The organism is Vibrio sp. GLN_1 (assembly GCF_043106015.1).
Classification (GTDB): Bacteria; Pseudomonadota; Gammaproteobacteria; order Enterobacterales; family Vibrionaceae; genus Vibrio; species Vibrio parahaemolyticus.
The window spans coordinates 402,541-460,211 of sequence record NZ_JBICMD010000017.1; the positions used below are offsets into that span (position 1 = coordinate 402,541).

Annotated in this window: 53 protein-coding genes (2 of these 53 only partly in view); 18 read left to right on the plus strand and 35 right to left on the minus strand. The window is 46.9% G+C overall.

All coding sequences use genetic code 11. The features are described 5' to 3' along the window. From ompR to ACF8OV_RS10250, 4 genes are all read right to left on the minus strand, one after another. A protein-coding gene (gene ompR / locus ACF8OV_RS10235; RefSeq protein ID WP_005459027.1) for a two-component system response regulator OmpR crosses the window boundary here: on the minus strand, positions 1-284 show its start. 436 nt of this gene lie to the left of the window's left edge; the window shows 284 of its 720 coding nt (coding positions 1-284); the start codon lies at positions 282-284; its stop codon lies beyond the left edge, outside the window. Between the two features lie 218 nt (positions 285-502). Further along, positions 503-895, minus strand: a complete 393-nt coding sequence (locus tag ACF8OV_RS10240) for a DUF1090 domain-containing protein (protein WP_021449007.1) — start codon at positions 893-895, stop codon at positions 503-505. Between the two features lie 111 nt (positions 896-1,006). Continuing rightward, positions 1,007-1,498 (minus strand): transcription elongation factor GreB, encoded by a 492-nt coding sequence (gene greB / locus ACF8OV_RS10245; protein WP_005458979.1) that lies wholly within the window; start codon positions 1,496-1,498, stop codon positions 1,007-1,009. A 154-nt stretch (positions 1,499-1,652) separates the two neighbouring features. Continuing rightward, a complete protein-coding gene (locus tag ACF8OV_RS10250; RefSeq protein ID WP_025985199.1) occupies positions 1,653-3,533 on the minus strand; it encodes a RimK/LysX family protein in 1,881 nt (626 codons plus the stop codon). Positions 3,534-3,745: 212 nt separating this feature from the next. On the opposite strand from ACF8OV_RS10250, the gene ACF8OV_RS10255 reads away from it, so the two are divergent. Beyond that, positions 3,746-6,067 (plus strand): Tex family protein, encoded by a 2,322-nt coding sequence (locus ACF8OV_RS10255; RefSeq protein ID WP_025588023.1) that lies wholly within the window; start codon positions 3,746-3,748, stop codon positions 6,065-6,067. A gap of 135 nt (positions 6,068-6,202) precedes the next feature. Here ACF8OV_RS10255 and ACF8OV_RS10260 read toward each other — a convergent pair whose 3' ends face one another. Both ACF8OV_RS10260 and bioH read right to left on the minus strand, forming a co-directional pair. Then, entirely contained in the window at positions 6,203-6,667 is a 465-nt protein-coding gene (locus tag ACF8OV_RS10260; RefSeq protein WP_193260434.1) for an ATP-dependent Lon protease, read from the minus strand. A gap of 123 nt (positions 6,668-6,790) precedes the next feature. Further along, positions 6,791-7,558, minus strand: a complete 768-nt coding sequence (gene bioH, locus ACF8OV_RS10265) for a pimeloyl-ACP methyl ester esterase BioH (RefSeq protein WP_005489494.1) — start codon at positions 7,556-7,558, stop codon at positions 6,791-6,793. A gap of 84 nt (positions 7,559-7,642) precedes the next feature. Between bioH and ACF8OV_RS10270 the strand changes: the two genes are divergently transcribed. From ACF8OV_RS10270 to cysQ, 4 genes are all read left to right on the plus strand, one after another. Continuing rightward, positions 7,643-8,368, plus strand: coding sequence for a ComF family protein (locus ACF8OV_RS10270; protein ID WP_203504516.1), 726 nt, complete (start codon positions 7,643-7,645; stop codon positions 8,366-8,368). A gap of 97 nt (positions 8,369-8,465) precedes the next feature. Then, the gene (gene nfuA, locus ACF8OV_RS10275; RefSeq protein ID WP_005458964.1) at positions 8,466-9,050 is read left to right on the plus strand and encodes a Fe-S biogenesis protein NfuA; all 585 of its coding nucleotides are present in this window, start codon (positions 8,466-8,468) and stop codon (positions 9,048-9,050) included. A 220-nt stretch (positions 9,051-9,270) separates the two neighbouring features. Beyond that, positions 9,271-9,840, plus strand: a complete 570-nt coding sequence (nudE, locus tag ACF8OV_RS10280; protein WP_005459019.1) for an ADP compounds hydrolase NudE — start codon at positions 9,271-9,273, stop codon at positions 9,838-9,840. Positions 9,841-9,881: 41 nt separating this feature from the next. Continuing rightward, positions 9,882-10,709, plus strand: coding sequence for a 3'(2'),5'-bisphosphate nucleotidase CysQ (gene cysQ, locus ACF8OV_RS10285; protein WP_005458987.1), 828 nt, complete (start codon positions 9,882-9,884; stop codon positions 10,707-10,709). Positions 10,710-10,994: 285 nt separating this feature from the next. Here cysQ and ACF8OV_RS10290 read toward each other — a convergent pair whose 3' ends face one another. The 12 genes from ACF8OV_RS10290 to gspC all read right to left on the minus strand — a co-directional run bounded on the left by ACF8OV_RS10290 (position 10,995) and on the right by gspC (position 22,312). Continuing rightward, a complete protein-coding gene (locus ACF8OV_RS10290; RefSeq protein WP_025535418.1) occupies positions 10,995-11,756 on the minus strand; it encodes a type II secretion system protein N in 762 nt (253 codons plus the stop codon). 1 nt (position 11,757) lies between these two features. After that, positions 11,758-12,249 (minus strand): type II secretion system protein M, encoded by a 492-nt coding sequence (locus ACF8OV_RS10295; protein WP_005458943.1) that lies wholly within the window; start codon positions 12,247-12,249, stop codon positions 11,758-11,760. A gap of 7 nt (positions 12,250-12,256) precedes the next feature. After that, a complete protein-coding gene (gspL, locus tag ACF8OV_RS10300; protein ID WP_021486871.1) occupies positions 12,257-13,459 on the minus strand; it encodes a type II secretion system protein GspL in 1,203 nt (400 codons plus the stop codon). Then, positions 13,428-14,438 carry a type II secretion system minor pseudopilin GspK gene (gene gspK, locus ACF8OV_RS10305; RefSeq protein ID WP_005478666.1) on the minus strand — a complete coding sequence of 337 codons (1,011 nt, stop codon included), beginning with the start codon at positions 14,436-14,438 and terminating at the stop codon, positions 13,428-13,430. The genes gspL and gspK overlap by 32 nt, the downstream gene beginning before the upstream one ends. Then, on the minus strand, positions 14,431-15,114 hold the full coding sequence (gene gspJ / locus ACF8OV_RS10310) for a type II secretion system minor pseudopilin GspJ (RefSeq protein ID WP_140359029.1): 684 nt from the start codon (positions 15,112-15,114) through the stop codon (positions 14,431-14,433). The genes gspK and gspJ overlap by 8 nt, the downstream gene beginning before the upstream one ends. Further along, the gene (gspI, locus tag ACF8OV_RS10315; RefSeq protein WP_005478722.1) at positions 15,101-15,490 is read right to left on the minus strand and encodes a type II secretion system minor pseudopilin GspI; all 390 of its coding nucleotides are present in this window, start codon (positions 15,488-15,490) and stop codon (positions 15,101-15,103) included. Before gspI ends, gspJ begins: the two co-directional genes overlap by 14 nt. Next, positions 15,477-16,073: a type II secretion system minor pseudopilin GspH gene (gene gspH, locus ACF8OV_RS10320; RefSeq protein ID WP_023624183.1), complete on the minus strand. Its 597-nt coding sequence runs from the start codon at positions 16,071-16,073 to the stop codon at positions 15,477-15,479. Before gspH ends, gspI begins: the two co-directional genes overlap by 14 nt. Positions 16,074-16,103: 30 nt before the next feature. Further along, entirely contained in the window at positions 16,104-16,547 is a 444-nt protein-coding gene (gene gspG, locus ACF8OV_RS10325) for a type II secretion system major pseudopilin GspG (protein WP_005465191.1), read from the minus strand. A 61-nt stretch (positions 16,548-16,608) separates the two neighbouring features. Next, complete coding sequence (gene gspF, locus ACF8OV_RS10330) at positions 16,609-17,826, minus strand: type II secretion system inner membrane protein GspF (RefSeq protein WP_140068161.1); 1,218 nt, start codon at positions 17,824-17,826, stop codon at positions 16,609-16,611. Continuing rightward, positions 17,826-19,328 carry a type II secretion system ATPase GspE gene (gene gspE, locus ACF8OV_RS10335; RefSeq protein WP_005496716.1) on the minus strand — a complete coding sequence of 501 codons (1,503 nt, stop codon included), beginning with the start codon at positions 19,326-19,328 and terminating at the stop codon, positions 17,826-17,828. Before gspE ends, gspF begins: the two co-directional genes overlap by 1 nt. Next, positions 19,328-21,352, minus strand: coding sequence for a type II secretion system secretin GspD (gene gspD / locus ACF8OV_RS10340; RefSeq protein WP_005496714.1), 2,025 nt, complete (start codon positions 21,350-21,352; stop codon positions 19,328-19,330). Before gspD ends, gspE begins: the two co-directional genes overlap by 1 nt. 36 nt (positions 21,353-21,388) lie before the next feature. After that, on the minus strand, positions 21,389-22,312 hold the full coding sequence (gspC, locus tag ACF8OV_RS10345) for a type II secretion system protein GspC (RefSeq protein ID WP_005465330.1): 924 nt from the start codon (positions 22,310-22,312) through the stop codon (positions 21,389-21,391). A gap of 255 nt (positions 22,313-22,567) precedes the next feature. On the opposite strand from gspC, the gene hslR reads away from it, so the two are divergent. From hslR to ACF8OV_RS10365, 4 genes are all read left to right on the plus strand, one after another. Beyond that, positions 22,568-22,954, plus strand: a complete 387-nt coding sequence (gene hslR / locus ACF8OV_RS10350) for a ribosome-associated heat shock protein Hsp15 (protein WP_005465328.1) — start codon at positions 22,568-22,570, stop codon at positions 22,952-22,954. A gap of 31 nt (positions 22,955-22,985) precedes the next feature. Continuing rightward, positions 22,986-23,861: an Hsp33 family molecular chaperone HslO gene (hslO, locus tag ACF8OV_RS10355; protein ID WP_005465326.1), complete on the plus strand. Its 876-nt coding sequence runs from the start codon at positions 22,986-22,988 to the stop codon at positions 23,859-23,861. Positions 23,862-24,197: 336 nt separating this feature from the next. Then, positions 24,198-25,826: a phosphoenolpyruvate carboxykinase (ATP) gene (gene pckA, locus ACF8OV_RS10360; RefSeq protein ID WP_005478630.1), complete on the plus strand. Its 1,629-nt coding sequence runs from the start codon at positions 24,198-24,200 to the stop codon at positions 25,824-25,826. 195 nt (positions 25,827-26,021) lie between these two features. Then, entirely contained in the window at positions 26,022-28,076 is a 2,055-nt protein-coding gene (locus tag ACF8OV_RS10365; RefSeq protein WP_276397585.1) for an AsmA family protein, read from the plus strand. On the opposite strand, the gene ACF8OV_RS10370 is transcribed toward ACF8OV_RS10365, so the two are convergent. The 3 genes from ACF8OV_RS10370 to ACF8OV_RS10380 all read right to left on the minus strand — a co-directional run bounded on the left by ACF8OV_RS10370 (position 28,062) and on the right by ACF8OV_RS10380 (position 30,438). Beyond that, complete coding sequence (locus tag ACF8OV_RS10370) at positions 28,062-28,979, minus strand: bifunctional GNAT family N-acetyltransferase/hotdog fold thioesterase (protein ID WP_276397584.1); 918 nt, start codon at positions 28,977-28,979, stop codon at positions 28,062-28,064. The two genes, ACF8OV_RS10365 and ACF8OV_RS10370, sit on opposite strands and share 15 nt — an antisense overlap. Before the next feature lie 108 nt (positions 28,980-29,087). After that, complete coding sequence (dtd, locus tag ACF8OV_RS10375) at positions 29,088-29,522, minus strand: D-aminoacyl-tRNA deacylase (RefSeq protein ID WP_005478645.1); 435 nt, start codon at positions 29,520-29,522, stop codon at positions 29,088-29,090. Beyond that, positions 29,494-30,438 carry a virulence factor BrkB family protein gene (locus ACF8OV_RS10380; protein ID WP_005456793.1) on the minus strand — a complete coding sequence of 315 codons (945 nt, stop codon included), beginning with the start codon at positions 30,436-30,438 and terminating at the stop codon, positions 29,494-29,496. Before ACF8OV_RS10380 ends, dtd begins: the two co-directional genes overlap by 29 nt. A gap of 34 nt (positions 30,439-30,472) precedes the next feature. Here ACF8OV_RS10380 and ACF8OV_RS10385 point away from each other — a divergent pair, with 34 nt between their 5' ends. Beyond that, positions 30,473-31,114: a DUF2959 domain-containing protein gene (locus ACF8OV_RS10385; RefSeq protein ID WP_005456820.1), complete on the plus strand. Its 642-nt coding sequence runs from the start codon at positions 30,473-30,475 to the stop codon at positions 31,112-31,114. Positions 31,115-31,145: 31 nt separating this feature from the next. On the opposite strand, the gene ACF8OV_RS10390 is transcribed toward ACF8OV_RS10385, so the two are convergent. Continuing rightward, the gene (locus ACF8OV_RS10390) at positions 31,146-31,688 is read right to left on the minus strand and encodes an AAA family ATPase (RefSeq protein ID WP_140253958.1); all 543 of its coding nucleotides are present in this window, start codon (positions 31,686-31,688) and stop codon (positions 31,146-31,148) included. Between the two features lie 72 nt (positions 31,689-31,760). Next, complete coding sequence (gene typA, locus ACF8OV_RS10395; RefSeq protein ID WP_005456840.1) at positions 31,761-33,590, minus strand: translational GTPase TypA; 1,830 nt, start codon at positions 33,588-33,590, stop codon at positions 31,761-31,763. 529 nt (positions 33,591-34,119) lie between these two features. Here typA and glnA point away from each other — a divergent pair. From glnA to add, 6 genes are all read left to right on the plus strand, one after another. Beyond that, positions 34,120-35,529, plus strand: a complete 1,410-nt coding sequence (gene glnA, locus ACF8OV_RS10400) for a glutamate--ammonia ligase (protein WP_005456818.1) — start codon at positions 34,120-34,122, stop codon at positions 35,527-35,529. Between the two features lie 198 nt (positions 35,530-35,727). After that, positions 35,728-36,309, plus strand: a complete 582-nt coding sequence (locus tag ACF8OV_RS10405; RefSeq protein ID WP_005456803.1) for a DUF4124 domain-containing protein — start codon at positions 35,728-35,730, stop codon at positions 36,307-36,309. Between the two features lie 98 nt (positions 36,310-36,407). Further along, positions 36,408-37,487, plus strand: a complete 1,080-nt coding sequence (glnL, locus tag ACF8OV_RS10410) for a nitrogen regulation protein NR(II) (protein ID WP_031776386.1) — start codon at positions 36,408-36,410, stop codon at positions 37,485-37,487. 58 nt (positions 37,488-37,545) lie between these two features. Next, positions 37,546-38,949: a nitrogen regulation protein NR(I) gene (gene glnG / locus ACF8OV_RS10415; protein ID WP_005456831.1), complete on the plus strand. Its 1,404-nt coding sequence runs from the start codon at positions 37,546-37,548 to the stop codon at positions 38,947-38,949. A 101-nt stretch (positions 38,950-39,050) separates the two neighbouring features. Then, complete coding sequence (locus ACF8OV_RS10420; RefSeq protein ID WP_020904381.1) at positions 39,051-41,597, plus strand: EAL domain-containing protein; 2,547 nt, start codon at positions 39,051-39,053, stop codon at positions 41,595-41,597. A gap of 147 nt (positions 41,598-41,744) precedes the next feature. Next, positions 41,745-42,749, plus strand: coding sequence for an adenosine deaminase (add, locus tag ACF8OV_RS10425; RefSeq protein WP_015296070.1), 1,005 nt, complete (start codon positions 41,745-41,747; stop codon positions 42,747-42,749). Positions 42,750-42,818: 69 nt separating this feature from the next. Here add and hemN read toward each other — a convergent pair whose 3' ends face one another. The 5 genes from hemN to ACF8OV_RS10450 all read right to left on the minus strand — a co-directional run bounded on the left by hemN (position 42,819) and on the right by ACF8OV_RS10450 (position 47,488). Beyond that, positions 42,819-44,210, minus strand: coding sequence for an oxygen-independent coproporphyrinogen III oxidase (gene hemN, locus ACF8OV_RS10430; RefSeq protein ID WP_005496689.1), 1,392 nt, complete (start codon positions 44,208-44,210; stop codon positions 42,819-42,821). 185 nt (positions 44,211-44,395) lie between these two features. Further along, the gene (locus ACF8OV_RS10435) at positions 44,396-44,884 is read right to left on the minus strand and encodes a DUF2489 domain-containing protein (RefSeq protein WP_005456843.1); all 489 of its coding nucleotides are present in this window, start codon (positions 44,882-44,884) and stop codon (positions 44,396-44,398) included. A 7-nt stretch (positions 44,885-44,891) separates the two neighbouring features. After that, the gene (gene yihI, locus ACF8OV_RS10440; RefSeq protein ID WP_005496687.1) at positions 44,892-45,434 is read right to left on the minus strand and encodes a Der GTPase-activating protein YihI; all 543 of its coding nucleotides are present in this window, start codon (positions 45,432-45,434) and stop codon (positions 44,892-44,894) included. Then, complete coding sequence (locus tag ACF8OV_RS10445; protein ID WP_005456816.1) at positions 45,434-46,072, minus strand: class I SAM-dependent methyltransferase; 639 nt, start codon at positions 46,070-46,072, stop codon at positions 45,434-45,436. The genes yihI and ACF8OV_RS10445 overlap by 1 nt, the downstream gene beginning before the upstream one ends. 798 nt (positions 46,073-46,870) lie before the next feature. Then, a complete protein-coding gene (locus ACF8OV_RS10450; protein ID WP_005478649.1) occupies positions 46,871-47,488 on the minus strand; it encodes a cytochrome c in 618 nt (205 codons plus the stop codon). 159 nt (positions 47,489-47,647) lie between these two features. On the opposite strand from ACF8OV_RS10450, the gene yihA reads away from it, so the two are divergent. Next, a complete protein-coding gene (gene yihA, locus ACF8OV_RS10455) occupies positions 47,648-48,307 on the plus strand; it encodes a ribosome biogenesis GTP-binding protein YihA/YsxC (RefSeq protein WP_005456829.1) in 660 nt (219 codons plus the stop codon). Between the two features lie 757 nt (positions 48,308-49,064). On the opposite strand, the gene polA is transcribed toward yihA, so the two are convergent. The 3 genes from polA to hemB all read right to left on the minus strand — a co-directional run bounded on the left by polA (position 49,065) and on the right by hemB (position 54,114). Then, positions 49,065-51,860, minus strand: coding sequence for a DNA polymerase I (gene polA, locus ACF8OV_RS10460; protein WP_203504510.1), 2,796 nt, complete (start codon positions 51,858-51,860; stop codon positions 49,065-49,067). 616 nt (positions 51,861-52,476) lie between these two features. After that, positions 52,477-52,911: a GNAT family N-acetyltransferase gene (locus ACF8OV_RS10465; RefSeq protein WP_005459779.1), complete on the minus strand. Its 435-nt coding sequence runs from the start codon at positions 52,909-52,911 to the stop codon at positions 52,477-52,479. Positions 52,912-53,052: 141 nt separating this feature from the next. Beyond that, positions 53,053-54,114, minus strand: a complete 1,062-nt coding sequence (gene hemB, locus ACF8OV_RS10470) for a porphobilinogen synthase (RefSeq protein WP_005489689.1) — start codon at positions 54,112-54,114, stop codon at positions 53,053-53,055. 181 nt (positions 54,115-54,295) lie between these two features. Here hemB and ACF8OV_RS10475 point away from each other — a divergent pair, with 181 nt between their 5' ends. Continuing rightward, the gene (locus ACF8OV_RS10475; RefSeq protein ID WP_025506939.1) at positions 54,296-55,057 is read left to right on the plus strand and encodes a TatD family hydrolase; all 762 of its coding nucleotides are present in this window, start codon (positions 54,296-54,298) and stop codon (positions 55,055-55,057) included. Between the two features lie 466 nt (positions 55,058-55,523). Here ACF8OV_RS10475 and tatC read toward each other — a convergent pair whose 3' ends face one another. From tatC to ubiB, 4 genes are all read right to left on the minus strand, one after another. Continuing rightward, the gene (gene tatC / locus ACF8OV_RS10480; RefSeq protein WP_005459771.1) at positions 55,524-56,264 is read right to left on the minus strand and encodes a twin-arginine translocase subunit TatC; all 741 of its coding nucleotides are present in this window, start codon (positions 56,262-56,264) and stop codon (positions 55,524-55,526) included. A gap of 68 nt (positions 56,265-56,332) precedes the next feature. Next, positions 56,333-56,731 (minus strand): Sec-independent protein translocase protein TatB, encoded by a 399-nt coding sequence (tatB, locus tag ACF8OV_RS10485; protein WP_017449336.1) that lies wholly within the window; start codon positions 56,729-56,731, stop codon positions 56,333-56,335. A gap of 3 nt (positions 56,732-56,734) precedes the next feature. Beyond that, positions 56,735-56,980 (minus strand): Sec-independent protein translocase subunit TatA, encoded by a 246-nt coding sequence (tatA, locus tag ACF8OV_RS10490; protein ID WP_005456852.1) that lies wholly within the window; start codon positions 56,978-56,980, stop codon positions 56,735-56,737. Between the two features lie 48 nt (positions 56,981-57,028). Beyond that, positions 57,029-57,671: the end of a ubiquinone biosynthesis regulatory protein kinase UbiB gene (ubiB, locus tag ACF8OV_RS10495; protein ID WP_203504506.1), read on the minus strand. 992 nt of this gene lie beyond the right edge of the window; 643 of the gene's 1,635 nt are visible here — the last part of the coding sequence; its start codon lies off the right edge, out of view; it ends in the stop codon at positions 57,029-57,031.

Genomic DNA, 57,671 nt, shown 5'->3' on the forward strand with positions numbered 1-57,671 from the left:
AAACCAACAATACGGTCAACCTCGTCACCTTTTGCTGTCAGCATCAGAATTGGCAACATGTTATTGGCGTGGCGTAAACGGCGACAAATCGACAAGCCATCTTCGCCTGGCAACATCAAATCCAATACCATTAGGTGAAAGTTTTCGCGTGTTAGTAGGCGATCCATTTGTTCGCCGTTTGCTACACTACGGACTTGAAAACCTTGCTCAGAAAGGTAACGCTCCAACAGAGCACGCAAACGAGCATCGTCATCAACCACTAAAATTTTATGATTTTCCTGCATTGAAACATCCTTTCAGAAGCATCTATTGACGAAAATGTATCACTGTTTTTTCAAACGTGCTTGTGCAAATTGTTACTCTTTTTATCTTAGACGCGGTTTTGGGAAATTATTTGCGCGCCGCCCTAAGTATTTAGCGATATTGACTTTGTTTCGAGATGTGAACAACGCCACAAAAACGCGATGAGAGGTAGTGTTAACCGCCGCGAAGGTCGGAGTGCCTACTGGCCGTAATTCCATTCCAACTCACGTTTAGCGTCTAACAACTCTTTTTGCGCTTCATCTAATTTTCGGCGCTTTTTCTCGATTTTGTCGCTCGAACCCGACGTTTGTGCCTCTACCAATTCTAGCTCGCGGGCTTTTACTTTTTGCGCTTTTTGTTCGATTTCTGCTTGCAGTTTTTCGCGTAAATCTTCTTCCGAGCATTCATCCTCAATCGCAGCAAGGGCTCGTTTTAATCCATCAATGCGCTTTTGATTACCTTGTACTGTGGCGTATTCAATTTGCTGCTCAAGAGCAAACGCTTTGGCATCACACCCTTTTAGCTCTTCTTGAGCGACAGTAGGAAGCGAAATAGCCATCGTTAACGCAGCACCACAAATCACGGCTTTCATTTTAAACCTCTCCAGTAAATACAGCTCGCGCCCTCAAATGAGGGCGCATAAAAATAGGTCACATCATTGGCAAACGCACTTCGCTCGCCAAATGTTTCAAGGTCGAGGAAGTTAAGATTCTGCGCTTTGCTTGTTGTATTCAATCGAATTGATGAACCACTCTTTGTCACCTTCCGGCGTTCGAACGGTAAATTCTTCATCCACTTGCTTTTTCAACATGGCTCTGGCCATAGGGGAATCAATGGAGATGTAATCTTTGGCATCGCCATATATTTCTTCTGGCCCCACAATGCGGAACTTCTTCACATCACCGGCTTCGTTTTCAATCTCGACCCAAGCACCAAAAAAGACTTTGCCTTCTTGTTGAGGTGAGTAATCTACGATAGTGACTTCAGGTAAAAACTTTCTGAGAAAACGAACGCGTCGATCGATTTGACGCAGCAGTCGTTTATTGAAGGTGTAGTCAGCATTTTCCGAACGATCGCCAAGGCTGGCCGCCCACGTCACGATCTTGGTGATTTCTGGACGCTTTTCATTCCAGAGGTAATCGTGCTCTTGCTTGAGTTTGTTATAACCTTCACGGGTAATCAGCTTAGTTTTCAATTTGGCTCCTATTCATTTCGGCATAAAAAATGCCGCACATTCAGCAGCATCGACGCTTACGCGATCTTCATCCTAAACCTAGAATTATACCCAAAGCCACAAGATTCTCAGAGCGGACTTTGGGTATTGGCAATTAGGTTAGGCGACAGTTCGACTATTTTTCGTAATCTGGTTTTTTCGTCACGATATAATTGGTTTCACTCGCCACTAACGCACCGTGCTTTAAGAAGTTTTTACCCAAAATCATGCTGTAATGAAAGCGTCCGCGATCTTGCAAATTCACGCGAATTTTCTTCTCTAACTCACCCAGTTTGACGTGCATTTCCACCACCGGACGGACGTTTGCTTTCTCGCCTTTTTTCGCAGTAATTTTCATTACGTCTACCACTTCGCGAGTAAAGGCCTTTTGCATACCGAGGTCATTTTCGTAGGTAAAGCTCACCATGTCTTTGCCATCTTTTTGGAACAGTTTGATGTCCTTAGCATTGATAGAACTGACATCCGCACCGGTGTCCAGTTTGACCGGGAAAGACATGCCTTCCACTTCGGCCACTTCGATGTGGCCGGCTCGGAACAAAGGTTTTGCATCGAGCAAGTGATCAGCGCGCGTATTCAGTAGCACGCCACCTTTAGCCATGTTGTGGCCGAAAACGAAAAACGGCTGCTCTTCATCTTTATCTAGCACGTCGATAGCAAACTCCATCGACTTCTCTTTGTCACCGAACAAGAAGTCACCTTCCACCACAGGACGTACCATATCGCCGACTTTGAGTTTCTTCAGCACGGGTTTGGTGATTTTTTCTTCTTTGCCTTTTTCATTGCTCAAATAGAACGTCGCGACTTCGTCTTTGCCCTTTTCACTCAGTTCAAATCCATTCACGCGTAATAATGGCGTTTTCACGGTAAAGGTTGGATAAGCGGGAACCACGTAGCCATCAATGTTCACTTCCTCTTCCGGTGAAATCACCAATGGCTTGGACTTCAATGCACTCTTAAAGGTTTTTTCCACACCACCGAGCAAATTCTCTTTGTCGGTATCTATTACGAAATGTTGGCTCACTACGTCTCGGCCCAGACGGATTTGCGAACTGAACTTACTGCGGTCTCGTAAGTACACCAACCATTGCTGAGTTTCGTTTTCGTCAATCTTGACAGGCAGATACACCAAAGGTCGCTCGCTCTTGGTGGTTTTCAACATGCGCACCAATGGCAGTGTCATAGGATGGCGCTTGCCGTTCTCACCCTCTAAAGTAAACGACACTTGCTTGGCTTTTTTATCCACTTTAATGTCGAGAGCGTGAACGTTGGTGTAACGGCTGCTTGTCGAAACGCTGGTTTTGTAGGGAATGCCTTCGATTTCTACCGTCTCTTTCTTACCAATCATTTTCGCGTTGGGTTGTTCTTGCAGGTAGTCATACCCAGCAAACACCCACGCGTTATCATCTAGGTAAGTTTTGCCAATCAGGATTGGCGCAGAGAACTGTTTGCGCGAGGTAAGATTCACCACGGTATCTACCGTATGCCCAGCAATCGTCATCGGCATTTTTACGGTTGGACGCAAAATCGGTTTTTTGCTAGTGCGACTGCGGATAGCACTGATGCGCTCAAGATCGTCGGTTACCGTGATCTCTTTGCCAGTATAAGGATGCTGAATCGTGAAACTGACGGTGACTTGATAAGGTTCAAAACTGTTGGCTTCCCATTTGGCTTGCGTGCCACCTAAATCGTCGACAATTGCCCACAGCAGTTTGTCATCTTTAAGATTCTTGTATTGGGGATTGCTGCTGCTTACGTGAATATTTTCTGCATGCATGGAGGTGGTGTCAGCGCCGGTATCAATTTTACCGATGAAAGGGACGTCACTTAGCTCAGGAATTTCGCTGTAATACACACTTTCGACCCGCCCTAAAACTAACTTATCATCAAGTTGATAAATGGGATCTTGCGTGGTTGCAGAGATGGATTGCGCCCAACCAAACGGGGCTATCAGGAGAGCACTAGAGAGTGCCAGAGCCAAAGACATTTTTTTCATCATGATTATCCGTGTGAGCCAAGGTATATAAAATTAGTCGCCAACAGAACTTATAAGTTCTCAATTTAATTACAGTTTTGACATAAATCTGACCGATGTCCACCAGCGCCCGGTAAATTTTTGCGAAGCTAATTTAAAACATTGCAAATTCTATGAATGACCCCAATGTTCTATACACAACCAATATCCAAACCGAATTAAAAGAGAATACACGGATGAGCCAAGCTATCTGTCGCATGATTGCTCAAGAACTGAATGTTCGCCCAGAGCAAGTCAACGCCGCTGTCACCCTGATTGATGATGGTAACACGGTCCCATTTATTGCACGTTACCGTAAAGAGGTGACAGGTGGCCTTGATGATACCCAACTGCGTACTCTGGACAGCCGTCTGTCATACCTTCGCGAGCTCGACGATCGCCGTCAAACCATTCTGAAGTCGATCCAAGAACAAGGCAAACTGACGCCAGAACTAGAACGAGAGATCACGCAAGCCGACAGCAAGACTCGCCTGGAAGACCTTTACCTGCCATACAAACCAAAGCGCCGCACCAAAGGCCAAATCGCGATTGAAGCTGGCTTAGAACCTCTCGCTGATACACTTTGGAACCAGCCACAAACAGAACCAGAAAGCGAAGCGACGAAATATCTTGATGCGGACAAAGGCATCACGGATACCAAAGCGGCACTGGATGGCGCTCGCGCAATCATCATGGAGCGCATTGCTGAGGATGCGAACCTGCTTGAAAAAATTCGTGCTCATCTAAACCGCAACGCGGAACTGGTTTCTCGTGTCGTTGAAGGTAAAGAGCAAGAAGGCGAGAAGTTTAAAGATTACTTCAACCATAACGAGCCACTGAGCAAAGTGCCATCACACCGTGCACTGGCGATGTTACGAGGCCGTAATGAAGGCTTTTTGACGTTGGCGATGAACGCCGACCCAGAACAAGAAGAAGGTGCACGCCAATCGTACTGTGAAACCATCATTGCCGACCATTATGGCGTGACGCTAAGCAGCGCACCGGCGGACGCATGGCGTAAACAAGTGATCAGTTGGGCATGGCGCATCAAAGTATCGATGCACATGGAAACCGAGCTGATGGGCGCAATGAAAGAACGTGCTGAAATCGAAGCAATTGAAGTGTTTGCCACCAACCTAAAAGATTTGTTGATGGCAGCACCGGCAGGCCCTCGTGCGACGCTGGGTCTCGACCCGGGTCTGCGTACCGGCTCTAAAATCGCTATTGTCGATCCTACTGGTAAAGTGCTTGCAACAGAAACCATCTACCCTCACCCACCACAAAAGCAATACGACAAATCAGCGCAAATCGTTGATCAGTTGGTGCGCAAATACAACGTGGATTTGATTGCGATAGGTAACGGCACGGCTTCGCGTGAAACCGACAGCTTTGTGGCGGATGTGATCAAGCGCGGCAACCTGAAAGTTCAGAAAATCATCGTTAGTGAAGCGGGGGCATCGGTTTACTCAGCATCTGAGCTTGCAGCTAAAGAGTTCCCAAATATGGACGTATCTCTGCGTGGTGCGGTGTCGATTGCTCGTCGTCTGCAAGACCCGCTAGCGGAGCTCGTTAAAATCGATCCTAAATCGATCGGTGTGGGCCAATATCAGCACGATGTTAGCCAATCTATGCTGGCAAAACGTCTTGATGCGATTGTCGAAGACTGTGTAAACGCCGTGGGTGTTGATGTGAACACTGCCTCTGCAGCGCTACTCACGCGCGTTGCGGGCTTGTCGAGCACTATCGCACAGAACATTGTCGACTTCCGTGATGAAAACGGTCGTTTCGAAGCACGTACAACTTTGAAGAAAGTGCCTCGTTTAGGTCCTAAGGCGTTCGAACAGTGTGCGGGTTTCCTTCGTATTATGGATGGTAAAAACCCACTGGATGCCTCTGCAGTGCACCCGGAAGCCTACCCTGTAGTCAAAGCGATTGCCGAGAAGAACCGTAAAGACATCAAAGCACTGATTGGCGATTCGACGTTCCTTAAAGGTCTGCACGCGGTGGATTACACCGATGAGCACTTCGGTGTCCCAACGGTGACCGATATCATCAAAGAGCTGGATAAACCAGGCCGAGACCCTCGCCCGGAGTTCAAAACAGCGACCTTCGCTGAAGGCGTTAACTCGGTTGCAGATCTAGAACCGGGCATGATTCTCGAAGGCGTCGTATCGAACGTGGCCAACTTTGGTGCTTTCGTCGATATTGGTGTTCACCAAGATGGTTTAGTGCACATCTCAGCCCTGACGGATCGTTTCGTTTCTGATCCGCGTGAAGTGGTGAAAGCAGGTGACATCGTTAAAGTGAAAGTGATGGAAGTGGACGTACAGCGCAAGCGTATCGGTCTATCGATGCGTTTAAACGACGAGCCGGGTCAAGACAACCGCAGCCAACGCTCATCAGCAGCGCCGCGTCGTAATGACCAATCACAACGTCGTCAACCTCGCCGTGATGATTCCTCATCGAACAATGCGATGGGTGGCGCATTTGCGGCGGCTTTCGCCAAAGCAAAGAAGTAGTCTAGGTTTTAACGGCTGCACTTGAGATATTAAGGTTGCAGCTGGGCGACGACTTCAAGCATCCAGAAGAAAAAAGAAAACGCTCCAGTCAGTCATGCTGATTGGAGCGTTTTTATTGGATAGGATATTGATTCGTCATAATACTGCTATCACTTCTGACGGGGTATGGGGCACGACCGAATGACCATAATGAAATTTGATCACCTTCCTGCGCTTTTCCATCAATCCTTGGTTGATCGCAGCATCCAAAATGCGCTTCGGTAAACGAAAGCGTATCGCATAGCCCTTTCCCTGATCTTCACTGTACGATTTCAGTGCCAGTAAATCGAAAAGCCTTTCAAGCGTGTCTTCCGGCTCCTCGTGATAACGCGCATCAACTTCATGACCCACTTCGTAATCGGGATGCTCAGAGGGATCCCAAGAGGACTGACGTCGTCGCTTTTCATCACTTTTTACTTTGCGCTCGGCATTGGTTTTTGCCAATGCGACCGTCGGCGTCACAGGTTCTCGGACTCTGTTGTCACGAGCAGCTTGTTCCGTCTGCACATTAACGGATGGGGCGATCAGTGGCACACTTACGTTGGTCGGTGACACAATCATTGCGAACCCTCCTCAGAGTCGCCCAACTCGTCAATATGGCTTGGCCTTATTTACGAATAAAACCTTACCGACAATTATATCGACCAAATTTTAATCAACTTTAGCCTTTTTCACTGCACGACTTTAATCCTGAGCGAAATCTCGAACTTGCGCACAAAATTCATCATGTTCTGTCATGAACGGTGCATGAGAAGATTGAGAAAAGACAAACTGTTGCGTGTGAGGCAGTTGCTGGCTGAGATCGGTCGCCACTTTAATCGGCACCAAACCATCCAAACGACCGTAAAGACGTAGCATCGGCATGGTCAGGGAAATCAAAGCATCACGCAGGTCAACATCCGCCAAAATATTTAAGCCAACCAATAGTGACTCTGGGTTCGGCTGAGGACGCGATAGCACCGCTTGTTTGAGTTGTTTAACATCTTTACGTGCAGACGGACTTCCCATGGCTTGCAGAGCCATAAAGCGCTCAATGGTCAGAGAGAAATCTTCTAGTAACTGAGAGGTGAACGCGCTCAGTACATTCGGTTGAATGCCGCGCCACGGTTTTTCTGCGGCAAATTTTGGTGAGCTGGCGACGGTGATCAGCTTACTCACTCGCTGAGGAGCATTGAGCGCAATGTGCGTAGCAACCAAGCCACCCAACGACCAACCTAGCCACACTGCTTTCTCTGGCGCATCTTTTAGTACCATGGCAGCGATTTGTGCGAGGTCTTCACCATGATGCTCAGCGCTAAAGCCGTATCCAGGAAGATCGACGACATGGACACAAAAATCGGCCTGCAGAGATTCGACCGTTTGCTGCCAAACTGCGCCATTCATCCCCCAGCCATGCAGCAACACCAAATCCGGTCCCTGACCGAACGACTGCCAGTGTAAATTCGTGCTCATGCTCTCAATCTCTCCCACTTATTTTATTCCTTATCGCTTCACTCAAGCGTTAGGCTGTGCAAAATCTAACCTTGAATAAGCGGTATGTTATCTCATCACTGGCAAAACATCATGCATCGTGTGCTCAGCAGTCAATGCGGTTTATGTCGCTTCCCGATTCAGGCTGCCGCTCAACCCAATGCGCTGCGTTGGTGTGATAACTGTTATCAATATCTTACGCCAGTAAAACGCTGCCAACGCTGTGGATTGAGCTTAAAAGCTGAGGAAGCGAATATAGAGAGTATTTGCGGCGAGTGCCTCTCCGAGCCTCCACCGTGGCAACGGCTATTTACCTTAGGAGACTACGACTTTCCGCTGTCTCGAGAAGTACAACGCTTCAAAGATCATGGACAAACATGGCATGTTCGCGCTTTAACGCAATTGCTTGCCCAGCGCATTTCAACTCCCGCTCCGCTTATCACCACAGTGCCATTGCACTGGCAACGCTACTTGTATCGAGGCTTTAATCAGAGCGACATATTGGCGCGACATTTGGCTGGCCACCTTAATGTGAGGTTTGATAATCACGTGTTTCGCCGCGTAAAACACGTCCAGTCGCAGCGCGGGTACAAGAAATCCAGCCGAGAACAGAATTTAAAAGGCGCTTTCACCTTAAATCAGCCACCAAAGTATAACCACGTCGCAATAGTAGATGATGTGGTCACGACGGGAAGCACGGTTCGACAATTATGTCATTTACTACTTGAAGTTGGCGTAGAAACCGTCGATATTTACTGCATCTGCAGAACCCCTGCTCCTGGTGCTGTCTAGTTCGCTTCGCCATGCCTTAGCATCAAAAAGACTAGACCCATACGTCAACAGGAGTAGAATAGCAGCAGTAACCTACAAAATTACTCAGGTATTCGTCGTGTCAAATATTACTATTACAGAAACTGCGCAAACGCATTTCGCTAACCTTCTAGGCCAACAGCCAGAAGGCACTAACATTCGTATTTTCGTTGTGAACCCAGGTACACAAAACGCTGAGTGTGGCGTATCTTACTGCCCACCAGAAGCGGTTGAAGCGACCGACACTGAGATCCCTTACGCAGGTTTTTCAGCTTACGTGGATGAGCTAAGCCTACCTTTCCTTGAAGACGCTGAAATCGACTTCGTTACCGACAAAATGGGTTCTCAACTGACATTGAAAGCACCAAACGCAAAAATGCGTAAAGTGTCGGACGATGCGCCACTTGTTGAGCGTGTTGAGTACGTTATCCAAACTCAAGTTAACCCACAGCTTGCTGGCCACGGCGGTCACGTGAACTTGGTTGAGATTACTGAAGCAGGCGTAGCTATCGTTGCATTCGGTGGCGGCTGTAACGGTTGTTCAATGGTTGACGTAACACTAAAAGAAGGCATCGAGAAAGAGCTACTAAACCAATTCGTTGGTGAGCTAACAGCAGTTCGAGATGCAACAGAACACGACCGTGGTGACCACTCTTACTACTAAGAGCTTATCGTCGGTGAAAATGGGAGGCTTTGGTCTCCCATTTTTGTATCTGAACAATCCATTAAACACGTGAGATTCTTCGTCACACACGACCTCTTTCAAGGTTATCGAGCGAACACTGCCGAAGCGATGAAATCAAACTAGCAACTCTTGCAGAGTTCTCATATATTAAGAATCTTACGCACCTTACAAAAGCCAACGACACCAAGGAGTCAGCGCCATGTCGAAAAGGACCCCACCAGAGATTCTCTCTTGTCAGACGGTCGCACGATCAAAACTGTTTGCTGTGGAAGCCCTCGACCTTCGCTTCTCCAATGGCGAGCATCGCACTTATGAGCGCATGAAGCCAAGTGGTCGCGATGCCGTAATGGTTGTACCGGTAACCGAGCAGGGCGATTTACTGTTGGTACGTGAATACGCTGCTGGTACAGAGCGTTACGAACTGGGTTTTCCTAAAGGTCTTATCGATCCCGGTGAAACGCCACATCAGGCCGCCGATCGCGAACTAAAGGAAGAAATTGGTTTTGGTTGTAAGGAACTCACCCCGTTAAAACAAGTGATCCTTGCTCCTTCTTATTTTTCGAGCAAGATGACGCTGTTTCTAGGTCAATCGCTATACCCTGAAAAACAAGAAGGCGACGAACCAGAGCCGTTAGAAATTGTGCGCTGGCCACTCGCACAAGCCGAAGAGCTATTAACGCATTTGGACTTCTGTGAAGCACGAAGCATCACGGCGTTAATGTTGGCACTGAAACACTTACCAAACACCACTCACAACAACAATCAATAACGGTGTAAACCGACAAATATTGTGAGTAAGGACTATCACCTATGCCAATGACAAAAGATCTATCTCACCTGCTTCCTCAAGTTATCGAAATTGCCCGCAGTGCGGGACAAATGATTCTCGATATCTACGAGAAAAAGCAATATGAAGCGTATACCAAAAGTGATGAAACACCGGTCACAAGCGCTGATATTGCCGCGCACAAACTCATCACTGAACGTTTAAGTGAACTGACACCAGACATCCCCGTGTTGTCTGAAGAAGCCGCCGACATCAGCTTAGAGCAGCGCGCACAATGGCAGCGTTATTGGTTGGTCGACCCATTAGATGGCACACAAGAATTCATCGCACGCAGTGGCGACTTTGCGACCATCATTGCATTAATTGACAACAACAAGCCAGCGATGGGCGTGGTGTATGGGCCAGTTTCTGGCGTCACGTATTACGCATACAGCGGCAAAGGTGCGTGGAAAATCCCAGACATGTCTGAAAGCGTGAAAATCCACACGCACAAACATGAACAAGCAGGACAAAACATTGCCATTGCTATCAGCCGTCGCCAAGACATTAATCGCATCACCAGCCGCATGAGCAGCGCTTGGAACTACGACTTAATTCCTCTCGGTTCTGCAGCACTAAAAGCGTGTTTGGTGGCGGAAGGAGCGGTCGATTGCTATTTACGTTTGGGCCCTACTGGCGAATGGGATACAGCAGCAACGCAATGCATCGTGGAAGAAGCCGGCGGACGTATTCTCAGCACTCACCTCGAACCTTTGTCTTACAACGAACGGGAAACGCTAGAGAACCCGAACTTTATCGTGCTGGGCGATACGAATTTGCCTTGGGATGACATCCTGCAACGCAAAGATTAAGTACTTATACTTGCGTAACTCAACTTGTATCATTAGGCCGTGAATTCCGTTCACGGCCTTTTCTTTTCCCGCATGAGCAGCTTTAACAGTATTTGACCTACCATATACCTAAAGCTAATTAAACTGCACAAAATCACACAATTCCATTAAAATACAAACACTTAAATAATCATCCTTGTCCCTCATTTATTTACGTACAGCGAATAGAGGGTTTGGCCTACTATGATCCAAAAGCAAAAAGAGCTGCACATTGGCAGCTCTTTTCTGTATTACGTTGGCTCGAGATTAGAATCGGCCTTTGTAGTCAAACTCGTATTGGCCTTGTGCGTTTGGCTGTCCAAGCCATTTCAACTGCTCCCCCATGCTTGATGGGAAATCTGCGCCAGGTTTAAACCACGCTTTCGTTGAATAGCGTTGATTCGGCATCAGTTCCGCTGAAAACGCCGAGGAAACTTGCGTACTGGTTTGCTCACCTGATGCAGTTAGCACGCTATCTTGGCATTTCAAATCAGCAATAACAGGGCCGAGCTCTAAGCTTCCCACTGGACTTTGAATGCCACTGGCACTCCAAACCAATGTGCCTTCACCAGTTTTACACCACGGAGCTGCGTAAGTCGCATGACGAATGTTCAACTCCAGCTGGCCATCAACACCAACAGGCACCGGCAGGCGCGCTTGTTCGACGGCTTTCGATGCCGGGATCGACGCCACCAAATTTTCCGCGTAAGGGCCATCGCTGAGACTGTATCCAACTAAACCTCGACCGCGAATGTTCATATCGCTGCCGCGCCCAAAACGTACCGAAAATTCGGCTTTGCCGGTAAATAAGCTAGACCATTGGAAATCCCAATTCACTTGCCCTAGGTTTTGACGCTGCCAACGCACGCTGGAAGCCTGACCTTGCCAAACGGAACCGTGAGCACCTTGTATGTCTAGCCCTTTCACAGTGGGGGCTTGCTGGAGAACCCAAGAAACAGGTAACCCCATGATCAAGCTAACAGAAAAACAAACAATAAAGATTACAACGTAAAGTACTGCTCGCTTCACCTTAACCTCGCTTAAATTGCAGACGGTTCACATCAATCATGCCCGCTTGGTCTGTACGATCGATGTCTAAAAATTCAACTTCAATGCCTTGCTGCTCTTTCAAGTAGCGTAACCAATCCACCAATTGGTTGAATGCGAGCGGTTTAATCCACACTTGCACACTGTCGTTGCGTGGTTGCACACGAATCAGTTCCACCTTAAAACGGCGCGCTGATGAAGAGACAAGTTGGTTAAGTGGCTGATTGGAAAAACTGACACCCCCGCTTTTTCTCAATGCGGTAATGTCATCAGCTTTGTCTTGTACCCATGTAAGCAATTGCTTTTCACTTTGGATACGAGATTGCGCCAACTCTGCACGTTGGCTCATCGGCTGTAGCAGCCCCCAGTAAAGAATACCAAGGATGGCGAATGCACCACAGCCCAGCACAAGTCGTTGTTCACGCTGAGAGATGCCACTCCACCAAGCTTGCGCTTGAGAAATTAAATTCTTCATCATCACCTCACTGACGCTTTAACACAAAGCTACCCATCACAACGTTATCGCTGCGATTAAGCTGACCTTGCTCAACATTAAACTTCTCAGCCAACTTCACACGAGCCTGCTCAAAAGGCTGGAAGTCTGAGCTACGTGCGTGAATGCGCACTTCACCACGTTGGCCGTCATACTTAAAACTGGTGATTTCTAGATCTTTCACCTGACCAAGCGTTGCTGGCAAGGCAGCAAGCCAAGACAACATCGCAACATCTGTTGAGCCACCAGATAAACGGCGCTCTTCATCTGTCATTTGACGCTTTAAGTAACTTACGGTCGGAATTCGATTCTTGTTTGGGAAAACCTGACGGAAAATACGTTCGCTTTCTTCACGATAGGCTTGTGCTTGCGCCTCGTACTTGTGGACGACGAGAAGTTGCTGAGCCACGACCACCACTAACAAAACGCCCGCAGCGATAGCCGCCTTTTGCCAAACTTTCCAGTACTTACCCCAAGAAGACTTCGGCTTAAACTCGCCAGTTAACAGGTTCGTTTTACTACTCGCGACGCCTTTTGCGAGCAACGCCATCGTCATTTCTTCTGGCTTAGGAACCCATACACTCTCAACAGTCGATTCTGGCACGGAACTGTAGCATTCGAGTTGCCAACCTTCATGATTTTGCAGGTAAGAAGAGAGATAAAGGTCCAGCCACGCCGAATCCACCACCGCGCCTTCCGTCTCTGAGTGACGAATTAGCCATTGCTCACCAATCAGTGCCGCACTGCTGTTGTCATCACTGACAGGCAATGCCAATACATCTGGCAAGATGCGTTTGATGGTCAACCCTTGGCTAGCAAAACGCTGTAGCACGGTTTGTACCCATGCACGCTCGACCGCACACACTTGTGCTTTATCCGCTTGCTTACCCAATACGGTGAAGTGCAAGCTATCCACATCTTGCGCGACTTCATCTTCAATCAAATAAGGCAACATGTTGTCGAACTGACGTGTAGCACCAGGCGGAATGTCCACCTGAGTTAACACCACATCATTACTCGCTAGTAAAGCGATGACTTGGCGCTGGCCAGCATACGATACCAACTCATCCAAGTGTTCCCATCCGGCAAGTTCACCGCTGGCAATCACTTCCTGTTGTTCTGTCGACCACACCACCCAAGGAATGGTACTTTGTTGTTCGCTACTCAGCCGAACGGTCAGAAACTCGCTCACTGATCCCTCCAAAACGACGGCGAACGACCGTCACCGTTTCTCTATTTGTACTTTGCAAAAGGCTTCGGATACGTACTCGTGAATCATCCACCAACACTTGTGCATCCAATTCGAAGAAGGAGCTATCCACTCCTAAATAGCCTTTGGCGTTTTTCTTTACATCATCGCTCAAGCCAGTTAATTCTGACTCCGCTAGAAATTCGTCTACGCTGTCCCAACCATCGAAGGGACGCTTTTCTATCAGTTGAACCGCGTCGCTGCTGCTCAAGTTCGGTGAAAACATAGCGACTAAAATCGGCGCTTGTTCCACCTCTATCGTGTTGACGTTTAAACGCCAATCATCACTTGGGATCGCACATACCAAGGGCTCAATCTTTTGATAAATTTCACCACTCACTTGATATACCGCGCGCAGTTCAGTTTTGTCTGCCATCCAACCATTAGCCGCTAAATACGAAGGTTTCATCGATTCGTAGGTGCTGTCTTCCACGCCGGTGGTTGAACGTACTGTGCTGTCTGAATCAATGTATTCCCAAGTGGAATCGGCAATCACTTCCGCTTGATACGGCTCTACATCCGACTCTTCCAACAAACGCTGCAGCACTTGAACCAAATATGGTCGAGTGGTTTGTTGTCCGGTCGGCTGCACTCGACTTAACACATTGAGGTTAAAGCACGCTTGCTTATCCCAAATACGTCCTGCAGCTTGACCATAGTCCAATGGGTACACTTGTTCTTTAATCGCCCAAGGTTGGCTGAGGTTGATGGTATCGCTGTCTTTGTAGCTCTGCTCGATACCCACTTCAGCCAAGGCTTCAACACCAACACTGTACCAATATGCTTGCTGGTAATGGATTTGGTTTGAACCGCGCTGAAACTGCAAAAACAAACGTTCAGACATGGTGGCAGCAATGGTCGCCATAATCGCCAACAACATCAGTACAATAATCAAAGCAACACCACGCTGACGATTAGCCATTGTTGTTGCCCTCCGATGCTTTGTTTCTTTCACTTTCTGCAAGCTTGCCATCTGGCGTTAGATACGTGCGCGCAATTTCACCGTAATCCTTCAACTTCAAGACAACTGAGACAGCTTTCGGCAACTCTTTATTGCTGTCCCACTCTTTCTTCCACTGTTTACCGTCATAAAAACGCATGTCGAAAGATTCCACCTGCGTCAGCAACGGAGTGACAATGCCTTCCTGCCCAACTGGGGTATCTGGATAACGCCACCAAACACGCTGCAGGGTTTCTTCTTTAACGCGATAGCCCACTTTAGTCCCTTCACCACGCGGGAACTGTTGCTGCGGGTTATGCCAACCCACACGTGCAAACATTAGACCTTTCGCGTCGGAATCGAGTAAATAATCCGACCAAAAGATCAGTTGCCCGGCAGGGTCTTCGCCGTTGGTACGCGTTTGACGCAATGCCATTTGGCGGAAGTCGTTATCCATCATCACCATGGCGCGTTGCAGTTCATTCAAACGCTGAGTTCGCTCTTGCGACAACTCATTACTGCGCTGAACTTGCGACACCACTTGGTATGCCGCCACGCTCAAACTGGCAAAGATCGCTATCGACACCAGCACTTCAATGAGTGTAAAACCTTTTGCTGCGCGGCGCTTACTTGCGCGATTGGGTTTACTGCGCCACATAGCTTCTTACCGTAACAACTGGACTCGCGTTTTTCGCGGTCGCGACACTTACATCAAATGCTTTCAGCAATGGCTGCGTGGTGGCTACAGGCGTGACTTTCCAATACCATGTACGTCCTGCTAGCTCTTCGGTACCATTCTTGGCTTTCAGCGCGCCAGTATCTAGCATCACATTCGCCATTTGGTTATCCACAACCATTGCTGCAAACATCTTTTCTTCTAAGTAGCTGACTGTGTTGATGTGTTGACTCACTGAGCGAATCACACTGATCGCCGCGGTGGCAAAAATAGCCAGTGCAACCAACACTTCAAGCAACGTCATACCTCGCACTCGGCGACGGTTTAAGTTTGGTTGAGTTTGCTTAAAATTGCGCATTCGCATCCTCTTCCACTTCTTCACCTGGCGCTACCAACAGAATTTGCCCACTCTCTTTTCCGATCACTCGCCAACCATCGTTAAACGCATCGCCTTTTTGTGGAAAAAAAGACAAGGTAAACGGCGTGACTTCTGCGCTCGAGAAAATGAAGACTTGCGGTGGTTTCACTTTCTTTTCTTCAGTTTCGTCGGCAAACATGTCTTCAAACAGTGAACCCGGCTCAAACAAACGATCGTCTTTATCCCAAGCACCGCCACCTAGATCCAATTGCAATGCAATGTCATCTTCTAATTTGGTTTTGCTTGGAATTTGCTTCATTTCTAGCGGCTTCCAGCCTTCAGCGGTCAAGCTAAGCAGGGTGTAGGTCTTTTTGGTATCGTCGACACGCACACCAAAATCTTTACCGCTGAGTACGGCTTCTTCGTTAAGCAACTGCAAACGCTGAAAGAAACTTTGCGCGTATTGTTTAGAGAGGTCTTTTTGACTGGTAGGCAACGTAGTGATCACCGCCACCGCGGTAAGAGATAGCAAAACCAGCACCAATAGGATTTCTATTAATGTAAAACCGTTATGTTTTCGCATTTGTTTCATTAGTGCTGGCTTGCGCTCATTTTATTGGAAGTCTTGCATGTTCCAGTTGCCAATATCCGCTGCTGGACCTTCACCGCCCTCTTGACCATCCGCACCTAGAGTGAAGATATCAATCGTGCCGTTGTCACCAGGGCTTAGGTATTGGTATGCATTACCCCAAGGGTCATTTGGAAGACGCTTGATGTAACCACCATCACGGTAGTTGCGCGGTTCTGGGTTAGAAGGCTTAGTAACCAATGCGTCTAGACCTTGGTCTGTCGTTGGGTACACGCTGTTGTCTAGCTTGTACATATCCAACGCGTTCTCTAACGCCACAATGTCAGTGATCGCTTTTTGTTGGTCTGCCTTTTCTTTGTTGCCTAGCAAGTTTGGAACAACAAAACTTGCCAAAATACCCAAGATAACAACAACTACCATCACTTCTAACAGTGTGAAACCGTGTTGCTTACTACGCTTAAATTTCATTTTTTTCTCCGAAAGTTAGATTCAAGCCACGTCTTAATTTAGACACGCCTTAATTCGAATATTATCCGCTCATCAAGTTATTCATTTCTAGCATCGGCATCAAGGTCGCCATGACAATGAATAACACCAATCCCGCCATCAATGCGATCAAGGCAGGAGTGAACACTCCCAACGCAATATTGACCGTAGATTCAAAGTTTTGGTCTTGGTTGTCCGCCGCACGCGTCAACATGCTTTCTAACTCACCACTCTGCTCACCACTGGCGATCATATGCAGCATCATCGGTGGGAATAGACGGGTTTGATCCAGAGCTTTACGCAAGCTTGCCCCTTCACGGACGTTGTCTGCAGCAATCAACACTTGCTGCTTTACGTAACGGTTTGACATCACATCAACCGCCACTCGCATCCCTTCAAGAATTGGGATCGCACTTGAAGTACAAATCGACAAGGTACGAGCGAAACGAGCGGTATTGAGACCTTTAGAAATCTTACCGACGAGCGGCAAGCTGATGATTTTTCTGTCCCAAGACAAGCGAAAATCTGGTTTTTGCAACGCCAGTTTTAAGCCATAAAAACAAACTACTAGCACAACAAAGATAATCAGCCCCCACTCTTGGATGAACTCACTAGCCGCCAGCAAAAATTGCGTCGACTGTGGTAGCTCTTGCCCCATTTGAATGATCGGCTCGATGATTTTGGGTACTACGGTCGCCAACAAGAACGAGACAATCGCCACCGCAAACACCACTAACACGACAGGGTAGATCATCGCTTGCAACAGCTTAGAACGCATTTTCTGACGGTTTTCGACGTACTCCGCCAAGCGCTCTAAAACCGTATCAAGGTGTCCAGATTTTTCACCCGCGGCGACCATAGAGCGAAACAGTTCGTCAAATACGTGTGGATAATCACCTAGGCTATCTGCCAATGGGTAACCTTCGGTGACTTTGGAGCGAACTGCAGCGATCATGGTGCGAATTCGTGGCTTTTCTGCTTGTTCAGAAACTGCTCGAAGACACTCTTCAAGAGGCATACCTGATTGAACAAGTGTAGACAATTGACGCGTGATCAGAGCCAGTTCAGCCGTTTTGATACCACGTTTGAAGCCCACTGAGCCTGAAGACTTAGCCGCCTTTGCTTTGGCTTCCACGACCTCAACAGGGATCATTCCTTGTTCTTTCAGTCGTTGGCGCACTTGACGAGCGTTATCCCCTTCAATCGTGCCTTTTTTTTGTTTGCCTTTTGCATCCAGCGCTTTGTATTCAAATGCTGCCATTACGCTTCCTTCGTCACTCGCATCACTTCTTCAAGTGACGTAATACCACGACGTACTTTGCTTAGACCATCACTACGAATACTTGGCGTATGATTACGAACGGCTTTTTCCACTTCTTGCTCACCTGCTTCGCGGTGAATCAGCTCTTGAACCGTTTCATCGACAAGCACTAATTCATGAATGCCGGTACGTCCGCGATAACCTTTTTGGTTACACGCTTCACAGCCTTTCGCGCGATGTAGAATGAGCGATTCACTTTCTGCCATGCCAAACAATTTTTTCTGTTCGCTGTCCGCTTCGTAAGGTTCTTTACAGTCAGAACAGAGCGTACGAACCAGACGCTGCGCTAGCACACCAAGCAGTGAAGAGGAGATCAAAAATGGTTCAATACCCATATCACGCAGACGCGTGATCGCACCAACAGCGGTGTTGGTATGCAGCGTCGACATTACCAGGTGACCAGTCAAAGACGCTTGCACCGCAATTTGCGCGGTTTCTAAGTCACGGATCTCACCCACCATCACCACATCCGGGTCCTGACGTAAGATCGCACGTAGACCACGCGCAAATGTCATGTCGACTTTCGGGTTAACTTGAGTCTGGCCAATGCCATCGATATCAAATTCGATTGGGTCTTCCACCGTCAGAATGTTGCGCTCGTTGCTGTTGATTTCTTGCAAGCCGGCGTACAAAGTGGTCGATTTACCAGAACCCGTAGGGCCGGTCACCAAGATGATACCGTGTGGGCGACCAATGAGGTGACGGAAGTTGTCGTGTACCGAAGGAGTCATGCCCAAACTGTGCAGGTCAAGGCGCGTTGCGTTTTTATCTAACAGACGCATTACCACTCGTTCACCGTGAGAGGATGGCATGGTAGAAACACGCACGTCGACCGCTCGGCCACCAATACGTAGTGAGATACGACCATCTTGAGGCACACGCTTTTCAGCAATATCGAGCTTCGCCATAACTTTCACACGAGACACCAATAACGGCGCAAGCTTACGACTTGGCGTCAAGACTTCGCGCAGAACGCCGTCGACACGGAAGCGGATAGAAAGCGTCTTTTCAAACGTTTCGATATGGATATCGGACGCGCCTTCTTTGATCGCTTCACCCAACATGGCATTGATCAATTTGATGATTGGCGCATCGTCTTCCGACTCTAACAAATCCTCGTCATGCGGTAGCTCTTCTGCCAACGAGAAGAAATCGTCACTGTCGGCACCGATATCTTCCATCAATTGACGAGCTTCTGATGAATCACGTTGATACGCTTCAGTCAGCTTTTTATCGAAGGATTCTTTGTCGATAGCTTGAGGCACGAAGCTGCGCTTAAGCACGCGACGCACTTCAACCAGAGCCGCTGGATTTAGCGGCTCCACGTAGTAAAGAATTGGAGGACGCTCTGGATGCTCAGTCTCCAAAACCAGTTTAAAGCGATTGGCAAAACTGAATGGCAGACGACGCATACTTGGCGCAGTGTCTAACATATCTACCATTAGTTCTTTTCCATTTGATCGATAAACGCTTGAATTTCAGCAGGATGCTTACGATCTTGGCCAAATGCTGGGATCACAGGGATCTTCTCATCTGGCATCAATTTCAAGCCTTGGTCAGCTTTGTAAAGCTGCTCTGCACGAATAAAGTTGTATTTGCGCTGAGTGATACCATCTGCGGTCATACCATCACGGATGATGGTCGGCTTAATGAAGACCATCAAGTTACGTTTTTCGGTTTGCGTGCTGGTTGATTTGAACAAGTGACCCAATACTGGAATATCACCAAGCAGTGGCACTTTCGATTCACTTTCTAGTGCACGTTCATCAACCAAACCACCTAGCACCAGCATCTGACCATCTTGGATCATCACGGAAGTGTTAAGTTGGCGCTTCGCGAAACGAACGTCAACGGCACCATTGGCACCCAATACGTTAGAGACTTCTTGTTCGATATTTAGCTGAACAGAATCACCTTCGTTGATCTGTGGTACAACTTTGAGCTTGATACCGACTTCTTTACGATCAACGGTTTGGAATGGGTTGTCGTTGTTTGAACCAGCAGTCGAGCCAGTAATAACAGGCACTTCTTCACCCACGATGAATGAGGCTTCGCCATTATCCATCACAGTGATACTTGGAGAAGACAGGATGTTTGAGTTGGAATCCGAAGCAACCGCACTAATTAGCGCCGTCCAGTCACCCATCACGATGCTCATTGCGGCACCATTTACGCCGCCAAGAGCAGATGCAAGTGTTGAGTAGTCACCTTCTTCAGTGTACTGACGGTTTTCCCACTTGTTCGTGTCACTATTCCAGTAGCTTTCCGTTTTGGTAACGTCTTTCGCTTCTTCCAAACCAACCATGACTTGGCCGATTGGCGCACCTGTGTTGCCGTACTGGATCACAGCACCCGTTTCTAGTGACCCCCACTGAACGCCTAGGTTAATACCATCACCTTCGGCCATTTCAACAATCAAGGCTTCAATCAGAACCTGAGCACGGCGAATATCTAATTGAGAAATTACGTCTTGCAAAGCCATCATGATATCTGGCGGCGCAGTCAGAACAAGTGAGTTGGTTGCTTCATGAGCCGCAATCACGACTTCACCGCGTTGTGCACTGGATGCACCTTTTTGACCCGCTTGTTTTTCGGCTTGCAGGTTGTCAGAGACACCTTTCAGTACATCAACTAGGTCTTCTGCTTTTGCATACTTAAGGTAAACCACTCGGTTGTTACCTTTCGTTGCCATTTCTACGTCAAGTTGACGAATCAAACGTTTCAGGCGTGCACGTACTTTCGGATCGCCAGAAATCAGAATCGAGTTCGTACGCTCATCCGCGACGATTTTTGGCTCAAGAAACTCAGGCGTACTCTTTTGGTTGGTCGTTTTGTTCAGGGCTTCTACGATACGAACCATTTCAGCAGCCGAGGCATTGCGAAGCTCTACTAGCTCGATCTCTTTGTCACCAGCTTGGTCAACGCGTTTGATGATTTCTGCTAGACGGTTTACTACCGCTGCACGACCGGTGATCAGGATGATGTTGGCTGGATCGTAATGAACCACGTTACCCGCCCCAGCGTTATCAATCAGCTGGCGCAATAGCGGTGACAATTCACGAACAGAGACATTTCGCACAGCAACCACACGAGTGATGACGCTATCGCCTTTTGCGCTGCCATCACCCATAACAGGGATTGCAGAGGTCTTAGAGTCTTTTGCTTTGATGACTTTGAGTACGCCGTTGTCCATTTCTACGACTGCATAGCCGTACACTTCCAACACGTTAAGGAAGAAGCTGTAATATTGCTCTTCGTTTAACACGTCGTAGCTGCGAACGTCGATTTTACCGCGCACCGAAGGGTCAACGATGATGGTCTTTTCTAAGTTACGACCAACAATGTTGATGAATTCTTGAATGTCAGTGCCTTTGAAGCTCGCACTAAATTCATTTGCCATCGCGCCTGGAACGCAGAGTAGACTCCCTGCCAGTAACCAAGCACTTTTGCTAAACCAATGTTTCACGTATGTCTCCCTGAACTTACGCTGGTTGCCTAAGTATTACAATTGGATATAGATGTCGTACTGCTGACCATCTCGCTCAACAGTCAAATTCAGTTCTTGCGGATCGCTCATCACTTGCATCAGTTGTACTGAAGAAGATGGATCACTTAAATCGATCCCATTAAGTTGCACCGCAATATCACCAGGTTCTAGACCCACATCATTAAATAACGCCGCATCACGACCCGGAGAAACTCGGTAGCCAATAATGGCGTCGTCTTTTTTCACTGGAGAAATGGTGATGTATTTAAAGACACTCTGTGGATCTTTCGCAATCTCCTCTCGGATTTGCTCTAGTTTGTCACTCACGTCTGACGCAGGTTCTTTCTGTGCAGCTTGCACTCGAGTAGCCTGCGGCGATTCTGACAATTTTTTATACTCAACGCCTTCCAGCATTAGAGTTTCATCTCGGCCTTCGTTATCGATGATCACGCGATCGACCAACACCGCTTTTAGTGTGGCACGCGTACCTTCAATTTCTTCGCTAATTCCGTAGGTCGCTTGCTTACCACGGTTAGCGATCACCGCTAAGCTGGTTTGAGGATTGCTGCTAGCAACGGCGCCAACAAGGGTAAGATTCAGGCGTGTTTTTGGGGCGTCTTTCACAACAGGTTGCTCAACGACCACAGGCTTTTGTTCGGTGTATTTGCCAAATAAGTTGGCGCTTTGAAGGGCATTGAAATCAATCGTATTCGATTTATTGCTGGCAATAACATTACCCGCCGACGGCCTCCATTTTGGCACATCAGACGTTTGAGGGATTGCTAACCACACCACTTTACCGAGTATCCACCCAGTTATCGCAATAAATAGGCAAGTAAGTAGCAAACTGAGCTTCGCTTGAATTGCGTGGTGGTTGGACTTGATCTGAGCCAGTAGCGGTCTGCTTGATAATCCTGCACTTAGCTCTAAACGCTTCACTGAATTGATTCCTTTATTCTAACGTTAGTCAATTGGGCTATAAAAATATAACTATCGACTCTAAATTGCTAAATTTGCAATAAAATTATTACTCAACAAAGAGCAGTGAACTATATCACAACTTCCTTTTCATACCTTTTTCTTATGCAGTTTTTGCCAACTCCCTTGAAAAAAATACGCCTTGACTCCATCTGTAGGTGAATAATCCAGCACTCATTGCCACATTCGGGCAGTGATTAGATAGCGTAGTGTTCTATGAGTTCCCTAAATGAAGCCGTTAGGCTAGATAAATGGCTATGGGCCGCAAGATTTTATAAAACCCGCTCTATCGCTCGTAATATGGTCGATGGTGGTAAAGTCCACTATAATGGCCAACGAAGCAAGCCGAGTAAAATCGTTGAATTGGGCGCTGAGATCAGACTTCGTCAAGGCAACGAAGAAAAAACCGTGATTATCGAAAAGATTTCTGATCAACGACGAGGCGCCCCTGTCGCACAGACCCTGTATCGCGAAACTAATGAAAGTATAGCGAAACGTGAGGAACACGCGACACAACGCAAACTTAACGCCCACAACCCTAGTCCGGAACGCCGCCCAGATAAAAAGCAGCGCCGAGACATCATTAAGTTCAAACACCAATAAAAGCCGGAATTACCGACGAGGAAAGCACTCCATGGCAAATAATGTTTTAAACCGCTACCTATTCGAAGATCTTTCAGTGCGTGGCGAGTTGGTACAATTGGATGAAGCGTACCAACGTATTATCTCCAGCAAGGAATATCCGGCAGCAGTACAAAAACTGTTGGGTGAGCTACTCGTTTCAACGACTCTTTTGACTGCAACTCTTAAATTCGAAGGCTCAATCACAATCCAACTTCAAGGTGACGGCCCTGTTTCTCTTGCAGTAATCAATGGCGACCACAACCAACAAGTTCGTGGTGTAGCGCGCTGGGAAGGTGACATCGCTGATGACGCTAGCCTGCACGAAATGATGGGTAAAGGTTACCTAGTTATCACTATCGAGCCGAAAAAAGGCGAGCGCTACCAAGGTGTGGTTGGTCTAGAAGGTGAAAACCTGACGGAAGTGTTAGAAGGTTACTTCGCTAACTCTGAGCAGCTAAAAACGCGTCTTTGGATCCGCACTGGCGAATTCGAAGGTAAACCGCACGCGGCGGGTATGCTTATTCAGGTTATTCCTGATGGCACTGGTTCTCCAGATGACTTCGAGCACCTAGAGCAACTGACTAACACCGTAAAAGACGAAGAACTGTTTGGCCTAGAAGCGAACGATCTACTATACCGTCTATACAACCAAGACAAAGTACGTGTGTACGAACCTCAACCAGTAGCGTTCCACTGTGGCTGTTCACGTGAGCGCAGCGGCGCGGCAATCATTACCGTTGAGAAAGCTGAAATTTACGACATTTTAGCTGAAGTAGGATCGGTTTCTTTACACTGTGATTACTGTGGCACAACATATACATTCGATGAAACAGAAGTTACCGAACTGTATACGCAAGCTTCAGGCGGCAATAAAACGCTGCATTAATTTTTATAGCTTATCAAGCACGTAATTTACCCACAAAAGGCCAGCACTATGCTGGCCTTTTTGTGATCTACCCCCCGTAACACCTGGCTTTCCACGTAATAAAACAACTGCTTAATTTTAAGTAATTAATAATCGTTTTGCCCTAGCGCAAAGGTTTGCGCGCACGATAAACTATTCGCACCAATATGTGACGGGTTACCTAAAACCTTAGTGAAATCATGGGCAATTTTTGAACTATCTCCCTGTTTTCTCCCCGCCCCGTTGCTAGCATGGTGAGCAGATAAAAATTAAAACATTCTTACAAAATCCCTACAAAAATCCTTATAAGGAGCACCTATGACCGTTATGGAACATACAAAGGCTGCAACACTTGATCTAACCAAACACGGACTGCATAACGTTAAAGAGGTTGTTCGCAACCCAAGCTACGAATTGCTGTTTGAGGAAGAAACGCGCGCTGACCTAACTGGTTACGAACGCGGTGTGGTTACTGAATTAGGTGCGGTTGCTGTTGATACAGGCATCTTTACTGGTCGCTCACCAAAAGATAAATACATCGTTAAAGATGCGACGACAGAAGAACACATGTGGTGGACTTCTGACACCGTAAAAAATGACAACAAACCAATCACTCAGGAAGTGTGGAACGACCTAAAAGAGTTGGTGACTAACCAGTTGTCTGGCAAACGCCTATTTGTCGTTGACGGTTACTGTGGTGCTAACCCAGATACTCGCTTGAGCATTCGTGTGATCACAGAAGTAGCATGGCAAGCACACTTCGTAAAAAATATGTTCATTCGTCCTACCGAAGAAGAACTTGCAACGTTTGAACCTGACTTCGTAGTAATGAACGGCGCGAAATGCACCAACCCGAAATGGGAAGAGCAAGGTCTGAACTCTGAAAACTTCACGGTCTTCAACCTTACTGAGCGTACACAACTGATCGGTGGTACCTGGTACGGCGGCGAGATGAAGAAAGGTATGTTCGCGATGATGAACTACTTCCTTCCTCTGAAAGACATCGCTTCGATGCACTGTAGTGCCAACATGGGCAAAGACGGCGACGTAGCAGTATTCTTCGGCCTATCTGGTACAGGTAAAACAACACTCTCTACCGACCCTAAACGCGCTCTAATTGGTGATGATGAGCACGGCTGGGATGACGATGGTGTCTTCAACTTCGAAGGCGGTTGTTACGCGAAAACCATCAAGCTATCGAAAGAAGCGGAGCCAGACATCTACAACGCGATCCGCCGCGATGCGCTGCTAGAAAACGTAACGGTTCGTAGCGACGGCTCTATCGATTTTGATGACGGTTCTAAGACAGAAAACACACGTGTTTCTTACCCTATCTACCACATCGAAAACATCGTTAAGCCAGTATCAAAAGGCGGTCACGCAAACAAAGTGATCTTCCTATCGGCAGACGCATTTGGCGTGCTACCGCCAGTGTCTAAGTTGACTCCAGAGCAAACCAAATACCACTTCCTATCTGGTTTTACTGCAAAATTGGCTGGCACAGAGCGAGGCATTACTGAGCCAACACCAACATTCTCTGCATGTTTTGGCGCAGCGTTCCTAACGCTTCACCCAACTAAATACGCGGAAGTACTGGTAAAACGTATGGAAGCCGCAGGTGCAGAAGCATACCTAGTGAACACCGGCTGGAACGGCACAGGTAAACGTATCTCTATCCAAGATACACGCGGCATCATTGATGCGATCCTAGATGGCTCGATTGAAGATGCGCCAACTAAGCACATTCCAATCTTCAACCTTGAAGTACCTACGTCACTACCAGGTGTGGATCCAAGCATCCTTGACCCTCGTGACACGTACGTTGACCCACTACAATGGGAAAGCAAAGCGAAAGACTTGGCTGAGCGCTTTATCAATAACTTTGATAAGTACACTGACAACGCGGAAGGTAAAGCACTGGTTGCGGCTGGTCCTCAACTGGACTAATACCGAAGCAAAACTGAGTGACCTGTGATTTGATGACAACAGTGACTTAGTTACAAAAATGCTCTTCAAGCCCCTCTTTTGAGGGGCTTTTTATTGAATCCCACACCAGATTGATACAAGCTAAAGCCTAACTGGGTTATTTGTATAACTGACCTCATCAGTTTTCCGACACTTCACTTACAGGTTCTGGCAGGGATGAAAACAGCGCGTCGAATTCTAATTCTCTTACTGGTGGTATTGATTGCCCTTCCGGCGACCATTATTGCGCTGTTAACCACCTCATACGCCAATTCTACATGGCAATGGGTTTCCCCCTACCTTGGCTTACCGATCCAAGCGGAGCGCGTTCATTACGACTTCCCTTACCACCTTTCGCTGCAAAACGTTCGCTCCCAAGACGCTCAACTGCCTTATATTGAACAAGTCGACGTATGGCTGAACCCTGACATACGACGAGATGGAAAATGGATTATCGATAGCTTGCTGATCGATGGGGTGAGTCTAAAAAAAGGCATACCGACACGGGCTAACTTAGAGTCGATCCAGTTCCACCAGATTGCGCTGAAAAATATTGATTACGCGGGTCCGCGCTTTTCCGTAACTGGATTGAGTATCCAAATCCAAGATCCTACTTGGCTAAACGCTCAACAATTATGGCCTTACGGCGCTATTCAGGCCTCTGCAGAACAAATGTATTGGCACGGTGAGGCGATACAAAAAGTACTGGTTGATGTGGATTATCAAGCCCAAAACAGCACCCTCTATGGCACGTCTTTTAAATGGCGAAATAGCCAAATCTCAGGGCAAGGTGAGCAATATCCGCAAGGCTGGTCTTTGGTCAATGCCACGATTGATAAGTTGGCAATCACCAATGCACAGCGACAATCTTTACTCTCTAAACCGTGGCAAGAATTGCCGTTCACCATTAACCACATCAATAGCCTCGACTTGCTTAACGCCGATATTGAATGGGGGGAATGGCACTGGCAAAACCTTGAACTGTCCATTGAAGATGCCTCACTGCCTGCGTCTCTATGGAATGCCACTGCCAAAGTGTCTTTACAAGCTGACAGTGTTCGTTTCCAAGAGCAAACCGCAATAGAGCCACGCTTGAACGCCATTTTCACGCCCGAGAATATCCAACTCCAAGAACTGAGCCTAGATTGGCAGCAAGGCCGCATACAGGTTTCTGGTCAATTCAAACCGACGCACTGGCAACTCGACACGGCTTCTGTTCAAGGATTGAAATGGGCTATCCAGTCTGATGACAACAAGGATTGGTGGAAGGCCGCCACCAGCGCGTTACAAGAAGTGGATATCCAAGAACTTGATATTGAACGTAGTCAGATAATCCAATTAGCGCACGAACCATTCTGGCAACTCTCTGGCTTAAACGTCGAAGGAAAAGCGCTAAAGTTAAAGCGTCAGGACCGTTTTTGGGGCGTATGGCATGGCAGTCTCGACGCGAGTGTCGTGAATGCGAGCTACGACCAAGTTCTGTCTTCTCATGCTGCGATTTCGACACAAAGTGAGCAAGGGTTGTGGCAACTCTCTCGTCTGTTTGCCCCACTAGAACAAGGTTACATTGAAGGCTTTGGTCAACTTGATTTAAGTACGGCAAGCCAACCTTGGGCGCTTAATTTGAGTGCGGATGGCATTCCACTCAAACTGCTTCACCCATACCTGCCAAATGTATTCGCGGTAGATGGATTTTCTGACCTCAACCTCGACCTGCAAGGTCTATCTGGTGACAACAATATGTTGGCGTACAGCTTAACGGGGCAAGTGGAAGCAAACCTACGAGAAACGACACTACGTTCACAAGCCGATAAGTCGCTTAAGAGCATCACGTTTTCCCCTATTCGAGTGCACGCGCAGCGGGGCGCAGTATCGCTCAAGCCTGTAACCATCTCCGGCAATGTCATATCCGGTCAGATTGGCGGCGAGTTTGACATGGCCAACAACCCACTCAGCGGTTTGACATTCCAGCTCAAGGATCACTGCGGCATAATCATAGGCGATCTGCTCGATGGTGAAATATCACGTAATGACTGCGACTCACCACAACAGCCAGACCACTTAACGCCGAACGTACCAACGAACGATGCTCAGCCGGAGGAGCCGAGCTTTCATGGCATTGCAGAGGCGAATCTAGAGCAACCGGAAGAAGAGCTGGTTGAGGAGATAACAGAAGAGTTAGAGCCGGCTACGAACGAGGTCGTAGCCGAAGAAGAACTAGCAACTGAGTAGCTGCGAATAGTTGGGCAACAGCATGTACGTGCCAACGAAATCAACCGCAGGCGTATCGCCGCTGTAAATCACCACATGGATGACAATGCGCGCCTTGCGCCCTGACGCCAAGCGATCCAAATCACCACTGATACCATCAAGCGAGGTACTCGCCACCGGATTTTGATCCACCGGATGACGATAACGAATCGAGCTGTCTGCCAGAACAATATCGCCATGCAAACCGCGCTCTTTGAGCAGTAACCACGTCATTCCCCATCCCGTCAGCGTTGCCAACGTAAATGCCGAACCAGCAAACATCGTATTGTGCGGGTTCAAATTCGGATTGAGCTGGGCACTGCATTCGAACTGATAACCGGTGTATTGGTTGATTTTGATGCCCATTTTGTCCGCAATTGGGATCTGCGCTTCCCAGCGCTGCTGCAATTCCGTGCACCATTCTGGGCGACGTAACACATTCGCCATCGGATCAAGCGGCTTCACCATTTGTTGGTGACGGACCGGACCGCGTTCATCGGTCAACTCACCACGACGTTCAAAACCATTTTTTTCATAAAACGCAATCGCATCTTCACGAGCATTACATACCAAACGTTTCGCACCTTCTTGGCGCGCAAGCGATTCCAACGCGACCAACACCAGTGAGCCCATGCCTTTGCTGCGACGATTGCCTTTCACCGCCATATAGCGGATTTGGCCATCGTTATCCGGAGTAATGTACAAACGTCCGATCGCCATTGGACGACCACGGCTATCCACAATCATGCGGTGGTGGCTCACCACGTCATATTCATCACGTTCAGAGCCTACTGGCATGCGCCATGGCTCTCGAAGCATTTGCCAACGAAATTGATAGTACTTGTTAAGCTGATTTTCGGTTGTTGGAGTTATGAGTTTGAACATATCAATCCTTTGAAAGTGCAAATCAGTAAGAATCTTGGGGAGAAAATACCCAAGTAAAATCAAATCACTTGGGTATATAGCTTAGACCATGGGTGTATCCACGCCAGATTAGACCTGTAGCCAAAAAGTCACTGGGCCGTCATTAATTAATGACACTTTCATATCGGCCGCGAAGCGACCACGCTCGGTTGGCAATTCCTGCTCACACAAGTCAGAAAAGTAGTCATACAGACGTTCAGCGTCGGCTGGATGCGCACCACGAGAAAAGCCTGCACGTGTGCCTTTCTTGGTATCTGCCGGTAATGTAAATTGAGACACCACCAAAACCTTACCGTTCACTTGTTTGACGTTGAGGTTCATTTTTCCTTCGTCGTCTTCAAAGACTCGGTAGGTGGTCACACGTTCCATCAAACGTTTTGCTTTGGCTTCATCGTCGTCCTTCTCAACACCAAGTAGGACAAGAAGACCTGTATCGATTTCTCCAACCACTTCACCGTCTACACGAACGGCCGCTTCACTGACTCGTTGAATTAGCGCTATCACTACTCTCGCTTCCTTCATTTGCTAACTGAGATTCAGCCGACGAGTGTATCATGTCTAGATCTTCACTCCAGTGCTCTTGCTCACCCAATGCTGCGGTGACTTCTGCCCCCAGCAAGACGATCATCCAGCACAAGTAAACCCAGACAAACAAGATAGGAATTGCGGCTAAAGCGCCATAAATCAGCTGGTAAGACGGGAACTGAGTGATATAGAGGGCAAAGCCTTTCTTACTTAATTCAAACAGTATCGCCGCAACGGCGGCGCCTACAGCACCATGCGCTAAATGCACTTTTTTGTTTGGCACCAGAATGTACAAACCTAAAAATGCAAAAAATGACAGCAAGAGCGGCAACCAGCGTAAGAACAAATTGAAGGCGCCAGACAGCGTTTCATTTTCTAAGATTTGTAACGACGTGACATAAGACGTTGCTGCAATACTCGCGCCGACTAAAATCGGCCCCAGCGTTAATACCATCCAATACATCGAAAATGAGAACACCAAACGGCGCTTGTCTTTGACTCGCCAGATGTAGTTTAGATTTTTATCGATGTTGGAGATCAGCATCAGCGCAGCAATAAACAAGAAGCCACCACCGACGGCACTCATTTTGCCAGTGTTCGCCACAAACTCTTGCAGTGCAGTGTGCACCGCCTCACCAGATGCCGGTACAAAGTTTTCGATGATGTAGCCTTGCAGCACTTCGCCAACGTTCGCGAAAACAGGGAACTTTGACAATATTGATAACAGTACCGTTAACATTGGCACGATGGATAGCAAGGTGATATAGGCAAGGTAGCCAGCATTTACATTAACGCGATCATGCGTCAAACGCTTAAGAAGATACTTAAAAAACGCGACGCAACTTGGCAATAGATTGCTCAATCTCGCCTTGTAACTCTCTGATAACTGGTTCATAGTTCATCCCATAATTAGCGTCGAGGACATAAGAATGCCTTATTTATTAGCAATTGTACTATCAATTTTCACTTTAACAGGGTGTCAATCTGCGTATTACTCTGCGATGGAGCAAGTGGGCTACCATAAACGAGATATTATGGTTGACCGAGTGGAAGATGCCAAAGAATCACAACAGGAAGCACAAGAAGAATTCACTAGCGCACTTGAAGCCTTATCAGCACTAACCAATTTTGACGGTGGTGAATTAGAAAGCGTTTACAACAACATCAATGACAAATACGAAGACAGCGAAAAAGCCGCTCAAGATGTGCGTGACCGTATTGCTGCAATCGAAGATGTCTCTGATGCACTGTTTGAAGAATGGCAAGGCGAGCTAGACTTGTACACCAGTGCGAAACTGCGCCGCTCAAGCGAACAAAAACTGCGTGAAACCAAAGCCTCTTACAAAACCATGCTCAGCGCAATGAAGCGCGCAGAGAAAAAGATGACGCCAGTGCTGAACACACTGCGTGATAATACGCTGTACCTAAAACACAACCTCAACGCGAGTGCGATTGGTTCTTTGCAAGGCGAGTTCTCTAGCTTAGAGAAAGACATTCAATTTGCCATCAAACAAATGAACGAAGCGATCGCTGAATCGGATAAGTTCCTGCAAAAGCTTAATCAAAAGTAAATCATTCAGGCCTCCTCCTCGCGAGGAGGTTTTAGTCTGCTACCTCGCCGACTAAGCCTATTACTCTTCGAACAAAGCCCACGCGATCTTCGACACTGCCCCATGGCACTTCCACCACTTGATATCCGAGCTCAACATAAGTATTGATTAGGGTTTGATGGATTTTCAGCGCTTCTTCAAAGCTGTGCGGACGCACTTCATCTTGTACGTAAATAGATGCTTCAGGTCGACAAGTAAGCACCTGACTATGGTACCCTGCACTTTCAGTTAAGAAAGCTTGGTCAACGTGACAACCACCGACTTGCAGATAAGCAACAATATCTGGAATCGCGCGATCAACAAAAGCCACGTTAGTATTCAACGCTTCACGCTTTTGCTCACTCATTAGGTTAAGACACAATTTGGCAAACTCAGGCAGGTTGGTCCACGGCAAAATGCCATTGTCCAATTCGCTTTGCTGCTCTATCAACGAGCGTGAGCCTTCAGCAAACGTGGCGTAGCCTTGTTTACCTAATGCGTTGAGTAACGTTGTTTTGCCCGCTCCGGGACCACCGGTAATCACAATCGGCTTCATGTTATCTCCCTAAAAACAACAAGCCCCGAGCTTAACTCGGGGCTTGTATTTAAGCTAATCCGCTACAGCAAATTATTTTGCTGAACGTGAAGCACGCTTACGGTCGCTTTCCGTTAGGAATTTCTTACGGATACGGATGCTTTCAGGTGTTACTTCTACTAGTTCGTCGTCATCGATGAATTCTAGAGCTTGTTCTAGAGTCATAACGATTGGCGGAGTAAGAACCTGTGCGTCATCTGTACCAGATGCACGAACGTTGGTTAGCTGCTTACCTTTCAGTGCGTTTACTGTTAGGTCATTGTCGCGGCTGTGAATACCGATAACCATGCCTTCGTAAACTTCTACACCGTGACCGATGAATAGACGACCACGCTCTTGAAGGTTGAACAATGCGTTCGTTAGTGCTTTACCAGCTGCGTTCGCGATAAGTACACCGTTAACACGTTGACCGATGTTACCGCCTTTGTGAGGGCCGTAATGATCGAACGTATGGTAAAGAAGACCAGAACCAGAAGTTAGTGTCATGAATTCCGTTTGGAAACCGATCAGACCACGAGATGGCATGATGAAGTCCATACGTACACGGCCTTTGCCGTCTGGAGCCATATCTTTTAGCTCACCTTTACGTAGGCCGATGTTCTCCATGATACCGCCTTGGTGCTCTTCCATAACGTCGATAGTTACGGTTTCGAACGGTTCCATTAGCTGACCATCTTCTTCTTTGATGATTACTTCTGGACGAGATACTGCAAGCTCGAAGCCTTCACGACGCATGTTTTCGATCAGGATAGATAGGTGAAGTTCACCACGGCCTGAAACGCGGAATTTGTCTGGATCGTCTGTTTGCTCAACGCGTAGTGCAACGTTGTGTACCAGTTCTTTCTCTAGACGCTCAAGGATGTTACGTGAAGTTACAAACTTACCTTCTTTACCAGCGAATGGAGACGTGTTTACTTGGAACGTCATCGTTACTGTTGGTTCATCAACAGACAGTGCAGGTAGTGCTTCTACTGCGTTTTGTGCACAGATAGTGTCAGAGATTTTTAGCTCGCCAAGACCAGTGATCGCAATGATATCACCTGCGTTAGCTTGCTCAACTTCGTGACGCTCTAGGCCTAGGTAGCCCATTACTGTGCCAACTTTACCGTTACGAGTTTTACCGTCAGCACCAATGATGGTTACTTGTTGGTTTGCTTTAACGCTACCACGAGTTACACGAGCAACACCGATAACACCAACGTAAGAGCTGTAGTCTAGCTGAGAAACTTGCATCTGTAGTGGACCATCAAGGTCAACATTTGGTGCGTCAACAACGTCAACGATAGTTTGGAATAGTGGTTCCATGTTCTCGCCAGTTTCGCCTTCTTCTAGAGAAGCCCAACCGTTAAGTGCTGATGCGTAAACCACTTTAAAGTCTAGCTGGTCATCAGTTGCACCTAGGTTGTCGAATAGGTCGAACACTTGGTCCATAACCCAATCAGGACGAGCGCCTGGGCGGTCAATCTTGTTGATTACAACGATTGGCTTAAGACCGTGCGCAAATGCTTTTTGCGTTACGAAACGCGTTTGTGGCATTGGGCCGTCAACCGCGTCAACGATAAGTAGTACAGAGTCTACCATCGACATGATACGTTCTACTTCACCACCGAAGTCCGCGTGTCCCGGAGTATCTACGATGTTGATACGGTAATCGTTCCAGTTAATTGCTGTGTTTTTAGCAAGGATTGTAATACCGCGCTCTTTCTCGATGTCGTTCGAGTCCATGACTCGCTCTTCAGCTTCACCGCGAGACTCTAGCGTGCCTGATTGTTGTAGCAGCTTGTCAACCAACGTTGTTTTACCGTGGTCAACGTGCGCGATAATCGCGATATTTCTTAATTTATCAATCTGTGGAGTAGCCATGGATATTGATTCACTTAGATAGATGAAATGCCCCCACGCTGAGAACGGGTGCTCTCTGGTGACATTTGCTGATTAAAAAAACGGCCATAATGTACCAGATTTTAGCAAAAAGCCTAGAAATATGTGATCTACTCCCGAGCATTTCTGTGAATTTTACGCTTAATGCCCACTTTCTTCCGCTGAACGAATTGATAAAACACAACTTTATTCTAATCGTTGCACAATACAAATTGACTCTTGCTCAAAAACTGGGCTGAATAAGCAATGCTGCTGTCACATTGTGGTGCAACAATCTTAATTCGCACCACTTTAGTGCAGACGTAGATCATTTTGGTGCAATCATTTGCACCAAACTAGCATCTAAAAACACAATTCATTGAAATTAATGGAATATTTTTTTTGGCACGGTTTTGGCTTTAGTAAACACAGCATCGATTAATGAAAAGTCAAAAAGATTAATCAATGCCGGGTTCATGAATATTTCATAAGTCGAGCTTTTACCGCTTATTAACACTGGAGGTTATCCAAGATGTCAGTAGAAAACGTTCTATCGCTGATCCAAGAAAACGAAGTAAAGTTTGTTGACCTACGCTTCACTGATACAAAAGGTAAAGAGCAGCACATTTCGATTCCTGCTCACCAAATCGATGCAGACTTCTTCGAAGAAGGTAAAATGTTCGATGGTTCATCAGTTGCTGGCTGGAAAGGCATCAACGAGTCAGACATGGTAATGATGCCAGACGCATCTTCAGCTGTGCTTGACCCATTCACGGAAGATGCAACGCTAAACATCCGTTGTGACATCCTAGAACCTGCAACAATGCAAGGTTACGACCGTGACCCACGCTCTATCGCAAAACGTGCTGAAGACTACATGCGCTCTACTGGTATCGCAGATACAGTGCTTGTTGGTCCTGAGCCAGAATTCTTCCTATTCGATGACGTGAAGTTCTCTAACGACATGTCAGGTTCTTTCTTCAAGATTGACGACATCGAAGCAGCATGGAACACAGGCAGCGACATCGAAGGCGGTAACAAAGGCCACCGTCCAGGCGTTAAAGGCGGTTACTTCCCAGTAGCTCCTGTTGACTCTTCTCAAGACATCCGCTCTGCAATGTGTCTAATCATGGAAGAAATGGGCCTAGTTGTTGAAGCGCACCACCACGAAGTGGCGACTGCGGGTCAAAACGAAATCGCAACTCGTTTTAATACGCTAACAACGAAAGCTGACGAAATCCAAATTTACAAATACGTAGTACATAACGTTGCTCACGCATTTGGTAAAACAGCGACATTCATGCCTAAACCACTCGTTGGCGACAACGGCTCTGGCATGCACGTTCACCAATCTCTAGCAAAAGACGGCGTTAACCTGTTTGCTGGCGACAAGTACGGCGGTCTATCTGAAACAGCGCTTTACTACATCGGCGGTATCATCAAACACGCTCGCGCAATCAACGCGTTTGCTAACCCTTCAACAAACTCGTACAAGCGTCTTGTACCTGGATTTGAAGCACCAGTTATGCTTGCTTACTCTGCACGTAACCGTTCAGCTTCTATCCGTATCCCAGTGGTACCAAGCCCGAAAGCACGTCGTATCGAAGCTCGCTTCCCAGATCCAGCAGCAAACCCATACCTAGCGTTTGCTTGTCTACTGATGGCTGGTCTTGACGGTATCAAGAACAAGATCCACCCAGGCGAAGCGATGGACAAAGACCTTTACGATCTACCAGCAGAAGAAGCAGCTGAGATTCCTAAAGTGGCTGAGTCTCTAGAAGTTGCTCTAAATGCACTAAACGAAGACCGTGAGTTCTTAACAGCGGGCGGCGTATTCTCTGACGACTTTATCGATTCTTACATCGCACTTAAGTCAAAAGACGTTGAGCGCATCAACATGGCAACTCACCCACTTGAGTTCGAACTTTACTACTCTGTATAAGGTTCAAACTGTGTAAAATGTAAACACAGTAACAAAATATTAGGCTCGCCTCGCAGGCGGGCCTTTTTTGTATTCGTCAGTCAAGATTCGCCGTTTAACATGAGGGGATAATAAAAATACGCTTGGGCTATTTTTACCTTGTAGGTCAAAGGCCTAAGCCATTGAAACGTGAAATCATCGATCAAAAGAAGGTGAGCCATGAAAGTTCAGCTTATTCCATCGCTATGTATACTCAGCGGCACGCTACTGGCCTCTGTAGCCTCGGCTCAGGTCGCTTATACTTGGGTAGACGAAAACGGCGTAGTGCACTTCAGTGACACCCCAAACCAAGGTGCGAAGACCATCGCATTGCCCAATCTTGAAGCCAGTGCACCAGCACCAGAAGTCGAGAGCACGGAATCACTTGCGCCACAAGCCAAAGCAGCCCCCGAGCCAGAAGAAGAGCCAGAAAAGAAAACGGATAAGCCTCAACCTTTGCAGCTGGCGATGCTCACACCTCAACACAATGAAACCATTCGTAGTAATCGTGGCTTGATCAATATCCAACTGGAAGCCAATCGTAAGCTTGGCATTGGTGAACAACTGCAACTGTTCTTCGATGGGAAACCTTATGGCGCACCTCAAACGCAGCTCACTTGGCAATTAAACAACATCGATCGCGGCACACATACTATCGCGGTTCATGCTAAACGAAGCGGCAAGCTTATTGCATCTACTAGCCCTATAACGGTGCATTTACATAGAGCAAGCGTTAAGCCGACCGTAAAAGGGGCAAAATAGAAAATCGGAGTAAAAAAGTCGCATCACAATGAGGCTTTTTACTTTTTCTTCTGAGCTTTCTTCGCCATACTTAACGTTCTATTGCACCATTATTGTGCATTGCACAATCTCAACGCAAACAAGGACGTAATGTGGATACCAGTCTCCCTAGTGCCATACTCAACAACATGGTCACAGCAACGCTGATTCTTGATGATGGATTGGCCATCCGCTATGCCAATCCAGCCGCTGAGCTGTTGTTTTCGCAAAGCGCTAAGCGCATTGTCGAACAATCGCTTTCTCAACTGATTCAGCATGCATCGTTGGACTTGGCCTTACTGACTCAGCCATTGCAAAGTGGCCAAAGCATTACCGACAGTGACGTGACGTTTGTCGTCGATGGTCGTCCGCTAATGCTGGAAGTCACGGTAAGCCCAATCACTTGGCAACGACAGCTCATGCTGTTGGTTGAAATGCGCAAGATAGATCAACAACGACGCCTCACTCAAGAGCTCAACCAACACGCACAGCAACAAGCCGCCAAACTGCTCGTGCGCGGTTTAGCTCATGAGATCAAAAATCCACTTGGCGGATTACGCGGTGCGGCGCAGCTGCTGGAAAAAATGTTGCCCGATCCATCGTTAACCGAATACACCCACATCATTATCGAACAAGCCGATCGGCTAAGAGCATTAGTCGACCGCCTACTTGGCCCACAGAAACCGGGCAAAAAGACACAAGAAAATCTGCACCAAATTCTGGAGAAAGTACGCCAACTGGTCGAGTTAGAATCTCAAAACTCTATCATCATCGAACGCGACTACGACCCGAGCTTGCCTGAGATTTTGATGGATGCGGATCAAATAGAACAAGCGATGCTGAACATCGTCAGCAACGCGGCACAAATTCTTGCTCATCAAGAGCACGGCAACATCACCATTCGCACCAGAACGGTGCATCAAGCCAACATTCATGGCAAACGCTGCAAATTAGCGGCGCGCGTCGAGATCACCGATAACGGGCCGGGCATTCCACCTGAATTACAGGACACCTTGTTTTATCCCATGGTCAGCGGGCGCGAAGGCGGCACCGGACTCGGGTTGTCCATCTCACAAAATTTGATCGACCAGCACAACGGAAAAATCGACGTTGAAAGCTGGCCTGGCCACACCACTTTTACAATTTATTTGCCGATTTGACCTCACGAATGGATTTCGTTGAGCGCCAATTTACGGTTTTTGCTGCAAGGATTAGTACATGAGTAAAGGATATGTTTGGGTCGTCGATGACGACAGTTCAATTCGCTGGGTGATGGAAAAAACCCTCTCTTCAGCCAACATAAAGTGCGAAACCTACGCTGACGGGGAAAGCGTTTTGATGGCGCTTGAGCGCGAAGTGCCAGACGTACTGGTGTCTGATATTCGCATGCCCGGTATCGACGGATTAGAACTGCTCAAGCAAGTGCAACGTGATTACCCTGATTTGCCCGTGATCATCATGACCGCGCATTCCGACTTAGATGCCGCCGTTAACGCCTATCAAAAAGGCGCGTTCGAGTACCTGCCAAAACCGTTTGATATCGATGAAACCTTAACGCTGGTCGAACGTGCGATTGCCCACAGCCATGAAAACAAACGCGAGCAATTGTCTTCAGAAGATGCCCCAGCCGACACCCCAGAGATCATCGGTGAAGCGCCAGCAATGCAGGAAGTGTTCCGCGCTATTGGCCGCCTTTCTCGCTCGTCGATTTCCGTTCTGATCAACGGGGAGTCCGGTACGGGTAAAGAGCTGGTTGCTCATGCCCTTCACCGCCATAGCCCTCGCGCCAACAAACCTTTTATCGCTCTCAATATGGCCGCGATTCCAAAAGACTTGATTGAGTCTGAGTTGTTCGGTCACGAAAAAGGCGCATTTACGGGCGCGAACAGTGTTCGTCAAGGCCGCTTCGAGCAAGCCAACGGAGGCACGCTCTTTTTGGACGAAATCGGGGACATGCCGCTGGATATCCAAACTCGTTTGCTGCGCGTGTTGGCGGATGGCCAGTTCTACCGTGTTGGTGGTCACTCTCCGATTCGTGTCGATGTACGTATTGTCGCCGCCACGCACCAAAACCTCGAAAAGCTGGTACACCAAGGCGATTTTCGTGAAGACTTGTTCCACCGCTTGAACGTCATTCGCGTACAAATTCCTGCGCTTCGTGAACGCAAACAAGACATTGAAAAGCTCACACAACACTTTCTGGTACGCGCCGCAGATGAGCTTGGAGTGGAAACCAAAACCTTGCACCCGTCGACAGTCGAAATTCTCAATCGACTCAATTGGCCGGGCAACGTACGTCAGCTAGAAAACATTTGTCGCTGGTTAACCGTGATGGCGAGTGGCAGTGAAGTATTACCGAACGATTTGCCTTCAGAGCTTTTGGAAGAGAAGAAGACCGTTTCGGATTCAACCAAAGGTAGCTGGCAAGAACAATTGGCGGACTGGGCACGTCAATCGCTCGCTGCGGGGGATAAAGAACTACTTTCTTTCGCATTACCAGAATTTGAGCGCATTTTATTAGAAGCTGCATTGGAGCACACTAAAGGTCACAAGCAAGATGCCGCTAAAGTATTAGGCTGGGGACGCAATACGCTAACCAGAAAGTTAAAAGAGTTGTACTGACCGTCACTTAAGCAGTGAGTTAACAATGAGAGTGCTTATCGCTCGATATTAACAGAAATGTCAGTACAATTAAGGTGAACCATCCCTAATGTGACTAGGCAATGTCTACTGCAAAGACTCAAATTACACTACGTACCGCTGTACTCATCCCTTTTGTGATGATTTTCTTACTGGCTATCGGTGTGATTGTCTACGTCCAAAAACAAAGCTATGAAGAGGTGGTGACCGACATCAGCGATAAACAGCTGTCGGTGTTGACCGAAAGTGTCTACGACCACCTCAATAGTTATCTGCGAAAACCGTTTACGGCGGTGATGACGCTTGCTCACAACGTGAGTTATCACAACCTGTACCATCCCCATGATACGCGAGATGTCCAAGCCTACTTATTGAGCGCGTTTCAAAACCTATACCGTTCTATTCCGCAGCTGGATGTGATCGCTTTTGGTTCGGAAACTGGCGATTTCGCGGGTTTTCGTCGCGAGATCTCCGACGATTACACCTTGATGGTTCAAGATAAATACACCGATGGTAAGTTAATCATCTACGGCACAGATCATGTCAGTAACGATATTCGTACTGTCATCACGCCTTACGATCCAAGAACTCGTCCTTGGTATCAACCTGTCGCCAAAGACGAAAAACCGATGTGGTCAAAAATCTACACCAATGCGGATGAGCGCCAAGACATCACCTTATCTGCTATGACACCGGTGTACGAACACCAAGAATTTGCGGGCGTATTGGTGACGGATATTCGTATCAATACCTTCAACGAGTTTCTACGCGTCATCAAGAAGAACACCAAAGCATCGGTCTTTATCATGGACCAAGAACACCGATTAGTGGCACATTCTGGCCCAGGCAGCGTGGTGTCTTGGGGCACAAAGTTTTCGGATAAAGGCCAACGCTTGTTCGCCTCTGAAAGCGCAGACCCGATCATCAAAATCAGCGCCTCCCGCGTGCGTGGTTTTGACTTGTACCATACAGACCAACCGTACACGTTTGAGTTTGACCACAGCGGCCAACGTATTTTTAGCCGCATCACGCCCTACTACGATCCAAACGGTCTAACTTGGTTCATCGGCACTTCTATCTCGGAATCTGATTTGCTTGGCCTCTTACCGAAAAGCCAAGAGAAAAGCTGGATTGTTGGTATCGTCGTCAGCTTGTTTGGTATCGGCTTTAGTTGGGTCATATTCGAACGCGTGACTCGACCAATCAACGCTACTGCCGATGCGGCTCAACACCTAGCAAATGGCGATTGGGATAGCTCAATGCCCCAACCTGGCCGTGTGTACGAAACGACCGTGCTTGCAAAAGCCTTTAATGAAATGGCCAGCAACCTCAAAGCCTCATTTAAGGCGCTGCGCGATCAGCTAGTGTATGACTCATTAACTCGACTCTACAGCCGCCAAGGATTAATCGAAATCTGCGAAAACAAACCCAATTTGTGTCACGGTAGTTTGTTCTTATTGGGGATCAACAAATTTAGAGATATCAACGACAGCGTGGGACACCACAATGGTGATCAGCTGTTGGTTAGCATCGCAGAAAGGCTGAAGCAACAATTCCCAGACAACACCATGCTGGCCCGAATTGGTGGCGATGAGTTCGCTCTGTTTATGCCAGATATGGATAAAGACGAAGACATCCGTTTAACAGAACGTCGCCTACAACAACTGTTCGCAGCACCATTTATGGTTGAAGGTGAAAGCGTGGTGATGAAGATCTCACTAGGGATTGTGCAAACCAAGCATGGTGAGAACATGCCGCTTTGGCTACGCAATGCCAGCATTGCTCTGAGCTACGCGAAGCAAGATCCACTGACGGGCATTTGTTACTACAGCCCAGAACTAGCGAGCGCATCGAAGTTTCGTACTCAGCTGCTCACGAAGATGCAAACGGGCATCGACAAGCGCGAATTTGTGCCTCATTATCAGCCGATCATCGATCTCGCGAGTGGTAACGTATGTGGCGCCGAAGCCCTAGCTCGCTGGAATAGCGAAAGCGGTATGATCTCACCATTAGATTTCATCCCAATCGCAGAGGAAAGCGGCATGATCAAAGCCATTGGCCAACAAATCTTGCTGCAAGCGTGCCGAGACACATACAAAGCCATCGAGAACAAACAGTGGCCGTCAGACTTCCAATTGCACGTGAACATTTCGGTCAATCAGCTCTCCTGTCCGGCGTTTGTCGACACCGTGACACGAGTGCTGGATGTCACCAAGCTGCCCGCCAAAAACCTCACATTAGAGATCACCGAGTCGCGCATTATTGATAGCGCACCAACGACTCTGGAAAACATGACGAAGTTGCGTGATATGGGCATTGGCATTGCCATTGATGATTTTGGTACGGGTTACTCTTCTCTTGGTTATCTGCATTCACTGCCGTTCACTTGCTTGAAGATCGATCGCACGTTCATCAATCAGCTCACCAAAGAGAACCTCGACAGCTCAGTAGTAGCCGCAGTGATCAATATCACCGCAGGATTAAAAACCAATGTCGTGGCAGAAGGTGTAGAAGACAGCACGCAAGCGCAACTGTTGCGCTCGCTGGGCTGCCATCAAGTCCAAGGTTTCTATTACAGTCGCCCAATTCCTCTGGATGAATGGCCAACACATTTGGTTAACATGAAGTAGAAAAGAGCGAGAATCGTTGAATTCCTAGTCATCCTCTACTGACAATCTACCTAACTGTTATTTATACTTAACTGCAAATCTTACCCATGTATTGTCACAGATAATGTTTGGGCCCTGTTCCAGTTCATAACTATCCGGATCGACATAATGATAACTAAGAATCTTCCTCTAACTGATTTGCACCGCCACCTTGACGGTAACATTCGTACTAAGACTATCCTTGAGCTTGGCCAAAAATTTGGTATTGCTCTGCCAGCGTACGATATTGAGTCTCTCACTCCACACGTTCAAATTGTCGAAGCGGAACCATCTCTTGTTGCTTTCCTTTCTAAGCTTGACTGGGGCGTAGCAGTACTGGGCGATCTTGACGCTTGTCGTCGCGTTGCTTATGAAAACGTTGAAGATGCGCTAAACGCACAAATTGATTACGCCGAACTGCGTTTCTCACCATACTACATGGCGATGAAACACAAACTGCCAGTCGCTGGCGTGGTTGAAGCGGTTGTCGATGGTGTACAAGCAGGCATGCGAGACTTTGGCATCAAAGCGAACCTTATCGGTATCATGAGCCGCACATTTGGCACAGATGCATGTCAGCAAGAACTGGATGCCATTCTAAGCCAGAAAGACCACATCGTAGCAGTAGACCTTGCAGGTGATGAGCTTGGCCAACCGGGCGATCGCTTTGTCTCTCACTTCAAACAAGTACGTGATGCAGGCCTAAACGTGACAGTTCACGCTGGTGAAGCGGCGGGCGCTGAAAGCATGTGGCAAGCCATTCAAGAGCTTGGTGCAACGCGTATCGGCCACGGTGTGAAAGCGATTCACGATCCAAAACTGATGGATTACCTAGCGGAAAACCGTATCGGTATCGAATCGTGCCTGACGTCGAACTTCCAAACCAGTACGGTCGATTCTCTAGCAAATCACCCACTGAAACAGTTCCTAGACCACGGTGTTCTTGCGTGTCTAAATACGGATGATCCTGCGGTAGAAGGTATTGAGCTACCTTACGAATACGAAGTGGCGGCGCCAGCAGCCGGCCTGAGCCAAGAGCAGATTCGCCAAGCGCAAATCAATGGCCTTGAGCTTGCTTTCATTTCTGATGCAGAAAAAGCAGAACTGAAAGAAAAAGTTAAAGATCGCGTTTAATCAGCGCAAAATTATAAAAAATGCCAGCATTTGCTGGCATTTTTTGTATTTGGAATCGGCAAGCGATGATCAAATCACGCGAGAGAATTGCTGCTGACGCGCTTTTGCTCGCAGATATTTATCGAAGCTCATACAGATGTTACGGATAAGCAGGCGACCACGCAGTGTCACTCGAATTTCATTGTCATCCACTTCCACCAACTCATCATTGATGAACGTTTGCAGCAATTGCAGGTCTTCTTTGAAGTACTGATCAAATTTCACTCTGAATTCAGATTCGATCGCTTTTTTATCAAGCTTAAAGTTACAAATCAGCTGCTTAATGACTTCACGACGGAGCAAGTCATCCGAATCGAGTGAGACACCTTTCCACAATGCGTGGCGAAGGTCATTTACTTGAGCATAGTACTTCTTGAGCTCTTTTTGGTTTTGCGCGTACGCATCACCAATCATTGAAATGGCAGAAACACCAAAGCCCACTAAGTCACACTCACCTTGCGTGGTGTAGCCTTGGAAGTTGCGATGCAACACTCCTTCACGCTGCGCAACGGCGAGTTCGTCGTCAGGCATCGCAAAATGGTCCATGCCGATGAACTGGTAGCCAGCCCCCGTCAAAGTTGCGATCGTGTCTTGGAGAATTGCCATTTTCTCTTCTGCTTTTGGCAAATCTTCGTCTTTAATCTTACGCTGCGCAGCAAACAATTGCGGCATGTGTGCGTAGTTAAAGACCGACAGACGACCCGGCTGCATTTCCAGCACTTGTTCTAACGTCTTCGCAAAAGAGGCTTTGGTCTGCTTCGGCAAACCGTAGATCAAATCGAGGTTGGTCGAACGGAAACCCAACTCTTTCGCACGTGCCACCATCGCAAAGATGAATTCTTCATCTTGTTCACGGTTCACCAGTTTTTGCACTTCTTTGTTGAAGTCCTGAACGCCGATGCTCAGGCGGTTGAAGCCTTCACTACGAAGGTGATCCAACATGGTGATCTGAATTTCACGCGGGTCTACTTCAATGCTGATTTCTGCGTCATCACTGAATGTAAATTCTTGGCGTAGCAAGTTCATCACGCGAGTGATTTGCTTTTCAGATAGAAACGTCGGTGTACCACCACCAAAATGCAATTGCGTCACGGTGCGACCAACGAGCAATGCAGCACGTTGACGAATTTCGTGTTCAAGCACGTCGAGGTATTCATCCGCTTTGTGCGAGTGGCGTGTAATGACTTTATTACAACCACAGTAGTAGCAAAGCTTATGGCAAAACGGAATGTGTACGTACAGCGATAACGGACGCTCTGGGTACTGAGTGCATGCCATATCATAGTCTGAGATGGTAAACGCTTCATGAAACTCCAGCGCCGTTGGGTACGACGTGTAGCGAGGGCCGGAATAGTTGTACTTATCCAATACCGCTTGATCCCAGACGATTTGCTGTTTCGATTCAGTGTGTTGATTCGACATGGTGGTACTTTCCGTTAAATGCTAGGGCAACGAAAGCCGTCACCCGATATTCAGAATCGCTATTTTGCCATACGACGATGGCAACCGTGGCAACACCTGATGGCTTTTTAATTATAAATCCAAAGAAGTGCTAGCGTGATCACGATAGCCCCAATGGTCATAAAACAAACCAATGGGGATTATCGTTAAAGCATCTGAATATTGATTTGATTATTCAGTGGCTGGACGTTTTTCTGCAACACTTTGAGTTCCTCTATGATCGCATCTGTTAAGCGGCTTTCCGCTTTCTGACGCGTCAGGTTCTGTTGCATACGTTCTTTCTTGGCAAGTTGCTGACGATCTTCACCGCGCGCCATATCTTTTACGATATGGTAAAGCTCGGAAATTGCAGGGTACACTTCGTCGAAGTTCACACGATTCTCACCTTGAACATAATCCATGATGCAGTACACGCGAATACTGATTTCCGACAAATCGCACTGGCCTTGAATGCCTGCCTGACACAAGGTATGCACATTCTCAAAAATGTTGGCATTACGTTTATCAATCGCCAACTTTTGATGCTTCAGCTGCAATTCCTTTTGCTTTTTCAATTGAAGCAGAAGGTAACCTGCATAAGAAGCCAGCGCGATAATGATCACTGCACCCGCAATAGCTAATAAGGTTACATTCATGGCTTAATTATCCTTTGTAGTCTTCGAAGTTAATATCGTCGAAATCCGCTAATAAATCATCGTCATTACGAGAACCTTTCGCAGAAGAAACGGTAAAATCTTCCTCTTCTTCAGGTTCTAGCAGACCAAGTTGGTCCATTAGCTTTTCAATACGATCAAGCTTCTCATCCACGTATTTTTGTAGACCTGTACCTAGGTTTTCACCCGCTTCAATGCGATCCAACAACACGTTCAATTGCGCGTCATTTTCTAGCATTTCTAGCTCTTGTTCCGCAGATAGACGACGCTCTTGCTTCGTCATCTTCTTCACTGGTTCAACAATCAGAGGGATCTTCTTCTTGCTGCCTAAACGTGGGTCACGATTTTGCGCAGAAGATTGCTTTTTCTGTTCGTTAACTTCTGAGTTGCGGCTACCTGTCTTCAAGCCTTTACGCTTTTTCGCGCGCTTGCGTAGACGGCCTTCAACGTCAGATTCGGTACGGTTACGAGTTACAACAAACTCAGGTGCGCCAGCGGCACCCGGCTTTCTAGATTTCTTTTTACGGCTCATTACTGGGTCTTCCTCAGTAAAATTACATCATTACCAATAAATTCGAGTTCGAGCTTATCCCGCTCAGCAAGGAACTGGAAGGTATCACGACTAAAGAACACCACATGAGTTGGGTCATTCTTATAGTGCCATGATTTAAAAGCCTCCACGTCGATGACCATTTTCGTCATCAGGCCAATCCAGCCCCCTGGCTTAACTAAATTCAACCATTGCTTCCACACCACATCGGGATGGTAGAGGTGCTCTATCACCTCTGTCGCTGTCATGAAGTCATACTGCTTTTCTAGCACCGCAGTATCTGGGTGATAGTAAATATCGTACAACGCCATGTTGTGCCCTGCTTCTTCTAGCATTAAGGAAAGCGTCGGGCCCGGACCACAACCAAAGTCAATTCCGTTCGATTGTGGTGAAATTCGCTCTGTGATTGGGTCAGCAATACGCGACAAAAAACGTCGATAGCCCATATCTTCTGGGTTGTTCTCATGCAAATCATAGTGAGCTTTTTCAGTTTCCGCATCCAAACGTTGGTCTGGATTAACGAATACCAAGTAGCACTGCTCACATTGAAGATATTCGCGATGCTTATCTTCAAAATAGTGACGAGTATGCTGATTGTGGCATAAAGGACAGGTATGCATGCTGACTTCCTCAAACAGGGATGCGAAACATACCAGAAAGTGGACTCAGATTGGAGAGGTACTGAATACTTTTTCAGCAGTTTTTGTTAAAAAACTTTGTTTAAGAACCCATCGAAAGGCATCAGTGTAGTAATCCCTCTTCAGATTGGTGGTTGCCGAGAAAAAACGGCATAAAAAAAGCGACAGTCAAACTGTCGCTTTCTAAGTGCCATCAAGTGGCGAAACTGTGTTGCACGCATTTAGTGCACCAAGAATCCTTTTGTTTTTCGTGCTTTCCTTGCCAAAAAGTGTTGTTTTTCATCTTCCTGATGAGTTTTGGCTATCCCTTTACTTCCTGTCTTCTGAGCAACTTCCTGTGCCTGATCCTTTCCACTGTCTTAACCATAAGACGAGATGACCATCCGTATCGAGCAGGCTCCTTGCCTACCTAATTCCGTTTTCCGATCACCAAGCTATCCTAGCTTGCGTCCATGAAGACCTTGAATCCGTGGTCTGAAATCCTGCAATTCACCCCCTGTGAACGCTTTCTACTTTACGTAATCCCGACGCACTCACAAGTTAGCAGCAGGAAATATTAGCGATGATTTTTTCGCAAAAATTAAAAACATCAATTAATCAAAAGGTTAAAAATAAGAAGAAGACATTCGCAATCGAAGGTATGGCAAATGTCTTACAAGCTTTCGAGCAGATATCGATGACATCCTCAAAAATCACGTGTGAGCCACATCACCAACAAAAATGCCCCAGCGAAATCGCTGGGGCATTTTTGTACAACTTTGCTCGAACTATGTAGGGGTATCAGTGCAGACCGCCAACGTATTTCGACAGAACTTCGATATCTTCATCTGTCATTTTCTTCGCGATGTCACGCATCATGGCATTCATATCGTTGCCACGGTTACCATCACGGAATTTTTCTAACTGAGCTTTGATGTAGTCAGCGTGCTGACCCGAAATTTTAGGGAAACCTGAAAGCTCAGTACCGTTACCACGCGGACCGTGACATGCCATACATGCCGTTAGACCACGCTCTGCATCACCCGCGGTGTAAAGCACTTTACCTTTTGCTACCACATCTTCAGGTGTCGAGCTTTCTGAAGTTGGTAGAGAAGAGTAGTATGCTGCAAGATCTGCGATGTCTTCATCGCTTAGCGGCATTGCCATGCCACTCATTACAGGATCGTAACGACCTTGTTTACCACCACTTGTCATACCTAGCTTAAGATCTTTTAACTGCTTCTCAAGATACTTAGCGTGTTGGCCTGCTAGTTTAGGGTACATTGCGATTGCACTGTTGCCATCTGCTCCGTGACAGGCGACACAGGTTTGTGATTTTGCTTTACCAGCCTCAATATTACCTTGGGCCCATACTGAGCAACTGGCTAAAAGACTCAAAATTAGCGCTAATTTCTTCATGACATTCCATTATAATTATCAAGCTTCCAGTACCACGGAATGTGAACATACCGCGTACACTCATGGTACAATAGGCGACCTTATGCCGAGCACGGTTATTTTACACAATTTCACAAAAAAGTAATCAATCGACTACACAAAGTCGAGATGGAGTTAACAGTGAGCGTAAAAATTCATTACCAAAATACGCATTTCATCACCAGCGCGCCCGATATTCGCCACTTACCGGAGGACGAAGGTGTCGAAATTGCGTTTGCAGGACGCTCAAACGCTGGTAAATCGAGTGCACTTAACCGTCTAACTAATCAAAAAAGCTTAGCCAAGACATCAAAAACACCTGGTCGTACCCAATTGATCAACCTATTCAAAGTAGAAGAAGGTTGTCACATTGTCGATCTACCGGGATATGGTTTTGCTCAAGTACCGGTAGAGATGAAAAACAAATGGCAGAAATCTTTAGGTGAATACCTACAGAAACGCGAGTGTCTAAAAGGCCTAGTGGTTCTGATGGACATTCGTCACCCAATGAAAGATCTCGACCAGCAAATGATTTTCTGGGCTATCGATAGCCGTATTCCAGTACAAGTGTTGCTAACTAAAGCTGATAAGCTAAAAAGTGGCGCACGTAAACAGACACTTCTGAAAATTCGCAAACAAGTGGAGACTTTCGGTGGTGACGTTTCGGTTGATGTTTTCTCTTCTCTAAAAGGATTAGGGGTCGATCAGCTGCGCGCGAAACTGGATACCTGGTTTGCACCAGCACTGGCTCACCTGATTGAAGAAGACGATCTAGAGATGCCAGAGAGCAACGAAGAATAATTAACAATATTTGTTAAATTTTTTCGACACAGCCCTGCCATTTGGTGGGGCTTTTGTTTATCTAGACAAAGCAAAAACCGGAATTTCAGGCAATAAAAATCCCCACCTTCCTGGCAGGGATAACGGGAGAGAAAAATTGGTAATTATTGTTATGTTGCAAAGCATTACTGAACTATCGAATGATTTCAATAGTTCAAAAAGTCATCTGCTTTTCTAATCTTGAGTCTTTTCGTTTACCAAACATTAATAAAGAAAATTAAATTCAATAAGTTAGATAAGTTTCACCCCTCAGAAAGGCCGACTTACTTTCTTTCGAGAAAAAATAATAGTGTGAATGGCGTAAATTTACAGGATGAATGAGTCGAAGAAATAACGACAAAAAATCAGTGGAAGCAAGTAGTTAGCGAGAGAGAATTACGAGGACAGCGCCAAAATGGATAAGAAACTGAGTTAAAAGGAATTTTTCTTTCGCCCAATAAAAAACGCCCCAGTCAAAAACTGACTGGGGCGGCTGAATCAGCCTAATCCAATAACGTGAAACAAAAGGTCTGAAAGATAGAACATCTTACCTCTGTACCCTACGCGATCTAATGTACAACAATTGGTCAGAATTGCAAAGATTTTTTGTAGTTTTTTTTCATGAAAGTTTTATTAAGCAACATTAATTTTCAAATCCAAGTTGCTTTTTTAATGACACAAAAAAGCCAGCGTTTGTGCGCTGGCTCATACTAAATCGACCAAATTGATTTAAAAATGATTAGTGTGCTTGATCCCAGTTGTCACCGTGACCAGCTTCTGCCACCAAAGGCACTTTCAACTCTGCTGCAGATTCCATCAATTTTTGTACTTTACTTTCAATTTCGGACAAAGACGACTCTTCGACTTCAAATACCAGTTCATCGTGTACTTGCATCAAAAGTTTTACGCGACCATTGCCTTCTTCTTGAATCCATTGATCCACTAGCAGCATCGCTTTCTTAATAATGTCAGCTGCAGTGCCTTGCATTGGCGCATTGATCGCCGCTCGTTCTGCTGCTTTACGACGCATACCATTACGCGATTTGATTTCTGGCAGATGCAAACGTCGACCAAAAATGGTTTCTACATAACCTTTATCAGCCGCTGCACTGCGCGTGTCTTCCATGTACTGCATTACACCTGGGTAACGCTCGAAGTATTTGTCCATATAAGCTTGCGCTTCACCACGAGGAATACCCAGCTGTTTTGCCAAGCCGAATGCGCTCATGCCGTAAATCAGACCAAAGTTCACCGCTTTTGCACGGCGACGCTGCTCACTTGATACCTGATCAATAGACACTCCCATGATTTCTGCTGCGGTTGCGGCGTGAATGTCTTTACCGTCACGGAAGGCATCAAGCAGCGCTTGGTCGCCAGAAAGGTGCGCCATAATACGCAGCTCGATTTGCGAGTAGTCGACAGCCAGAATCTTGTAACCAGCAGGAGCTACAAACGCCTGACGAATACGACGACCTTCTTCGTTACGGATTGGAATGTTCTGCAAGTTTGGATCGGTAGACGACAAACGACCTGTCGCAGTCACCGCTTGATGGTAAGAGGTGTGTACACGACCAGTTGAAGGGTTGATCATCTTCGGCAGCTTGTCAGTGTATGTCGACTTCAGCTTCGCTAAGCCACGGTATTCTAGGATCAGTTTTGGCAGTGGGTAATCCAACGCAAGCTCCTGCAACACCTCTTCATTGGTTGAAGGTGTGCCAGATGGTGTCTTCTTCACAACAGGTAGGCCCATTTTTTCAAATAGGATAGCTTGCAGCTGCTTCGGCGAGTTCATGTTGAACTCTTGTTCTGCGATTTCGTAAGCTTTTTGTTCAAGCTCTTCTAAACGGGCCGCGATTTCTACCGATTGAGCGCTCAGCTTCATGTCATCAATCAGAACACCACTGCGCTCAATGCGAGACAAAACAGGGACTAGCGGCATTTCGATTTCTTCGTAAACCGATTTTAGCTTTTCATCTTGTTCGATGTTAGCAAACAGACGATTGTGCAGACGAAGCGTGACGTCTGCATCTTCAGCTGCGTATGGCGATGCTTGCTCAAGCTCGATTTGGTTGAAGGTCAGTTGGTTTTTACCTTTACCCGCGATTTGCTCGAATGAAATGCAGCTGTGTTGCAGGAAACGAAGTGCCAAGCTGTCCATGTCGTGTTTGCCGCCTACGCTGTTGTAAACGTAAGACGCCAACATGGTGTCGTATTTGATGCCTTTCATCTCGATGCCGTAACGTGCCAGCACAGACGCGTCGTATTTTAGGTTCTGACCGACTTTCGCTTGAGCGTCGTCTTCAAGAATTGGTTTCAGCTGCTCCAGAACCCAATCTCGATCCAGTTGCTCTGGCGCATCCAAATAATCGTGTGCGACAGGAACATAAGCCGCAATACCTTCATCGATAGCAAATGACAAACCGACGAGGTTCGCCACCATGTAATCAAGGCTGTCCGTTTCGGTATCAAAGGCAAACAGCTCTGCCGCTTTGAGTTTTTCTAGCCACGCATTGAAAGAAGCTTCGTCCAAAATGGTTTCGTACTGACTGCGATCAATCGTTACCGCTGAGGTTTCCATTTCAGCATGCGAAGAAGAAGATGATGATGCTTGCGCAGAGCCTGCAAGTTCAACCGCTTCGACAGTGCCTGAGCCGCCTTCAAGCAGTTCGTTCAGCCAAGACTTAAACGTCAACTGACCATACAGTTTGATCAATTCGTCTTTGTTTGGCTCTGCTTTCAGTAGCGACTCTGGTGTTTCTTCCAGCTCCACATCCAGCTTGATGGTAGCCAGCTCATAAGACAGCATAGCGTTGTCTTTGTTGTCGACCAGCTTCTTCGCCATGGTTTTCGAACCGCGGAAACCAAGTGCCGCGATATCATCCAGATTTTCGTACAACTTAGTCAGGCCACCAATGCCTTGCAGCAAAGCGGTCGCCGTTTTGTCGCCCACGCCCGGTACACCAGGGATGTTATCGACTTTATCGCCCATCAACGCTAGATAGTCGATGATCAACTCTGGCGGAATACCAAATTTTTCCACCACCCCTTCACGATCCATCACGACGTTCGTCATGGTGTTGATCAAGGTAATGTTGTCATCCACCAGCTGAGCCATATCTTTATCGCCAGTACTGATTAAAACAGGCATGCCTTGTTGCGAGGCTTGGTAAGCCAACGTACCGATGACGTCATCTGCTTCCACGCCAGGAACGCAGATCAACGGCAAACCCATCGCACGAATAACGTTGTGCAATGGTTCAATTTGGCAACGCAGATCGTCCGGCATTGGTGGACGATTCGCTTTGTATTCTGAATACATCTCATCACGGAAGGTTTTACCCTTCGCATCAAACACCACCGCAATACGCTCAGACGCAAATTGACGCATCATACTGCGTAGCATGTTCACCACACCGTAAACTGCGTTGGTTGGGATTTCACCATTACTCATCGTGCCCGGGTAAGCGTGAAAAGCGCGATATAGGTAAGAAGAACCGTCGATAAGAATCAGCGGATTTTCAGGAATACTTGCCATAATTGTCTGTATCCAAATCAGTACTTAATAGATCTGCCTAGGATGCCATGACTGCTGATCCGAATCTATCTTGTTCGTTCGATCCAGATCGCGGAAATTTTCCGATTTATTCAAGAAAACCACCATCACCTGTGGATAACTCTGTTTATATAAATTATCCACAGATTGTGCAATGATAGAAAAGACAAAAAAATACAATTTTATATCATTGGTTTTAAAGGATTATTTTTAAATAAGGCGAGAAGATCAACGATCTTAAAATGATCATGTCATGTGGAAAAGTTACGGATAGTGACGTCAAATGGAAATCGTAGAAAAGAAAAAAGCGACCCAATTGGGTCGCCTAGCAGAAGTGGTAAAGCCAGTTCCATATCATGGCAGCTTAACCAAGAAGCTATAAATTACACTGGAAGCAATGTGAGCAATGTCGTGTCAAAAAGAATTCGTGCAAGTTCTTGGATAAATGTTTCATCACCTTCTCAACACCAGTTAATCAACTTCTGTTAATCAGTAATTCAACGTCCTTGTGAACTTTCCTCATTCCCTAAGACAGGATTAATAATAATGATTCTCATTTAACAGTCAACAGTTAAATGAGAAAAAATCTCATTTATTTTCACATTGCTTTAATGAAATGCACTCTCGATTCACGAAGATTGATTTTTTCTTCAAATTTTTCAATAAGATATCCATTTCTCAACAACAATCTGAGCATGGCAGGAAATTGGTTTCGAGATTTCACTTTTAGTGTTTTATAGCCTTGTTCTGCGACCCATTCTTCTTGAGCCTCTAACAACATCTGCGCGACTCCCTCATTTCGAGCTTGCGGCGCAACACCACCAAACCAACTATAGAAGGTGTCTTCATCCAGTTCGTAGCCGATTTTAAAACCGACAATAGCACCGTTTTTCTCAGCCACTAGGATTAGGCTGTTTTTGTCTCCAAGACGCTGTGACATCGAATCTAAGGTTTCTCCGTTGGCAAACTCTTTCACTCGAGTGACCACTTGAAGTGCCTCTTCCAACGTGCCTTCACGAATCAGCATTGTCATTGTTCTCTTCTCCAGAAATAAATATACCCAAGCACCTTGGATTTTTTGGGATATACAAGCCTTTTGTAATCCGCCTGAGGTTACTTGGGTATATGCAGACGAACAACTATTGTCGGTCTGGTTTTTCTCACTGAGCGATAATTACTCTTCTGTCGCTTCTCGAGCCATCTTTAGGTGCTGAGCGGCTTGTGCATTCTCTTCCGCTAACCACTCTGCTACGTCTTTTGCAAAGTAAGTCAGGATGCCATCGGCGCCCGCACGCTTAAAGCACAGTAGTGATTCCATTACTGTCTCGCGCTCTTTTAACCAGCCATTAAGAATCGCCGCTTTGTGCATCGCGTACTCGCCCGATACTTGGTAAGCAAATGTCGGAACTTGCAGCTCGGTTTTCACTCGGCGAACTACATCTAAGTATGGCATACCTGGCTTAACCATCACCATGTCTGCCCCTTCATTGATGTCCATTGCGACTTCATGCATTGCTTCATCAATGTTTGCTGGGTCCATTTGGTAGTTTTTCTTGTTACCACCTTTTAGATTAGACGAAGAACCGACGGCATCTCGGAATGGGCCGTAGTAGTTTGATGCGTATTTAGCCGAGTAAGCCATGATTTGAGTATGAATGTAGCCCGCTTCTTCTAGCGCAACTCGGATTGCACCGATACGACCATCCATCATGTCTGATGGCGCAACCACATCTGCGCCCGCTTCGGCATGAGACAATGCCTGCTTAACTAACACTTCGGTGGTTTCATCGTTCATCACATAGCCATCTTCATCAATGATGCCGTCTTGGCCATGTGTGGTAAACGGGTCTAGTGCGACGTCTGTAATCACACCAATTTGTGGCACGTGCTCTTTTAGTGCACGTACTGCGCGCTGAACCAAACCTTCTGGATTGTAAGCTTCGGTAGCGCATAAGCTTTTAGCGTCTTGGTTTACGACAGGGAAAAGCGCGATGGCAGGAACGCCTAGATTTGCGAGGTATTGTGCTTCTTCTAGCATTAAATCAATCGACAAACGCTCTACACCCGGCATGGATTCCACGCTCTCACGACGATCTTTACCCATAAGGATGAACATTGGGTAAATCAGATCATTCACGGAAAGTTGGTTCTCAGCCATCAAACGACGACTAAAATCGTGTTTACGTAAACGACGCATACGGCGTGCAGGGAATGGACCTTGAATTGATACAGACACCATTTTCTCCTTGTCTGGACGGTTATGATGATCAAATCATCTGGTGAACAAAATCATATCACTCTTGATGCACCTTGCGAGTGACAATCTGGAAAAAGGCGATGAAAAAAACTGAAAATGACCCAGCACTCACACTCAAGTATACTTCTCGTACCAAACGGACAAAGTACAGAGAAAGACCATGATCGATACCCACGCGCACATATACGCGAGCGAATTTGATAACGACCGCGATGAAGTGGTTGAGCGCGCCTTAACTCAAGGCATCACTAAGATTTTGCTGCCGAATATCGATCTGGACTCGATTGAACCGATGTTGCAGACCGAAGCAGCGTATCCGGAAGTGTGCCACTCAATGATGGGTTTGCACCCATGTTACGTTGATAGCAACGTTGATCAAACGCTAGAAATCATCCGAGGCTGGTTCGAAAAACACAACTTTATCGCCGTGGGCGAAATCGGCATCGACCTGTATTGGGATAAAACCTACCGAGCAGAGCAAGAGATGGCTTTCGTCACCCAACTCAATTGGGCAAAAGAGATGGATTTACCTGTGGTGATCCACACCCGCGATTCCATCGAAGAAACGCTGACTCTGCTTCGTCAAGAGCAAGACGGTCGCCTGCGTGGCGTGTTCCATTGTTTTGGTGGCAGCTTTGAAGAGGCGCGAGCAATTAACGAGTTGGGCTTCCACCTTGGTTTAGGCGGTGTATCGACGTTTAAAAACGGCGGCATGGACCAAGTCATTCCACACTTAGACATGCAATGGGTCATCTTAGAAACAGACTGCCCATATTTGGCGCCAGTGCCGCATCGCGGTAAACGCAATGAGCCAGCTTACACATCGCTCGTCGCGCAGCGAGTGGCAGACTTGCGTGGCGAAGAGGTCGCAACCATAGATGCTATCACCACGGAAAATGCAAAAAGCTTATTCAAGATTTAAGCAATACAACAAACGCAACAAGCGGCCACACTAGGTCGCTTTTTATTGCCTAAACGGTTGGGTGAACAGGCCAAACCTGAAACGACTCAACCAGCAATACTGTAGTGTTGATAGACATAACTATTAACTTGTAACCCTACCCACTTCGCATCATGCGTATTCCATCAGTACGCTTCTTGTGACTGTCCACAACTCGACACATTCTTTTCTTATACTGCTATTCGCCTACGTCTTAGCACAGGTGTAAAACAACATGAATACGGATATTGAAATGTGTACACATGGTGCTTACTTGCAACGCGTACCACGCAACTTTTTTCAAAAGCTGCTAGGCATCAAAGAAGTTTATGTCTGTACTAAATGTGGTTACGTGTTGAAAGTTAAGTAGTTAGCCCAAAATAGCAAACCAACCGCAATAAAAAAGCGGCTCATTTGAGCCGCTTTTTACTGTCTAAAAACTGAAGGATTACTCCTCTTCTTCCTCATCTTTACGAGTGTAAAAACGAGCAAAGAACAGACCAACCTCAAACAGTAAGCACATTGGGATCGCAAGTAACGTCTGCGAAATCATGTCTGGCGGCGTCAGCAGCATGCCGACAACGAACGCAGCCACAATAATGTATGGACGCTTCTCTTTTAGGTCTTGCGGCGTGGTCGCCCCAGTCCAACAAAGTAGGATAATCGCCACGGGCACTTCGAACGCAATACCAAACGCCATAAACAGCGCCAGCACAAAATCTAGGTAGCTCGAAATATCGGTCGCAAACTCAACCCCACCGAGAGAAATCGCAGTAAAGAAGCCAAATACCAGTGGAAATACCACGTAATACGCAAAGGCCACGCCACAGTAAAACAGCAACGAGCTAGAAAACAGCAATGGCATGATCAAACGACGTTCGTGCTTGTACAGACCTGGCGCAACAAAGGCCCAAACCTGATACAAAATAAACGGCACCGCAACAAATACTGAAGCGATAAGCGTCAGTTTTAGAGGGGTGAAAAATGGTGATGCCACATCGGTTGCGATCATCGTCGCGCCTTCTGGTAAACGTTCAACCAAAGGTGCGGAGATAAACTCATAAATGTGGTTAGAGAAATAAATTAGCCCGACAAACACCACCAACACTGCCAAAATTGAACGCAGTAGTCGGTTGCGAAGCTCCAACAAATGACTAATTAAAGGCTGTGTCTGCTCGACGGTAGACATGGCAAACCTCTTATTAAAAATCAGATCAAAAAGGAGCTACCAGTCACTAGTAGCTCCTCCTAATGAGACTATTCGGCTTTCTTATCTGCCGCTGAAACCTTAATCTCTTCCACTTTTTCTGCACTTTCAGCCACTGGTTCTGCTTTTGCAGGTTCCGTTTCTGATTGCGTCTTATCAGCGTAAGGGCGGTTTACAGATTGCGCGGCTTTCTTCAGTTCTTCGACCGAAGATTTGAGCTCAGGAGATAAATCTTCCATCCCCATTTGCTCAGCTTTGCGCAAGTTTTCTTGCAGCTCTTGGACTTTTAGCTCGTGCGACAATTCGTCTTTAACGCTATTTGCCATATTCTTAGCAGCACCGATAAAGCGAGACACGCTTCGAATAGCATGAGGCAAACGCTCCGGTCCAAGAACGACCAGACCAACAACAGATATTAATACCAGTTCCCAAAAACCGATATCAAACACGTTTTATGCCTGCTCTTTGTCTTTTTTAGTTTCAGGTGCAGCTTCTTTTTGCTGCTGTTTTTCTAAACTTTTTGGCTCGAAGTCTGCGTCTTTTTCATTTTTCGCAGAATCTTCATCGCTCATTGCTTTTTTGAAGCCCTTAACGGCACTACCTAGATCGCCACCGATGCCACGTAGTTTCTTAGTTCCGAATAGCAATACAACAATTACAGCAATGATTAGAAGTTGCCAAACACTGATACCACCCATTCTTTTTACCTCGGGTCTTTAAACAAAATTATTTCAAGAGTTTAACGTCTATTGACGATAAGCTCGCCAACTAAGCAGCCAAAATGTGACACCTGCGATACCGCTGGCCATCGAAAGCTGCTCATAAGCGTTATCCACCAATATTGCCGAGCATACGACTAAAGTGGCGCCAACGCCAAATAAAAACTTTCCTGTCGCCTGCTGGCGCTTACTTTGGCGATAACCTTGATAAAGCTGATCCATACGCTGGTTCATCGCTTTACCCTGTTTGAGGCTATCGTAAAGTAGCTCCGGCAGTTCCGGCAATTTCTCCGCCCAAAATGGCGCGCGATCTTTGATTGAATTAACCAAAGCTTGCGGGCCCACTTGATTCATCATCCATTCTTCAAGGAATGGCTTTGCGGTCTCCCACAAATCGAGCTGCGGATATAATTGTCTACCAAGTCCCTCAACGTACAGCAGCGTTTTTTGCAGCAGCACTAATTGAGGTTGCACTTCCATATTAAAGCGACGTGCGGTGTTGAACAGGTTCAACAGCACATGTCCAAAGGAGATTTCACACAGTGGCTTAGCAAAAATTGGCTCACACACAATGCGAATCGCGAACTCAAATTCATCGACATTGGTATCTGCCGGAACCCAGCCTGAATCAACGTGCAACTCCGCCACTCGGCGATAGTCACGATTGAAA

What these genes read in the sequence shown, in the direction of transcription:
- gspF (WP_140068161.1), bottom strand. Translation starts at nt 17,826, where the DNA reads ATGGCAGCATTTGAATACAAAGCGCTGGATGCAAAAGGCAAACAAAAA.
- glnG (WP_005456831.1), top strand. Translation starts at nt 37,546, where the DNA reads ATGAGTAAAGGATATGTTTGGGTCGTCGATGACGACAGTTCAATTCGC.
- yihI (WP_005496687.1), bottom strand. Translation starts at nt 45,434, where the DNA reads ATGAGCCGTAAAAAGAAATCTAGAAAGCCGGGTGCCGCTGGCGCACCT.
- ACF8OV_RS10405 (WP_005456803.1), top strand. Translation starts at nt 35,728, where the DNA reads ATGAAAGTTCAGCTTATTCCATCGCTATGTATACTCAGCGGCACGCTA.
- ACF8OV_RS10385 (WP_005456820.1), top strand. Translation starts at nt 30,473, where the DNA reads ATGCCTTATTTATTAGCAATTGTACTATCAATTTTCACTTTAACAGGG.
- ACF8OV_RS10240 (WP_021449007.1), bottom strand. Translation starts at nt 895, where the DNA reads ATGAAAGCCGTGATTTGTGGTGCTGCGTTAACGATGGCTATTTCGCTT.
- ACF8OV_RS10250 (WP_025985199.1), bottom strand. Translation starts at nt 3,533, where the DNA reads ATGATGAAAAAAATGTCTTTGGCTCTGGCACTCTCTAGTGCTCTCCTG.
- ACF8OV_RS10370 (WP_276397584.1), bottom strand. Translation starts at nt 28,979, where the DNA reads ATGTTCAAACTCATAACTCCAACAACCGAAAATCAGCTTAACAAGTAC.
- gspG (WP_005465191.1), bottom strand. Translation starts at nt 16,547, where the DNA reads ATGAAATTTAAGCGTAGTAAGCAACACGGTTTCACACTGTTAGAAGTG.
- ACF8OV_RS10390 (WP_140253958.1), bottom strand. Translation starts at nt 31,688, where the DNA reads ATGAAGCCGATTGTGATTACCGGTGGTCCCGGAGCGGGCAAAACAACG.
- hemN (WP_005496689.1), bottom strand. Translation starts at nt 44,210, where the DNA reads ATGTCGAATCAACACACTGAATCGAAACAGCAAATCGTCTGGGATCAA.
- ACF8OV_RS10255 (WP_025588023.1), top strand. Translation starts at nt 3,746, where the DNA reads ATGAGCCAAGCTATCTGTCGCATGATTGCTCAAGAACTGAATGTTCGC.
- typA (WP_005456840.1), bottom strand. Translation starts at nt 33,590, where the DNA reads ATGGCTACTCCACAGATTGATAAATTAAGAAATATCGCGATTATCGCG.
- polA (WP_203504510.1), bottom strand. Translation starts at nt 51,860, where the DNA reads ATGGCAAGTATTCCTGAAAATCCGCTGATTCTTATCGACGGTTCTTCT.
- nudE (WP_005459019.1), top strand. Translation starts at nt 9,271, where the DNA reads ATGTCGAAAAGGACCCCACCAGAGATTCTCTCTTGTCAGACGGTCGCA.
- ACF8OV_RS10445 (WP_005456816.1), bottom strand. Translation starts at nt 46,072, where the DNA reads ATGCATACCTGTCCTTTATGCCACAATCAGCATACTCGTCACTATTTT.
- ACF8OV_RS10475 (WP_025506939.1), top strand. Translation starts at nt 54,296, where the DNA reads ATGATCGATACCCACGCGCACATATACGCGAGCGAATTTGATAACGAC.
- ACF8OV_RS10465 (WP_005459779.1), bottom strand. Translation starts at nt 52,911, where the DNA reads ATGACAATGCTGATTCGTGAAGGCACGTTGGAAGAGGCACTTCAAGTG.
- gspJ (WP_140359029.1), bottom strand. Translation starts at nt 15,114, where the DNA reads ATGTGGCGCAGTAAACCCAATCGCGCAAGTAAGCGCCGCGCAGCAAAA.
- glnA (WP_005456818.1), top strand. Translation starts at nt 34,120, where the DNA reads ATGTCAGTAGAAAACGTTCTATCGCTGATCCAAGAAAACGAAGTAAAG.
- tatA (WP_005456852.1), bottom strand. Translation starts at nt 56,980, where the DNA reads ATGGGTGGTATCAGTGTTTGGCAACTTCTAATCATTGCTGTAATTGTT.
- bioH (WP_005489494.1), bottom strand. Translation starts at nt 7,558, where the DNA reads ATGAGCACGAATTTACACTGGCAGTCGTTCGGTCAGGGACCGGATTTG.
- ACF8OV_RS10435 (WP_005456843.1), bottom strand. Translation starts at nt 44,884, where the DNA reads ATGAATGTAACCTTATTAGCTATTGCGGGTGCAGTGATCATTATCGCG.
- tatC (WP_005459771.1), bottom strand. Translation starts at nt 56,264, where the DNA reads ATGTCTACCGTCGAGCAGACACAGCCTTTAATTAGTCATTTGTTGGAG.
- hslO (WP_005465326.1), top strand. Translation starts at nt 22,986, where the DNA reads ATGGCAAATAATGTTTTAAACCGCTACCTATTCGAAGATCTTTCAGTG.
- add (WP_015296070.1), top strand. Translation starts at nt 41,745, where the DNA reads ATGATAACTAAGAATCTTCCTCTAACTGATTTGCACCGCCACCTTGAC.
- ACF8OV_RS10380 (WP_005456793.1), bottom strand. Translation starts at nt 30,438, where the DNA reads ATGAACCAGTTATCAGAGAGTTACAAGGCGAGATTGAGCAATCTATTG.
- hslR (WP_005465328.1), top strand. Translation starts at nt 22,568, where the DNA reads ATGAGTTCCCTAAATGAAGCCGTTAGGCTAGATAAATGGCTATGGGCC.
- ACF8OV_RS10260 (WP_193260434.1), bottom strand. Translation starts at nt 6,667, where the DNA reads ATGATTGTGTCACCGACCAACGTAAGTGTGCCACTGATCGCCCCATCC.
- gspI (WP_005478722.1), bottom strand. Translation starts at nt 15,490, where the DNA reads ATGCGCAATTTTAAGCAAACTCAACCAAACTTAAACCGTCGCCGAGTG.
- ACF8OV_RS10420 (WP_020904381.1), top strand. Translation starts at nt 39,051, where the DNA reads ATGTCTACTGCAAAGACTCAAATTACACTACGTACCGCTGTACTCATC.
- ACF8OV_RS10270 (WP_203504516.1), top strand. Translation starts at nt 7,643, where the DNA reads ATGTTATCTCATCACTGGCAAAACATCATGCATCGTGTGCTCAGCAGT.
- ACF8OV_RS10450 (WP_005478649.1), bottom strand. Translation starts at nt 47,488, where the DNA reads ATGAAGAAATTAGCGCTAATTTTGAGTCTTTTAGCCAGTTGCTCAGTA.
- gspE (WP_005496716.1), bottom strand. Translation starts at nt 19,328, where the DNA reads ATGGTAGATATGTTAGACACTGCGCCAAGTATGCGTCGTCTGCCATTC.
- ACF8OV_RS10365 (WP_276397585.1), top strand. Translation starts at nt 26,022, where the DNA reads ATGAAAACAGCGCGTCGAATTCTAATTCTCTTACTGGTGGTATTGATT.
- ACF8OV_RS10295 (WP_005458943.1), bottom strand. Translation starts at nt 12,249, where the DNA reads ATGAAGAATTTAATTTCTCAAGCGCAAGCTTGGTGGAGTGGCATCTCT.
- pckA (WP_005478630.1), top strand. Translation starts at nt 24,198, where the DNA reads ATGACCGTTATGGAACATACAAAGGCTGCAACACTTGATCTAACCAAA.
- gspH (WP_023624183.1), bottom strand. Translation starts at nt 16,073, where the DNA reads ATGCGAAAACATAACGGTTTTACATTAATAGAAATCCTATTGGTGCTG.
- gspK (WP_005478666.1), bottom strand. Translation starts at nt 14,438, where the DNA reads ATGGCTAATCGTCAGCGTGGTGTTGCTTTGATTATTGTACTGATGTTG.
- cysQ (WP_005458987.1), top strand. Translation starts at nt 9,882, where the DNA reads ATGCCAATGACAAAAGATCTATCTCACCTGCTTCCTCAAGTTATCGAA.